This is a genomic window from Brasilonema angustatum (assembly GCF_059505445.1).
Window position 1 is genome coordinate 1 of the sequence record NZ_JCACKO010000048.1, and the last position, 41,600, is coordinate 41,600.

Sequence of the window (41,600 nt, forward strand, 5' to 3'; positions counted from 1 at the left end):
CCCTAAGGGGGCCGGAGCTAACGCGCTCCGCCAGATGCCTCTGTCGGGAAACCCTGCTACAGCACTGGTCTCACCAAATCAAACCGGATTCCTATATATTATTAAGTATTGCTATGAATACAGACACTAAAATTATAACTGTGCTTTCAGTAAAACACTCATTAGTAGCTTACCAAAGGGACGTTGGCGGATGGAAAAGGCTTATGAACTTTACACTTTTGCCTCATCCTCACAGCAAACCCCACCTTCGGTGATCAATACCTGTCAATATTCGGTTGATAAAGTATTAGCAGCAAGCTAGTGAGGGTAGTGAGTCCTTATATCATCAAGCTATTCACCAAAGTTACAGACTCACAAAAACCTATTTTCTTTAAGATATGCAAAGAAAATTTATCACAGCAACACTTCATAAATCAATTAACCTTTTCAACTAATGGTTGACTGGTAACAGGTGAATGCACAAAATCTCCAGTAAATTTGAGCAAACCTGATTCACAGGGACAGCGGTGTATGAGTAACGGTAAAAAGTTAGAGTTAACGAAATTGTCTTGTCAACTGCAAACAATTGCATCAGCAGTCCATGATACAGCCCAAGATTGTCAAGGGAATGCTAAAGCTATTTTAGCTTTACTAAGACAGTTGGAGCAGTTACATCGAGAGATCCGAGATGGCGCTTTCCAACAGAGTTTGCCTGATAATCGTCAAGGTCTCTACTCACTGCTTCGCGATATTGAGGCTGAAGGAGGCTGGCCATATATTGAACGTATGAGGTTACAAGCCTTTTTAACAAACGCAGAACAACAGACGGCTGTTGAAAACAGCAGTGAGGTTTTGGAAAACGATAGCTCCTTGAACTGGTAGTACTAATTTTGAACTGTGGATTTGAGATTGGGAATTGTCAGTTATTTTTCGTTGATTGTTCTTAAGGACAAACCTCTATTCATCCCCATGACCATCTCTAAGGCTTGCTCCTGCATCACATGCCCATAATATGGGCATTATATTCAGTACTATCACGCTAATCATGATATTATAAAAAATTACCCTGTTTTTCCTTTTTTTGTTAAGAATAAGACATTGTATATACTCTGATTAAATTTCTTCAAAATTCAACACATTTTAACCGTTTAAGTACTCTTGTGTGATTTTAGCTCCTGAGTTCTCGGTCGGACAATGAAAAAGTAGTATGCAGATAATACTATTTTTTTTGTAGCTTTTTGAAGTAGGAAATGGTTGCCACAAAAAAATCAAAAGGCTAGATTCATCTGGAGAGCAGATCTAAGTCCCGCTAACAGCATTTACTAAAATTACGTAATAGTACATGCGTAATGACGATTAGGACTAAAAGTATGGAAGGGTTTAAATGGCTGGCATTGTATCGGTTTCCCGCTCAGATTTAAAAGGTCGCCGTAAGAAATTACGTCAAAAGCGGCAGATGAAAATTATCCAGACAATTTGGCAAACCATTACCGTGAGTTCATTGGCGGGAGGTTTGCTGTGGACGGCTATCCAACCGATTTGGGTACTTAAAACACCCCAAGACATTGAGGTTTTAGGTAATCACTTACTATCTAATGAGGCGATTGAGTCATTGCTTGTGCTTTCGTATCCTCAGTCTTTATGGCGGATAGAACCTCATAGAATCGCTGAATCTTTGAAACAGCAACCGATGATAGTACAAGCGATTGTCAATCGTCGTCTGTTTCCACCAGGGTTAATCGTCCAGATTCAAGAACGAGTTCCTGTAGCGATCGCCGAAGGCGGCGGCAACAGCCTCGCCCAAAGTCGTCGGGAGCAAGGAAACAGTGACACGGATCACAAAAAAGTATCTGTAGGATTGCTAGATGCCAATGGTGTTTGGATACCTATAGAAAAATACACATCTGGTGATCCCAGCTTACGATTGCCTAGTCTCAAAGTTTTTGGCTCATTAGAGCAGTACCAACCTTATTGGACTGAACTTTATCAAGCTCTCAGCCAGAGTTCTGTTAACGTTAAAGAAATTGATTTCCAAGATCCAACAAATTTAATTTTGAAAACAGAACTGGGAAATATACATCTTGGAGCACCTAGTTCTTTGTTGCCTGAAAAAATTAAGGTAATGGCACAAATGCGCAATTTACCTGCACAACTGAATCGTAGCCAAATAGACTACATTGACCTCAAAAATCCAGATCTTCCGTTAGTACAAATGAACCAAAATAACAACAACCGAACTCCTCAGCAAGTATCTAAAAAGATTTGATGGATTCGATGTGTAAGACACACCTAATTGATAAGGAAGTTTTATGCTGAATCAATATACAATTTTCGATATTGCAGTAATCAACGATATTGCAGTACCCAAGTATAAACTAGCGTTAACTTCTGATGACAATGGGAGGAATAATGATTAAAACTTCTACATTGGAGTAGAAGTAGAGGTTGTTATTGCCCTAACATTTAAATATAGTGGGTGCATAAACGTTAGGCAAACTGATGATGGAGTCTAAGCTGAAAAACGCTTCTTGGCTACTTAGTGTTCGATAGAACGCATCAGATGACCGAATTGAGTTCATGAGCTTTTTATTTTCTGCTAACCCAAAAAAGGAAAGCAATATTGTCTTCGAGGAAAAGTGCAGTGAGTCCAGCGCTGCAGGAGGGTTTCCCTCTGTAGGCGACGGGCGTTCCCGATAGCCGTAAGGCGTGGCGTTAGCCATAGGGTTTACAACAGTTTCCGCTAAGGATGGACAGTTTGTTCTCCGAGCAGGTTTTGAAAACAGTTGTATTCAGACATCCAAACAGTGAATTTCCGTAAGTAAAACTCTATAGCAACAAAAGTGAAGCACACTCACATAGACGTGTAAGGATTGCTTCCCTTCGATTCCTCTAAATACCCTTAGACTTTCGTGCTAGTCAGAAGCGGAACTCTTCCAAAGCAAAGGTAAAATTTCTTTATTGCAAAGTTTTCCTTGTTTTCCTTATACACAAGGTGAAGCTGATAGCAAAAAACCAGGGTGTTCCATTTAATAAGTCATTTCTCGGTTATGTCCAGTTCAGCAATAGATAATGAGAATAGAAATCTTGTGTCTTAAATGGTAAATCCGATTGTTCAAACCTTAATGACAGATGAGACTCACCACGGTCTGCCTTTACAAGTTACGCAGTTAGTTCCGGATTTTGTGTACAGAATTTTCTCTTTGTCAAGATTGTGTATACCTAATCACTTAAAATTACTCCGAACAGACGATTTTGAAGGCGGCAATATTTGCTTATACCAACGGTTACGAGACTTCTATTTTTTAAATTTATACCATAAAAACTCTGTGCGCGGATCGGAGAGCGAAAAAAAAACCTATAGCTCTAGTCATAAAATAAATGTCCAATATCAGCCACAATCTCGAACACGGAGATATGATTGGGGATACCAGGGGTATACTGAGCCAAATCGGCCAAATAGTAGTGAAGATATTAATGTCTGGTGGAAGTTATACAGGTCAATTTTCGGTAAATATAGGTATACTTCACTAGAATTAGCTATGCGACTGGATGCCTTAATGGCTAACCCGATAGCAAACCTTCGACCTCCAATCCTACCAAGGCTGGAAGTTGAAAGAACCATAAACAAAAATGCCATAGATTATGGCGACCTCGCGTCAAACTATAGTTGACTCTCAGGTGAATAACACCATAAAAAGTCGTTTATCTACATGCTCGCAACTCCGATGACACTTGATAATAACCAAGGGCTTACCTATAAAAACTCCCAGTCTCCCGGACAGCAGGGGTTATCGCTGGCAATCAACTCGACCAATCCCTTTAATAATACTGGGGTAAACTATGGGCAAAACCATGACACCAAGAAGATTGCTAGTGAAGAAACACGAATGGGTGATATTGTTCCTGGTCGAGTCGCCAATATTAAAGTAATTGGTGTGGGTGGTGGCGGTAGTAATGCTGTTAACCGCATGATTGCGTCTGATGTAATTGGCGTAGAGTTTTGGTCAATTAACACTGATGCACAGGCTCTGACTTTAGCATCTGCTCCCGCTCGCTTGCAAATTGGACAGAAACTTACGCGGGGTTTAGGAGCTGGTGGTAACCCTGCTATTGGTCAAAAAGCTGCTGAGGAATCACGCGACGAAATCGCTAAGGCTTTAGAGGGTGCTGACTTAGTCTTTATCACTGCTGGTATGGGAGGAGGTACTGGTACTGGTGCAGCTCCGATTGTTGCTGAAGTGGCAAAAGAAATGGGCGCTCTCACTGTCGGTGTGGTGACGCGTCCATTTATCTTTGAAGGGCGTCGCCGCACCAGTCAAGCAGAGCAAGGTGTTGAAGGTCTAAAAAGTAGAGTGGATACACTCATCATTATCCCCAACAACAAGCTTTTGGAAGTCATCCCGGAGCAGACACCTATGCAGGAAGCTTTTCGCTATGCAGATGACGTGCTACGTCAAGGGGTACAAGGTATTTCAGATATCATCACAATCCCTGGTTTGATTAACGTTGACTTTGCCGATGTACGCGCTGTTATGGCGGATGCGGGATCAGCATTGATGGGGATTGGGATTGGCTCAGGAAAATCAAGAGCTAGAGAAGCAGCAATTGCTGCCATTTCTTCCCCGTTACTAGAGTCTTCGATTGAAGGAGCTAGAGGCGTTGTCTTTAACATTACTGGTGGTAGTGACCTGACCTTGCATGAAGTAAACGCCGCAGCAGAAACAATTTATGAAGTTGTTGATCCCAACGCCAATATTATTTTTGGAGCAGTGATTGATGATAGGCTCCAGGGTGAGGTCAGACTTACCGTAATTGCCACAGGATTTACAGGTGAAGTACAAGCTGCACAGCAACAAAACGTCAATCAAGGACGGGTTGTCTCCCCAGCAGGAACAAGGCGACCAATGCCACAGCCACAGGCACAGCCACAGTCACAGCCACAGTCACAGCCACAGCCACCAGCAGCTAATCCTCCAACGCCGATCGCCGAACCCAAAGAAAAACCAGGACTAGATATACCGGATTTTCTCCGTAACCGACGCACACCCCGTAATTAAGAATTTATGAACTTATCGATGGGATCAGGGTGAAAAATTTTATATGACTCATCATTCATTAAGTCTTAGTTGGAGGGTTTTGCAATCTGCTAAAAAAGTCTCAACTTTGGACGAAAAGTCATCCCCAACTTTATGGAGGAGATAGAGGAACCTGGGCGCGTGCACACAGCAGCGCCCTAGTGGCAACGGGCACGCCTTACCGTGAGTAAGCTGTTGGTACGGTAACCCTGGCGCAGGCGACTGGCGTATGCGCAAAGCGCACGCCCAGAGGTCTAAAGCGTAGCGAGACCGTTCGGCTCCGGATCGTTGCCCGCAATGAGCGCAGCCGTGGCGTTAGCCATAGGGCTCAGGTCTTCCCCGGAGGGCTATCGGGTATCTCCTAGGCGCACCAACGCACGCGCACAGGCTAATCAACCAGCAAAGCGTATGCCTGCGGCACGCTTTGCGCTTGTGGCAACAACAGCGTTGTAGCGAGTGGCGTGGACTCCTGTTTTTCCTTGTAGTGGTTCATCCATTAAGAATGCATTTGAGCAATTTTGTCTAGCTTTGACTTATGTCAACGGTTTCTGGCAATGGTTATGATTGATCATTTTTTTGCCCGCTCAACCCATTGAATGACCTGATGACCAATATGAGTGCCGTCAAACCGGTCTATCTCGCGTACTCCGGTAGGACTTGTGACGTTGACTTCAGTCAGGTAACCACCGATCACGTCAATGCCGACAAAAATTAAGCCATCTTTGCGTAAGGTTTCAGCGAGTTGGGTGCAAATTTCATACTCTCTTGGAGTGATATCAGTTTGGGCAACCGTACCACCTGTCGCCATATTATTACGAAAGTCGCTGCCAGATGAAAGGCGATTGAGGGCACCGATTGGCTCGCCATTGAGCAGAATAATCCGCTTGTCTCCGTCTTTTGCCTCCGGTAAGTAGGTTTGTACCATAACTGGAACTTGACCATGGAGGGTACTGAGTTCGACTATAGAATTGAAGTTGCGATCGCCTCCTTCTAAAATTAAAATCCCTTCTCCGGCTTTATTCCCCAGTGGTTTGAGTACCGCTCTTCCTTGAGCCTCTACAAATTGCCGGATCAACTGCTTCTGTGGAGTAACAATAGTTTCTGGAATCGCTTTGGTAAACTGAAGGGCATACATTTTTTCATTTGCCGCCCGAATTCCTGAAGGACTGTTGATAACCAAAGTTTTGTTTTGGTCTATGTAGTCCAGAATGTACGTAGCATAAAGATAAGCAACTGTGACAGGTGGATCTGTCCGCATAAAGACGGCATCCAGTGTTTCTAGGCAAACAAGGGTACGGCTACTCAACTTGTACCAAGGATTAGCTGCTTGATAACGTCCTTCTACCAACTGCACGGGTATAAGTTCTACTCTTTCTAAGAGCGCCCAAGCTTTGCCTTCCACCACACTGAGTTGATTGACTTGAGTTACCCAAATTTCATGTCCTAGAATTTGCGCTGCTTCCATCAGAGCAACACTTGTGTCGTGACACGGATCAAGTTGATGGATAGGATCAATGATAAAAGCCAGTTTCACACTTTCTGCCTCAATTGCCAAAAAATTCTTCTAAGGTTGTTCCATTTAGATTATGCCCTTAAGAGTTATAAGTAACCAAACAAAGAACTCAGGAATCACCAACTCAGTAGTTATGGGGGATGAATAGCAAACAGGATACAAGCCTAAGTGTGTTCTGCGTTCTTCTTTATTTTCCTTAACTCTAATGACTTTTATGTCAACTTATACAGTTTTGCTCGACGCTAGTAGCTCATCCAGCTTGCCTTGATCTTCTAAGGCATAAATATCATCACAACCGCCAACGTGATGGTCGTTGATAAAAATTTGTGGTAAAGAGCGCCTGCCATTTGCTCTTTTAGCCATAAGATTGCGTGCAGCTTCATCTCCATCAATGCTGTATTCTGTGTAATTTACCCCCTTGTTTGCCAGCAAATTTTTGGCTTGAATACAATATGGGCAAGTTCTCCAGGTATAAATTTCTACTTTTGCAGCCATAAGTTCCTCAACTTTTATTAATGTTTTTTAATTTTAAGACAATAATGTTTTTGTGGCTGTAGATGCTTTCACTTGTGTTTGCTCTGTTAATCAGATGCAGCCGTTGTGTCCTTTAGAGAAATTCAAATTCTGAATGTAGTAATAGTTCTAAAAGTTTGTGTAAAGTAAAGCTTTAGAATATCTTATTTTTTAGTTAATAAACTGCTCTTAAGATGACATCCCTGTCTCCTCACAAAAAAGCCAAAGCCCTTAAACCCAGTAGCCGTCGCCCTGCTAAAGAACTCTGTAGCGAGTGCGGTTTGTGCGATACATACTATATTCACTATGTCAAACAAGCTTGTGCTTTTATTAATCAGCAAATAGATAAACTCGAAGAACAGACGCACACTCGCGCTCGAAATTTTGACAATTCTGACGAGTTGTACTTTGGTGTGCATCAAGACATGATGGCGGCGCGGAAAAAGGAGCCTGTTCCTGGCGCTCAATGGACGGGAATTGTGAGTACGATCGCCATTGAAATGCTGAATCGCGGTATTGTTGAAGGTGTCGTGTGCGTGCAAAACACGAAAGAAGACCGCTTTCAACCGATGCCCATCATTGCCCGTACGCCAGAGGAAATACTGGCAGCGCGAGTTAATAAACCAACACTCTCACCAAATTTATCCGTCTTGGAACAAGTGGAAAAATCAGGAATGAAGCGGCTGTTGGTGATTGGTGTTGGTTGCCAAATTCAGGCATTACGAGCCGTCGAAAAACAATTAGGCTTAGAAAAACTTTACGTTTTGGGTACACCTTGTGTCGATAATGTCAACCGTGCAGGATTGCAAAAATTCTTAGAAACAACCAGCAAATCACCTGACACAGTAGTGCATTACGAATTCATGCAAGACTTCCGGGTTCACTTTAAACACGAAGATGGATCAACCGAAACGGTGCCTTTCTTTGGACTAAAAACGAATAAACTAAAAGATGTGTTTGCCCCCTCCTGTATGAGTTGCTTTGATTACGTCAATTCTCTAGCAGATTTGGTTGTAGGTTACATGGGGGCACCTTTTGGGTGGCAATGGATTCTGGTGAGAAATGAAACAGGTCAACAGATGCTGGACTTGGTGACAGATCAACTAGAAACCGGGCCAGTCATGTCAAAGGGCGATCGCACAGCCGCAGTCCAACAAAGTATACCTGCTTACGACAAAGGCGTTACCCTCCCGATGTGGGCGGCAAAATTAATGGGTGTCGTCATCGAAAAAATTGGCCCGAAAGGTTTAGAATACGCTCGTTTTTCAATTGATTCTCACTTCACCCGCAACTATTTGTATGTGAAGCGGAATCATCCAGAGAAATTAGACTCACACGTTCCAGGATTTGCCAAGCGTATCGTTGAGCAGTATAAGTTACCAGAGTAAAAAGACAAAAGTAGCCGACTAAGAAGCTAGCTATAATTCTCGATAGTCTCCTACCCGATCCAGCAGAACTGGTGACAGCAAAGCTTGAGTTTACTCAAAGTGAGTTGCAATGGGTATTGAAGGCGTAGAATTTGATGTGGGCAATAAAGAGTTCATCCTTATGGCAACAAAATTTCCAAAATTTAGCCAGGATCTAGCACAAGACCCGACGACGCGTCGGCTGTGGTATGCGATCGCAACAGGAAATGACTTTGAAAGCCACGATGGCATGACAGAAGAAAATCTTTACCAAAAGATATTCGCAACTCACTTCGGTCATGTGGCAATCATCTTCCTGTGGGCATCGAGCCTGCTGTTCCATGTAGCCTGGCAAGGTAACTTTGAACAGTGGATAAAAGATCCTCTTCATATCCGTCCAATAGCTCATGCAATTTGGGACCCGCACTTCGGGAAACCAGCAATCGAAGCCTTTACCCAAGGCGGGGCGAACTATCCAGTCAATATCACCTACTCCGGTATCTACCACTGGTGGTACACCATTGGTATGCGGACGAACAATGAACTGTATGTAGGTTCAGTTTTCCTGCTGCTGTTGGCATCATTGTTCCTGTTTGCAGGTTGGTTGCACTTGCAACCCAAGTACCGTCCGAGTTTGGCTTGGTTTAAGAGTGCAGAACCACGTCTGAACCACCACCTAGCAGGTCTGTTTGGTGTGAGTTCTTTGGCTTGGACAGGTCACTTAGTTCACGTAGCCATCCCCGAATCTCGTGGAATTCATGTGGGTTGGGATAACTTCCTAACCAGCCTGCCCCACCCAGCGGGTTTAGCACCATTCTTTACCGGAAATTGGGCGGCCTACGCGAACAACCCGGACACAGCAAACCATGTGTTTGGCACATCGCAGGGAGCGGGAACAGCGATTTTGACATTTTTGGGTGGGTTCCATCCTCAAACCGAATCGCTGTGGTTGACCGACATGGCTCACCACCACTTGGCGATCGCGGTAATTTTCATCATCGCCGGTCATATGTACCGGACGAACTTCGGGATTGGTCACAGCATCAAAGAAATGCTGAACTCCAAAACGTTCTTTGGCAGCAAAACCGAAGGTCAGTTCAATTTGCCTCACCAAGGACTGTACGACACGTACAACAACTCGCTGCACTTCCAGTTGTCGATCCACCTGGCAGCGCTGGGAACAATTACGTCGTTGGTAGCGCAGCATATGTACGCGATGCCTCCTTACGCATTCATCGGTAAGGACTACACAACGCAAGCAGCTTTGTACACGCATCACCAATACATAGCTGTGTTCTTGATGCTGGGTGCATTTGCTCACGCAGCAATCTTCTGGGTACGTGACTACGATCCAGAGCAAAACAAAGGCAACGTACTAGACCGGGTACTCAAGCACAAAGAAGCAATCATCTCGCACCTGAGTTGGGTATCGTTGTTCTTGGGCTTCCACACCTTGGGTCTATACGTCCACAATGACGTAGTAGTAGCTTTCGGTACACCTGAGAAGCAAATTCTGATTGAGCCAGTGTTTGCACAATTCATTCAGGCTTCTCACGGAAAAGTGCTGTATGGCTTGAACACCTTGCTGTCTAATCCTGATAGTATTGCTTCCAACACAGGGGCTTTTTGGTTACCAGGTTGGCTGGATGCAGTCAATAACACGACCAACTCGCTGTTCTTAACGATAGGTCCTGGTGACTTCTTGGTTCACCATGCGTTTGCTCTGGCGATCCACACGACAGTTCTGGTACTGGTAAAAGGTGCTTTGGATGCGCGTGGTTCCAAACTGATGCCCGATAAAAAGGACTTCGGTTACTCGTTCCCCTGCGATGGTCCAGGTCGTGGCGGTACTTGCGACATCTCGGCTTGGGACGCTTTCTACATGGCCACATTCTGGGCACTCAACACCGTAGGTTGGGTGACCTTCTACTGGCACTGGAAGCATCTGGGTATTTGGCAAGGAAACGTCGCACAGTTCAACGAATCTTCAACTTACCTGATGGGGTGGTTCCGTGATTACCTGTGGGCGAACTCGGCTCAGTTAATCAACGGTTATAACCCCTACGGTATGAACAACCTGTCTGTCTGGGCTTGGATGTTCTTATTCGGACACCTGGTTTGGGCAACTGGCTTCATGTTCTTGATCTCTTGGAGAGGTTACTGGCAAGAGTTGATTGAAACTTTGGTTTGGGCACACGAGCGTACTCCTTTGGCGAACCTGATTCGCTGGAAAGACAAGCCCGTTGCGATGTCCATCGTTCAAGCTCGTCTGATTGGTTTAGCTCACTTCAGTGTGGGTTACGTCTTCACCTACGCGGCATTCCTGATTGCCTCTACTGCTGGTAAGTTTGGTTGATTCAGCGGTGAGTAGTAGGTCAGTCATCAAAATCCCCTGCCGCGAGGTGGGGGATTTGTACATCACCTTTGTTTTTTTGTCAAGTAACTTTTGCTAGATCCCTAGTAGTTAGTCGTGAATAGTTAACTTAGGTTGGTTGTACAAAGTAGTGTCATAGCCCTCACTGATTTATTTCCTACACACGCCAGATACCTACGGAGGGAAACCCTCCTATGGCACAAAGTGCCACGCTACGCTATCAGTACTGGCTCCCCTACACCCTTATACCCTTACACCCCTTCTTCCAATTCCCTATTTTATGAGTGCAGAAATTATTTGTGTTGGAACCGAACTCCTGTTAGGAGATATCCTCAACGGTAATGCTCAATATTTGGCGCGGCAGTTGGCTGGGCTAGGTATTCCCCACTACTATCAAACAGTTGTCGGAGATAACCCAACAAGATTAAAACAGGTTATAGAAATTGCAAGTCAAAGAGCGGAAATTTTGATTTTTACTGGAGGTCTTGGTCCAACACCAGATGACCTGACTTGTGAAACCATTGCTGATTTTTTTGGCGCTCCTTTAGCAGAACGTCCAGATATTATTGAAGATATTACCAGAAAATATGTTCAACGCGGTCGGGTTATGACCGCCAGCAACCGCAAGCAAGCTTTGATACCCCAAGGTGCCGAAGTTTTACCAAACCCTACGGGAACAGCACCCGGCATTATTTGGCAGCCTCGTTCAGGATTAACGATTTTCACCTTTCCTGGTGTGCCAAGTGAAATGTATCGGATGTGGGAGGATACTGCTGTACCTTATCTGAAAAGTCAAGGTTGGGGTAAAGAAATTATTTATAGTCGGATGTTAAAGTTTTGGGGTGTGACGGAATCAGCTTTAGCAGAAAAGGTCGCAGCTTATCTAAACTTGCCCAACCCAACAGTTGCACCTTATTCCAGTAGAGGAGAAGTGAAATTACGAGTTTCTGCTAAAGCTGCTTCCCAATCACAAGCACAAGATTTGATAGCCCCCATTGAAAAACAGATTAAAGAAATTGCGGGATTAGATTATTATGGTGCAGATAATGACACCCTTGCCTCAGTAGTGGGTGAGTTGTTGCGTGGTGCAGGGGAAACTCTTTCTGTGGCTGAATCTTGCACTGGTGGCGGATTAGGGCAAATGTTAACGGAGATTTCTGGAAGTTCTGATTACTTTTGGGGTGGGGTCATTTCTTATGATAACTCCGTAAAAGTAGGGCTTTTGGGTGTTAACTCCGAAGATTTGGCAAAGCATGGGGCTGTCAGTTCTATTGTTGCAGAACAAATGGCTGCGGGAGTGCGATGTATGGCGACAAGCCGCTCCGCGTCTACGCGTCTTTCGACCACTTGGGGATTGAGTATCACTGGTATTGCTGGACCCACAGGTGATACGGAGACAAAGCCTGTCGGTTTGGTTTATATCGGGTTAGCTGGATCGAATGGAGAAGTGCAAAGTTTTGAATATCATTTTGGTGCAGGGCGAGGTCGGTCGTTAATTCGCCACCTCAGTGCGTGTACAGCATTGGACAATCTGCGAAGGAAGTTGTTGAGTCAGAAGGCAGCTGTTAAGTAGCTCAACCTAATTAAACGTGAAATGTCATTGCGAGTGAAACGCAGTGAAGCGTAAGCGCAAGCGCACGCCAAGGGCTAACGCGCAGCGTGTCCCCTTGGGACTCAGCAATCGCAATAATCGTATTTTATGTTTTTTTATGTTGACCTACTTATGCCTTCTAAATAAATGATGTTGTTGGCAAATTTATCGCAGGAAGTTTGAAAGAATTCTTCTTTCAAACTTCCTTCAAACTTGAACGAACCCATGATCAACCAAAACTAAAAAGCGAAGTAGTATACCTGAAGTCCGGAGAGTACAAACAGTTTAGAATCCCCACTCATTCATGGCGGGGAGAGGTCAATTTTAATTGTTAAGCAACCTAAATATCCGCTAATCAACCCATTATGAAAGCGATAGAGAATAGCTAATTATATAAAAAAAATGACTAATTAATAATAACAGTCATAACTGTGATTTTTATAACTTAAGCAAAATTAATCTAAATAAGCTGGCTGTAAAGAGTCTATAAAAAATATAGCTTTTACAACCAACAAATGCTAGCTTAGGCATAAGCCATCAAAACACTAAGGCTAACAGAGTCTGGCTATCCCTATTAGCCGGACTCTACCTAATTCTTGACACATATAAAGCTTATCCAGAGCATTTCAATTATTTACACCCCGATTCGGGTTGAAACTGCCAAATAACAAAATATCCACACTAGATCCTGTGGGATTGGATGGCTGTACGTCCTAGATTAAGAAGGAGGCAAGATGTCTGCACCACAAGATTGGATAATTTATTTTTTGGTATTCCTTTTAGTGACCTTTAGGTCCTGGGCCTGGTTTAGGTCCTGGGCCTGATGATCCACCAGATGATGAGCCAGATGATGAGCCTGCTGATGCGCTTGATGAGCCACCGTTGCTGACATAAATATTGTTAACAACAGTAGTAGTAGGCTGCTGACTCCCGTACCCGTACCCGTACCCACCAAAAAGGAACGAAAGTAAACCAAGAGTACCACCCGAAACTGTGGATTGATTTTCATCAGACAGATCGGACATGTAGCTCTCATCTAGAGAAACTAGTTGATATTTAGATTCGGTCGTCATGATAACTCACTATTTGGTGAAAGTTTTCTTTGTGTTGATGAGTTTTTCTGAATACTTCACAAAACAAAATGCTAGTAAATGCATCAGCTAGGAAATACCAGGTATTAATTCAACAAGAAATCCCATGCAAAAAATAAAAGCCAAATGCCCTTTTCTTAGCGAAAACTACTGTTGTTTTTGAAACTCATAAGTATCAAATGACAACAAAAAAAAGTATTTGGATAATTTATTTTTCGCTATTCCTTTTAGTGACCTTTGCCTGAACCACCAGATGATGAGCCAGATGATGAGCCTGCTGATGCGCTTGATGAGCCACCGTTGTTGACATAAATATTGTTAATAACAGTAGTAGTAGGCTGTTGGTTGTACCCGCCGTAGCCGCCGAAAAGCCCACCTAAAAGCCCAAAAAGTAAACCAAGAGTACCACCCGAAACTGTGGATTGATTTTCATCAGACAAATCAGACATGTAGCTCTCATCTAGAGAAACTAGTTGATATTTAGATTCGGTCGTCATGATAACTCACTATTTGGTGAAAGTTTTCTTTGTGTTGATGAGTTTTTCTGAATACTTCACAAAACAAAATGCTAGTAAATGCATCTGCTTAGGAAATACCAGGTATTAATTTAACAATAAATTCCATGCAAAAAATAAAAGCCAAATGCCTTTACTTAGCTGAAACTACTGTTGTTTTTTAAACTCACAAGTATCAAATTACAACAAACAAACAAAAAAGTATAGTGTTTTTATTTTATTTTTTATAAAATTCTGATAAAGAATAAAAAAATACATATAAAAATATGGTACTTAGAAAAAAAGGAAAATCAAACTAGCTAAGATTCTTTTTTTTTCATAGCTTTTCAGTTTATAGCAATTCTATTGTTCAAAAAATAAGCTTTTTGTTACTCAGTATTAACATGTTAATATTTAGCCAATATCAATAATTTTAAGAAACTTTAAAATTCTTCTGAAGATATCAAAAAATATAAAAACCATGATATATCGCACATTAAAAATAACGAATTAAAAAATATTACGAATAAATATTTCTTTTTTTTGAATAAAATTACTGCTGTCTATATGATTAGTAATTTTCTAAAAAAAGAAATACTATGATTAGAGTTTTGCTGGTAAATGACCAACAAAATATATAGTAATCCGTGCAGAAGTTGTGAAATTACTCGTTGAGGCGCTTAACAAGCAACAGGCAAAATAATAAAAAATGAACCGCGTAAGACTTGGGAGCTGCTTTTTCTAGGGTAGGACGCAAAGAGCGCGTTTTTGCATAAATCCTAATTGAGTTAAAAAAACTGCCTCTAGATAAATAAAGCCCGCTTGCGCGGGCTACAAATAAAAATATTTAGCGTTCTTGTGAAAAAACTTCTGCTTATTTGATAAAGAGGGGGAGAAAAAGTTATATTTTTCTCATAAAACTTGGTTCATCAAGCAGCTTGAAACTCTCCTAGCATTTTTACTTCTGGTTCTAACGGAATAGACCAACGTTCTTGTACCTGATGTTGGACATGGCGAATGAGATTGAAAATATCCCAAGCACTAGCGCCACCACAGTTAACGATAAAATTAGCATGCCGTTGTGCAACTTGCGCTTTGCCAATTTGGTAGCCTTTGAGACCAGTCTGTTCAATTAACCAGCCTGCGGTGTAAGGTTTAGGATTGCGGAATACACTACCACAACTGGGCAAGTGATAGGGTTGAGTGTTTAGTCGATGCTCTTTGTGTTGTTTGGTAGCTGCTAAAACTTCTGTTGGGTTTGCCCCTGGCTGGAGTTGAAAAGTCGCTTGGGTGACGATGCGATCGCTTCCTTGGAGGATAGAGGTGCGGTAGCTGTAGCTCAACTGTTCGCGGGTGAGAGTTTCCACAGTTCCATTCGGTAAAAGTACTTGAGCACTTACTAATATATCTGCGATACAACTATTGTGTGCCCCTGCATTCATCACTATGGCACCCCCAATAGTTCCAGGAATACCAACAGCCCACTCAAATCCTTGCCATCCCCGCTCTGCTACCTGCCATGCTAGGCTTGGAATTGGGTCTCCTGCAGCGACAGTTAACTGACCTGTTTCTAAGTCAAAATGGCTATGGCGCAAATGACGAGTCACAATCACTAAACCTGGTATCCCACAATCACTGACGAGCAAGTTAGATCCTGCTCCTAGTATTGTGACTGGTAAATTATGTGTTCTCGCATACTGAATACTGGCTTGCAGAGCTTCTAAGTTTCGAGGGGCAACACACCACTCAGCAGGTCCACCGACTCTGTATGAAGTATACGCTGCAAGCGTTACTTGAGATTTAATAACACAATCAGTACCAAGTAAATAAATTTCTTTACTTTCGATGGAATTATTAGATGTTATTAGCCTGCTATTTGTCATACCAGAAACTTTGCAGACATTTGCTACTGCCTGGGATATTGTCATATCTTTTAGAATGCGCTGAGTTTAGATGTTTGTATGCCGTAAAAATACGACACCAATGAGAAGCCATGTAACTATTGCTAAACGGACACTATGCGAATAAGGGAAACCAACTTATACGAAAGTTGTACTCCCTGTCTGGGGGTAAAAAACTTTCCTTAAGAAGTTGCCTTAGCTGGTGGACATTGTGTCGCCATGACTTCGGGAATCACTTGATTAATATTCCCAGCTCCGAGAAACAGCGCCAAGTCTCCATAATGCAGAGTTTGCTGTAAGTATTCGCAGACTGAGGCTAAAGTTGGTTGATACATTACCTGCGGGTGCTGTTTAGCTACCTCACTTGCAAGTTTTTCACCACTGACTTGCCCCAAGTTTGGCTCGCCTGCACTGTAAATGTCAGTGAGGATAACTAAATCAGCATGACTAAACGATTGAGCAAATTCTTCCAAAAAGGTAAGCGTGCGGCTATAGCGATGGGGCTGGAAGATCGCAACTACTCTGTGTCCTGGTCTTGCCTGTAAGCGTGCAGCAGCAAGAGTAGCACGAATTTCACTCGGGTGATGGGCGTAATCATCAATAAAAGTGATGCCATTAACTTCACCCCGGAATTCAAAACGGCGTCTTGCGCCTTCAAAGGTCGCAAGACCCTTAGCTATTTCTGCAAATTTTAAGCCCAAGATCCGACCAACCGCCACTGCGGCTAGAGCATTACTGAGGTTGTGCTTACTGAGTAAGCGCAAGTTCAACACACCCAAAGCCTTGCTCCTTTCCCATACAAGAGCTGTGGTACCATCGGCTTTATAGTCCACGTTGCTGACAGTGTAGTCAGCACCAGTTTCAGGATTTAGGCTATAGCTAATCGTTGGTTGTAGGCGATCGCGTACAGTCGTGCAATCAATGCTGCCTACCAAAGTTTTACAGCCTTTTGCAAATGTCTGAAAAGTTTCCACCACTTCCTCTAATGTGTCGTAGTGGTCGGGATGGTCTAATTCTATGTTAGTGATAATACCTATTTCTGGGCTATGTTTAACCAGAGAACCATCTGATTCATCTGCTTCTGCTACTAAATACTGACTTTGCCCCAGTCGGGCATTGCCTTCCCAAGCATTCACTTCTCCACCGACTAAAATAGTTGGATCAAGACCTGCTTCGAGTAGCATATAACCAATCATGCTACTTGTTGTCGTTTTTCCGTGGGTTCCTGCGACAGCAATACTATTATATTGAGTAATCAATGCTGCCAGTACATCAGACCGATGAAAAATTGGGCAACCTAATTCTAATGCTGCTTTGTACTCTAAATTAGTTGTGTTAATGGCTGTTGAACAAATAACTTGAGGTAATTTTGCTTTCGAGAAAGTAGATAGTTCTTCTTGAGTGTTTAATACTACTCCAGTCGGGTGACAATGAGGACGAAAGAATTCGAGATTGCTTGCCTCTTGTTTACCAAAAATATGAGTTCCGATTAATTCTAAACGTCGAGTAATATGGTTTGGACGAAGATCTGAACCAGATACTGGCAGATGACGCTTTGCTAGCACATATGCTAAAGCAGACATGCCTATGCCGCCAATACCAATGAAATGAAATGGTCTACCGCAAAACTCTACTGTATCTTTCATTGATTTATCCTCTATCACCACACCACACAATCATCCTAAATGACACGCGTATCATAACAGGAATTCGATTTTTACTGATACTGCCTTTGTACCACCATTTTTATAACCGATAAGTTGTTTTTTTCACGATTATTTTTCTCATTCCAATCGATTTTACCCTTGTTAGTCATTTTTTCTCTTTATTAACAGATATTATGATTATTCTGAAACTTTATGCTCAATCGGGAAACTCCTCGTTGTAATTGTAAATATATGTTTTTAGCTGCCGATCTCAAATTTGCTATAATTATGAGCTGGTAAATAAAGCCTTTTAAAATTGAAGAAAGCTTGAGAGTTAGTGGATACACCAATTGGCAATTATTTGAGGTACTTTTGCTCCAGTTCCTAATGTACACGTGCTTCTAGCCAAGACAGCTTTGGACGGAACTCTTTTAGAACGAGTCGTTTGGGTGTCTTCACAAAATTTTTCTCAGAAATATATATAGTGGAACGACTTATTGCAGACAACCTGGGATTGACTGTATCACTCGTTTTTGAAAAGTCGTTCTGGCATTCCTTATACTATTGACACCCTGATTGCCTTGCTGGCTACTTATCCCAATACTCACTGGTACTAGATTCTTGGTGATAGAACATTTCAAGCCTTACCTCATTGGTACGGTGGACAAGAATTAGGACAATTGTGTGATTGGTTAATTGCACCCAGACTCCTAGGCTGTGAGAACATAGCTTAAGGTAGGTTAATGTGCAAGTGAGGCAGCGCGGACGCCACATGCCTAGGTCGGGAAACCCTCCTGCAGCAGTGGCTCGTCTAGGGGGTTTCCACGCCAGGTGCTACAACGGGGGGAACCCCAACGCCCTTCGGGAACGCCCGTCGCCTACGGAGGGAGACCCTCCTGCAGCGCTGGTCTCACCAGATACCTACGGAGGGAGACCCTCATCAAGTACTGGCTCCCTCCGGGTTCGCCAGTCGCCTACGGAGGGAGACCCTCCTGCAGCGCTGGACTCACCGCAACGCACTGGCTCCCCATGTTAGCGAAGCGAGCCGTAGGCTGCGACTGGCGTTAGCGCAGCGAGACCGGAGGTCTTCCCCCGAAGGGGTAAGTACAACTCAATGGAGTAGACGAATATTTTAGCATACATTGGTACTTTTTGCATGACATTATAGTGAAATTTTAGTGAAGTCTTATTCATAAACTTTGCCATGATTGCCAATCAATTCCCTATTTAGTTCCACCAAGGAGTTAGGGCTTATATTGACAACCACAACCTGTATACAAACAGGTAGGAAGAAAATATTTATTTTTTTTATAATGTAAAGCTTTATAGTTATAAATACTCCCCCTTTGCGGTATGATCGGGGTCATGAGTAGCTTTTGTTAAGTATAAGTAGACAGAGGGCAAGACGCTGTGATTAGAGTTGCAATTAACGGTTTCGGGCGCATCGGGCGTAACTTTGCACGTTGCTGGGTAGGGAGAGAAAATAGCAATCTCGAACTTGTCGCTATCAATGACACATCCGACCCTAGAACCAATGCTCATCTGCTGAAGTATGACTCGATGCTAGGGAAGTTAAATGGTGTTGACATTTCTGCCGATGATAACTCAATTACCGTTAACGGTAAGACTATTAAGTGTGTCTCCGACCGCAACCCAGAAAACTTGCCCTGGAAAGAGTGGGAAATTGATCTAGTTATCGAAGCAACAGGGGTTTTCACTTCCAGAGAAGGGGCGACAAAACATCTTAATGGTGGTGCAAAGAAAGTTCTCATCACCGCCCCAGGGAAAAACGAAGATGGGACTTTTGTGATTGGCGTGAATCATCACGATTACGACCACCAAAAGCACAACATTATCAGTAACGCTAGCTGTACCACTAACTGCTTGGCTCCCATCGCGAAGGTGTTGCACGAGAAATTCGGCATCATCAAAGGTACTATGACCACCACTCACAGCTACACTGGTGACCAACGCTTACTAGACGCCTCTCACCGTGATGTCAGGCGGGCACGTGCTGCAGCCGTCAACATTGTGCCTACCTCCACAGGTGCGGCGAAAGCTGTAGCGCTGGTTCTACCAGACCTCAAAGGTAAGCTGAATGGCGTGGCGTTGCGCGTACCCACCCCTAACGTTTCCATGGTGGACTTTGTGATTCAGGTTGAAAGGCCTACTATTGCCGAAGAAGTCAACCAAGCCCTCAAAGACGCTTCCGAAGGTCAACTCAAAGGCATTTTGGATTACAGCGATCTCCCCCTGGTATCATCTGATTATCGAGGTACTGATGCTTCTTCGATTATTGATGCTAACTTGACTTTTGTTATGGGCGGCGACTTAGTGAAAGTCATGGCTTGGTATGACAACGAGTGGGGTTACAGCCAGCGAGTCACTGACTTGGCAGAGTTAGTAGCCGAAAAATGGACTAACTAGTCATTTGTCATTTGCATAAGACAAATAACTAGCAGCTAACGATGAAAATGTTGAAACCCTCGATCAAGATTGAGAACTTGGTCGGGGTATTCTTTTGTTTGGTCATGCAAAATGACTGTTGATCCATCTGTGATTTTTCCCACAATAGCCGCGCCCTCACCAAGCTGTTGCACAAAAGTATATGCTTGCTCTTTTGGCAAGCACAGCACAAGCTCAAAGTCTTCGCCACCGTATAAGGCATATTCTAGGGCTTGTTCTTGTGTCAGCCAATGATCGAACTGTGTTGGTAAAGGAATTTGAGTGCGTTCAATAACAGCACCAACACCACTGGCGCGGCAAATTTGCACCACAGCATCTGCCAAGCCGTCGCTACTGTCCATACCAGCGACAAAAGGGGTATGAGAGTCTAGAATTTCCCATAGAATTGGTAAGACATCTAATCGGGGTTTGGGTCTTTGGTGTGCCTGAATTAATATTGTGCGATCGCTCTGACTCAGATTTTCCCCAAAATCAGGATGCAGCAGCAATTGTAAGCCAGCAGCACTAGCCCCGTGAACACCTGTGACAACTATGGCATCTCCCACTTTAGCTTGGTTACGGCGAATAACACCTGAGGGGTCAACTTGACCAAAAGCGGAAATGGCTATCGTAGTTGTGGGCGATCGCACAATATCACCACCAACAATTGACGTATTGTACTTTTGCAGGCATTGGGTCATTCCCTGGTACAATTGTTCCACCCAACTGACAGTAACCTCGCCAGGGAGTCCTAGTCCGACAGTAATTCCTAAGGGAGTTGCACCCATTGCTGCTATATCTGATAAGTTAGCAGCAACGGCACGCCAACCAGCATCTTCACCAGAAGTAGTCAGTTCACTGAAATGGACACCATCAACCAACACATCAGTTGTGACTACCAAAGATTGTCCTGGTTCAGTAGAAAGCACAGCCGCATCATCTCCGATAATTTCTGGAGGACAAAAGCGCTGCAATCTTTCTAAAAGACCTTGCTCTCCAATATCTTGAACTCGCAAAGAGGATAATTCATTGTTCACAGTTACTTTTCTGCTTTGGACTATTTTTTGATGCTTTGCAAAAATCCTGTTTAAAGCTATTAGGACTTACGCACGAGTTACTAATGAACTTGAGTGTGAAATTGCTTCCTTACGTCGCAACGGCTGCAACTACGTTATTTTTGCGTAAGTCCTAGCTATTTCAATCCACTGATGCATGCAGATAGATTAGAGAATTTATCTGGTGTGTATTTGTGGTCTTATATTCAAAAAATTTACTTTTGTAGGAAATGCACAGAAACGACTCGTGATAATTTTTCTTATAAAAACTTTGCAATTCTCTCAACAGCAGTTTCCAATACTGGTGTATCATGCACTAAGGCAAAGCGGACATATCCTTCTCCAGATTTACCAAAGCCTGCACCTGGTGAGGCAGCTATGCCTGTTTTTTCTACAAGCTGAGTACAAAAGCCGATAGAATCTTGACTCCACCGTTCTGGTAACTTTGCCCAGATATACATTGTTGCCTTGGGCGTGGGGACATACCAACCAATACGGTGTAAAGCGCTGACAAAGGTATCTCGGCGTTGGCGCAAGGTGTTAACAGAGGTTTTGACCCCAGTCTGTGGACCAGTCAGGGCAGCAACAGCACCGTTCAAAATTCCCCGATACTGATTAAAATCAACTGCTGCTTTTATCTGGCGTAAAGCATTAATTAACTGGGCATTACCGATGGCGTAGCCAATACGGAAGCCGCCCATGTTGTATGACTTGGAAAGGGTGAAAAACTCAATTGAGACGCTTTTGTCTGGATCCGCTTGTAGAATTGAGGGAGCAAGGGATTTGCCCCAATTCTCGGTTCCTAGTTCTGAGTCGTTACTTTCCTCAAAGACCAAATCTACGTAGGGGAAATCGTGGACTAGGACAATATTGTGTTCCTGACAAAAACTAACTGCTTCTTTAAAGAAGGATAGCGGTGCGATCGCCGCAGTTGGATTATGAGGGTAGCTTAAGACCATCATCCGCGACTGTGCTAATACAGGTGTAGGAATATCTGTAAACACAGGTAGAAACCCGTTTTCTGCCCGTATTGGCATTGGGTAAATTTGACCATTTGCCAAGTGTACTCCTCCCGCGTGGGAGGGGTAACCCGGATCAAGCAATAGAGCAAAATCTCCTGGATTGAGGACAGCTAAAGGCAAATGTGCTGTACCTTCTTGGGAGCCAATGAGGGGCAGTACCTCTGTTTCTGGATTGACGGGAATACCAAATCTTTCAATATACCAGCTTGCGACTGCTTGGCGAAAAACTTGAGTGCCGTGAAATAGTAAGTAGCCGTGGGTACTTGGGTTGTGTAAAGATTGGGCGATCGCCTCGATGACGTGCGCCTCAGCGGATAGGTCCGAAGACCCCAGCGACAAATCTATTAACTCTTGTCCATAAGCCAAAGCTTTTGTTTTGGCTTTGTCCATATCAGCAAATACATTTGATTGCAGGGGTTGTATACGTTTAGCAAACTGCATTTTTCGTCCTTTGTCGTGACATACTCCTGCACTGACTGCAAGCAGTACAGTGTAGGCATCTCAACCAATCCAGCTATTGCTTCGGAGGCGTTGAGCTTTGTTTTGAGTCCACGAAATGCCCTACCGCAGACTATCCAAATCTTACCTTGTACGCTACAAATTTTACTGCCCTGGATGAGATGCACAGCTTTTCGCACTATCGGACAAACCCGGAGGTGATTTGTATTAATCAAGATGTGCCTACTTACTTCGTTTGCTGTGCAACGGAGTCGCTTACCAATGATCGCAGTGCCACTGGACAGAGGCTTATCAGACACCGATAAGGGTGAAGTTAACCAAGACAATTCTACCAAAAAACGCAAAAATCGCCTATTCGTCGTCCACCCCATCACTGATCTGATTAAAATCAAATATTGCTCAAGGCGGGGGTCTAACACGAAAAAGGGACAAAATGCGTCGGGTGGGACTCCTTATCGCCCCAAAATTCATCCCAACACTTACCACGAAGTGGAAGTGTGGGGCTTCTTTTGGTTCCAGCTAAGTCAATTGTCTTTAGTCCTTGGTCAATAGCAAGGGACTAAGGACTCAGGACTAACGACAAATGACTAATTGAGATGAGAATCTAAGAGGCTGAGTAATTTGTCTTTGCTGATGACTCCCTCAGTGGATGCCAAAAGTTTGTCTCCTTGAAGAAGTCTGAAAGCTGGTACACCTTCGACCTGGTACTGCTTGACTGCAACTGGGTTAGGATCAACTTCCATTTTTACCACTTTCAGGCGATCGCTGTAGGTGGTAGCTGCGGAGTTTACCAGTGGCGACATCAATTGACAAGGTCCACACCAGGAAGCCCAAAAATAAATTAATACAGGCTTATTGGCTTTCAACACTTCCGTTTCAAACTCAGCATCAGTTATGGTTACAACACTGCTGCTCATTGCACTCTCCAGCAATACCCATTAATCATAACTTGCCCACAGACTACTCTATCTCAATCTGAGGACATTTACATACTCTGTTATTTATCCGTTGCCAACCTTGCGGTCTTGAGGCAATGTATCAAAAACCTTGATAAACTCTTTGTCAAAAACACAAAAGAATATCAAGGTTTCTCTTGAAAGTAGTATAAATCCGCTTGTGATGAACCCAACACAAAGCGCTTGTCAGTGTAAAAATTACATTTGATCCAATTGCTTGCGTAGCGAATCCAACTCAGCATCAACCACTTCATTTTTATTTGATTTTGGAGGAGTGGTTTGTTCCGGTAGTTGGGGTTGATTTGGTGAACCTCCGGGTAAAGACATTTGCGATTTCAAAGCTGCCAATTCATCATCAACATCGCTAGCTTCCAAAGATGCGAATTGGTTTTCTAGATCTGCACCTGCCAACTCAGCTGCTGACTGAGCACGGGCTTCTTGTGTCAAAACTTTTTCTTCCATGCGTTCAAAAGCAGCCATAGCACTGCTGGTATTCATACCACGCACCATGCCTTGAAGTTGCTCTTGAGCTTTTGCAGCCGTAATCCGTGCTCTGAGCATTTCTTTCTTGGTCTTTGCCTCAGAAATTTTGCTTTCCAGTTGGATTAAGTTGCGCTTGAGAGTCTCAACCTGAACAGTTTGCTGATCTAGACTGGCTTTGAGTGCATTTGATGTGTCAGTAAAAGTTTTTTTACGCTCCAGTGCTTGCCTTGCTAAGTTTTCTTCACCTTTTTGCAGTGCTAGTTGAGCGTTGCGCTGCCACTTATTGATTTCGTTCTGAGCATCATTGTACTGTTTCTCAGTCCGTTTTTGGGCTGCTATTGCCTGAGCGACGCCCTGTTTTAGCTGTACCAAGTCTTCCTGCATTTCTAAGACGGCTTGTTCCAGCATTTTTTCTGGATCTTCGGCTTTACTGACTAGGTCGTTCAGGTTGGCACTGACGACTCGTTTCATGCGATCAAATAATCCCATAACTTTGTTTTTCCTCTTGTGATTTACGCGCCTAGTTGGGTAGTTAGGTTTTTTACTATTTCATAGCTACTTATTTCAATGTAATCGTTCCGGTTTGGATTGGCGCTGACGAAAGTGTTCTTATTTTTTAAGATAAGCTGCAAGTTAGATCATTGCCCAATCTTCATCAGTCTGGAGTTTTAGGTAGCTGTTGTCTTTTTTGTGATTCAGTAGAAAGCTGCTTTTGCAGTGCTGCTAGTTCTGCATCAACATCACCAGCCTGTTCCAAAGAAGTAAATTGCTGATCCAAAGCATCTGTACTCGTTGTGGAAATAGCTTCTGTTTGAGCTTCTAGCTGCAAAACTTTTTCTTCCATACGCTCAAAAGCTTTGATGCCATCTAAGCTAGAACTTGTGCCCAACATTTCTTGAAGTTTGTATGACGCTTCAGCAGAACGGGCGCGAGCAATGTACATATCTTTTTTTGTTTTTGCTTCGGCAATTTTTAGCTCTAAGGTGCGCATATCTTTTTTGATTCTAGCCACAACAGTACTTTGTTCGTCTATCTGAGTGGCAAGAGCTTCACCCGTTTGTTGATATGCTCGCCGTTTGGTAAGAGCTTCCCGTGCTAAAGATTCGTTACCTTGTTGCAGTGCTAGTTGAGCACGGCGATACCATTCTTCTGCTATAGACTGGGCATTAGCCATTTGTCGTTCTGTGCGCTTTTGGGTGGCGATCGCTTGGGCTATCCCTTGTCGCAATTGCATTAAATTCTCCTGCATCTGTTGGACAGTTTGTTCCAGAATTTTTTCTGGATCTTCTGCACGCACAGTTAAACTATTGAAATTAGCGCGAATCACCCGCATGATACGGTCAATTAGTCCCATGTTCTACCCTCGATTCATTTTTCAATAGGGGTGTAAGGGTTAACACTCGTCAGTTATCAAGCAAGCACAGTATCAGTTAATCTCCACAAAGGAAACGATTTACTATAGTCTTTACGAATGAATTACCTTGCTCACACCTTTTTTTGTAACTGATAACTGTTCACCCTATGGCTAACGCCACGCCTTACGGCTATCGGGTTCGCCCTATGGCTAACGCCACGCCTTACGGCTATCGGGGAGAACCTCCGGTTCCGCTGCGAAGAGCGCAGTCGCCTAGGTCGGGAGAGCCGTCATTCGCGCTGTCTCACCAGATGCCTCTGTCGGGAAACCCTCATCAAGCACGCTTACTCACTGTTCACTGTTGAGTGATAACTCTTATTCCATATCCCCTTTTAGGGCTGCGTCAACTATCTTAAGGCTGCTGAATCTTGGCATTAATGCCTTGTGCTTGTAATTCTTTGAGGAGTGATTGTGCTTCCTCTTTTTTCTTGAGGGCACCTAGATAAATAATTTTACCGTCGGGTGATAAGTAAGCATCGCGAACAACTTGCCGTGCAGATGCAAAAGCGCGATCGCCTTGGTTGTCAATAATCACATGATAAAATCCATCTGCTGACGGTTTGATTTCTGTATCCGGCTTTTGGGAAGTTGTTGCTTTTGAGTTGGGCGTAGAGTTCTGTCCAAGGTTAGGTATGGGTGTGAAAGTTGGTTGAGCTACATTTTTCACATTTTTGTTACTTTCTGGCGTCTTTTGGGCCGTTTTAGGCGTTTTTTGCGGAAATAATCGATTAAAAGTAATTTGTGGCAAGCTCTGGAAATTGAAGACGATGTAGCCCAGCGTCAAACTTCCTAAGAATAGTAGTAACATCGAGCCAATGCCCAAGGGAGATAGCAGACTGTTCTTAGAATTCTTTGGTGCTTGAGTCTTTGGTTCATCTTCTACTAAACTTCTCAGTAGCGCTTCAGACGATTCCAAGTAGTCATTTGGTTCTTTGCTTGTATTTTGTTGTGAGTTTGAAACATTTTCCCTCTGACTCTGACTTGGTTCCTGGATTTGTGTATGTACGACAAGGGCATTTGACGCTCTTGAGATTTGTGCTTCGGCAGAGTTGCTTGGAATTGAATCTACATTCGATTGTAGATGTTGTGTCTTTGACGAAGCTGACGTCTGCGGCTGGGAGGTTTCTGGTAGTAACAAAGCATCGAATATTGTATCTGATGCACTCACCTGATCTTGAGTTTGTACTGGAGGTTTGGGTGGGTTAATTTTCGTTTCAGGAAGAATAGATTCCTCCTGAAGGAAAGTATTTGGGGTATGTGTTTTTCCTATTGTCAACCCATATTTCCGGAAACTCTCTTTGAGATTATCCTCTGCTGATAATTTTGTATTGCCCCCTGTCGCACTCATAGAAGTGAACGGTTGAAGTTTACTGCTGGGGGAAAGGCTTGCACGGGATTGGCTTGGGATTCTGTATCCAATTCGTGTACGTCGGTATCGAGCTAACTCTTGATCTAGTTGGACTTCCAAACTCGCCAGTGCTGCTGCTAGTGGTGGTTTCAACCCTGTTGTTTTAGAAGATTGAGCACCCGACGACGTATCTATTAGGGGATTTTGACTCATTGCCTATCTGCCTCAAACCTGGAGTGTGGGATTCATTGAAAAATATATTTTTGCCAATCAAGCGCGATAAATATCATATAGCAGTCCGATTTTAGTTGTGAAACAAGTGTTGGGGTTGTCGAGTGTTCTTCATGAAAAATTTCACTAATCATTTAGGATTGCTATAAATATATTTCACAGCTGTGCTGTAGTTTTTGCGAAGGTTAGGTAAATTTCGTTGAAATCAATTAATGATATTTTAGAGGTTTTGGCAGTTCAAGCTGAATGGCAAGAGCAGCCATTTCAACGTTTGCTCACGTGTTGGGCTGAAATTGTAGGAGGTGTAGTAGCTACTCACACTAAACCGTTGTCGCTCGATCGCGATGTTTTGCGGGTGGCAACTTCGAGTGCAGCTTGGGCACAGAACCTAACTTTTGAGCGCCAGCGCTTAATTTTAAAGTTGAATCAAAAACTCTCAATAGGTTTGAAGGATATTCATTTTTCTACAGCTCGATGGCAGCGTCCTCAAAACACTCCCAAGGAAGAACAAACAATCTCGCCTCAAGAACATCCCAGTTACGTGGGTGATGCGATGAGTAGAAACGATGATATGACGCCTAAAGCTAAGGATCCCAATGCTGCTTTCCAAAATTGGGCTAGAACAGTGCAAGGGCGATCGCACGATTTACCCCTTTGTCCACTCTGCCATTGTCCCACTCCACCGGGCGAACTTCAGCGGTGGGGTGTCTGTTCTGTGTGTGCTGCTAAACAATCTTCAAAGTCCTCCTGAGCATTTAAACAAAAAAGTCACTAATCGGTGAATTCAGAACTGTTGGAATTCTTTCAAGAAACACGCTTGACGCTTAACGCTTAACGCTTAACAGCGAAAGAGTGTTTCTTTCATTCGTAGCGGGTGGTGCGCCGTCTGTGGGACTGATCCTAAGTTGTTTCTCGATTCTTTTTCTACTTTCGTTAATCCTACTCATATCAGGACTAATGGCTTAGCATTGTGCAGTGAGATTTTTCTGATATATCTCTCAAAATAGTTTTGTGATCATGTGATGAATTGCTCCAAACCACTATAGCAATCCATTTGAGTTGTGAACAGTTCGTTTGGGCGGTTGAGTGTTGAGTGTTGACAATCAACACTCAACAGTCTTAACTCAATATTCACAAATCATTTAGGACTGCTATATATTTTTTTCAATCACTTCATCTTCCTAAAGAAATAATATATCATTTTTGAGATTTCATCTTAGTGACGACTCAATCATGTCAGTTCTTCCTAAAGATACAGTTAATTGCATCTGAAAAAGTGTCCCCAAAGGCTGAAGTTCAAAGGTGGCTCACATCGTTATATTCATAAGTAGCTTTGATCCCCAATCATTTTCAGCTAAAACCGAGTATGCTTAATCCATCGCAATTAATGTATCACTTTGTTAACAAAAAAGTTGAAAAAGATAACACAAATCTAAAAAGATTATAAAGTTAATCTTTTCGTTGGGATCGCTATAACCTAGTTAACGCAAGGGTTGTAGCCAAAAGCCACATTCTATGTGTTGATGCAAAATAAAGGAACAAAAGTAGCCCGAAAACGGCACTAAAGGCATTAAATATGAAACAGATAAAATCATTGACTTCTGCCTGTAAACATTGTCGTTATTACGATATAGAGGGACGTCGCGGCGGATTCTGCCAACAGTTAGGAGCACCAGTTCGAGGAAATTGGAAGGCTTGTTCTTTGGCGCTCCCAGCGTTCACTCCTTCTTGGGAAAATTTAGAAGATGTTTGGAGTTTGCCAGATGCAACATTAGTCTTGGCTTCAGGTTTAAACAACCCAGCCCTTGATCCCGTTGAGGAAACGGCCGCTCCCTGCTCTTTTGAAAAGGCGAAAGCTGAGGCTGTACTAATATAGCTTTCTTTTGCCAAAACAGAAAAAGTCAAATTGTAGAAGTACCCTTTTAGTGCTGTTTTGGGCGAATTGGTTCACACCTGTTTTTGTAGAAGACAAATAAGACCTAGATCGTATAAAGCGCGAATATTTCAGAGTTTACTTTGTGGAAGTGACATACATAGGGTAAAAAACTGAAAGCGAGAATTTGGACAAAGTTGGATAATTTGATAAATTTCAAAAACAAAATTCGCTTTTAACATCTATAGGTCTTGAAAAGACTTTAACACTTAAAAAATCGCGCCTTTTATCAAAGGTGCGATTTTTGCGACTTTTTGTATTTTTAGGGGAGCCAGGGATATTGATGAAAGTTAGGTGGACGCTTTTCTAGAAAAGCTTGTTTTCCTTCTCGTCCTTCTTCTGTCATGTAATAGAGTAAGGTGGCATTGCCTGCTAATTCTTGCAAACCAGCTTGTCCATCACAGTCAGCGTTAAATGCTGCTTTGAGACAACGAATGGCGATGGGACTTTTTTCTAAAATCTCTCGCGCCCACTGGATACCTTCAGCTTCAAGTTGTTCTATCCCAACAACGCAATTGACTAAACCCATTTCTAGTGCTTGCTGTGCATTGTACTGTCGGCAGAGAAACCAGATTTCTCGCGCCTTTTTTTGTCCAACAACGCGGGCAAGATAACTAGCACCAAAACCTCCATCGAAACTACCTACTTTCGGACCAGATTGTCCAAAAATAGCGTTATCAGCCGCAATAGTTAGATCACATATTAAGTGCAGGACGTGTCCTCCACCAATGGCATACCCAGCAACAAGGGCAATAACTACTTTTGGCATGGAACGAATCAGGCGTTGTAAGTCCAGCACGTTCAAACGTGGTACACCATCATCGTCTACATAGCCAGCGTGTCCTCGCACACTTTGATCACCTCCTGAACAGAAAGCGTACTTACCATCGGTGTGTGGGCCAGCACCAGTAAATAGGACAACGCCGATACTAGTATCTTCGCGGGCATCACAGAAAGCGTTGTACAGTTCAAAAACAGTTTTAGGACGAAAAGCATTTCTTTTGTGAGGACGGTTGATGGTAATTTTGGCAATGCCATCTGCTTTGTGATAGAGAATGTCTTCGTAGGTTTTAGCTATTTGCCAGTTAGTTTGCATGGGGAAAAAGAATCACTTGTATCAGCTTAAAGATTCTATCAGGAGCTGTCGGGAGGACTCCGCTACGATATGTAATTTCTAAAGCATCATTTCAACTGCCTTAATCTTTGCAGTTTTAACATCGTGATACATGTCATCAACCACAAGAAACCGACTCCATAACCTGCAATAATATCTGTAGGCCAATGTACTCCCAAATATAAGCGACTGATGCCAATGGCTGCGATTAAAATAATTGCTAAACAGTAAATTACTCTGGATAACTTAGGATAGTGAATTGCTAGCAAATAAGCGATAAAACCATATAGAACCATAGAACCTAGTGCATGACCACTAGGAAAACTAAAAGATTTTTCAGAAATCAACCGATGCCAAAGTTCCGGACGAGGTTTAGAAAAAAATAACTTCAGCTCTGTATTTAAAATAAATGCTCCCAAGCAAGCAAGTACAAAAACTTTTGCTTCTTCTCGGTAATGTCGCCACCAAAGTAACAAGACAGTAACTACTGCAACCGTAACCACTGTCCTAGGATTACCGATATTTGTAAGAAACAGCATCAAATTATCTAGAGTTGGATTAGCAAATTGATGTAGCCATAACAGAAAAGTCGTATCAAATGCAAAAGCTTCTCGCTCTAAAACCTCTTCAGCTAAGTTTGCTAAAACAAAAAGGATAAGTAGACAACTTATAAGTCCAACAATACCTGTTGTGGCAATTAAGGGAGCCAAACGAGGATGTATATGACGCAACCAGAAATGAGAAATTTGTCGGAGCATACTTTAATGTCATTCATCGTTAGAAGCCCCGGCCACACTTAGTCTTATCTGGTTTAGAGTTGTGAACAGAATACAGCAGACTCCAAGTATTGACATAAGGACTATAGATGAGCCGATAGTACCAAAACCGAAACCACCTTTTTCGTCTGGTTTTGTAAGAACATCCCCCAGTGTTGCACCAAATGGTCGGGTTAAGACAAACGCAATCCAAACTATAGCTCTTTAAAAATTTTATCCTTGGTTAGGCATACGCATACCTATGATATGTACGGAAACCGCCCTTTAAGCGATAAGCCGTTCGCGCAGCGTGCGCTTTGCGCATACGCTTGACGCAAAGCTTATAGCACAGAATTCTATCTTAGGATGGCGTAGCCTTACCTAAGATATGTGCCACGATGACAATAAAAGTCAATAAAGTTTCTTATGGCACAAACTGAAACTCATAACGATCAGCAAGATGACTTCTTGATCGAACCAGAAAAAGACCGACTAGGATACGCGCCCTTCGCCAAGCATTTGGCAGATAGTATTTGCAAAATGACTGTTACTGAAGGGTTTGTGATTGCAGTGTACGGTTCGTGGGGTTCCGGCAAATCGACACTGTTGAACTTTGTAGTTCATTGTCTTAAACACAAGCCTGATGAGGAGCAACCAATCGTCGTTCATTTTAATGCTTGGTTGTTTACTGGAAACCAAGACATTACAATGCGCTTTTTTGACCAATTACACAGCGTTTTAACCTCTGTAAAATATATGCCCAAAGGCTTGAGAGAGCGAATAGCCGATGTTGCTAAAGTTGTTTCTCAAGTTCCCCTCCCTTACGCTCAAGCTGGCATGGCAGTAGCAACATTATTTGACGATCAATCAAAGGAAGCTTCCGAGTTAAAAGAAGAACTCGAAAATATAGTGGTGAAGCAGGAGCGGCGAATAGTCGTTGCAATTGATGATATTGATAGGCTTCCCATAGAAGATATTAAGCAGCTATTTCGCATTTTTAAAGCAATTCCGAATTTTCGTAACGTTGTCTATCTTCTGGTTTTTGATAAAGAAGTTGTTAGCAAAGCACTTTGCGAAACTCAGGAGATATCACCAGAAGCATATTTGGAGAAAACTATTCAAGTTCCTTTTGAGTTACCTTCTCCAGATAAAACTTCACTTCGCAGGCTACTTTTTGAAAAACTTAATAGTGTTCTGATTGCAACACCAAAGGATAGCGATCTGCGCTCCGCGCAGCAGCGTTTGCGCAGCGCCCCCTTAGGGGCTAGCTATCGCCCAAAGGGCGGCTCCCTGCAGGAGCATCGCTCTAACTCGAATCAGCCGTCTGCAAAGAGAGATCTCAGCGCCGACTTGGAACAATCAGAACCTCAAGAAGTTCCTGACTTGGAGGAAGCTGATGTGGAAAATCCAGCCACAGAAGTGACTCAACTATTTGATCAAACCTATTGGAGCAATGTTTACTTTCAAGGAATAGACCACTTCATTACTAACCTTCGCGACATTGTTCATCTAACTGACACCTTAACAATGACATATCCGGTAGTGCAAGGCGAAGTGAACCCAGTAGATTTTATTGCTTTAGAATCACTACGGGTTTTTCATCCAATGGTACATAACATAATTCGCAAAAACAAAAATGCTTTTATAGAGCCAATCAATTATTCCTTAGATGAATTGAAAAATTTTCATAATTCTTGGCTGGCTCAGTTGCGAGAGCAAGATAAGCAACCTGTTCAAACTCTGCTCAGAATTCTTTTTCCTAAATTAGAACCTGTTTGGGGAAAGAGATCTAATAATGAACAAAAATTAAAGTGGCGAGAGCAACAGCGTGTATGCTGTCCAGAAATATTTCCTATCTACTTCCGTTTAACTTTACCAGAAGCTGATTTATCTAAGACTCAGATCCAAGCCATTCTTGCTTGCGCCTATGATGCCAAGGCATTTGGAGAAAAACTTATAGAACTGTCTGAGCAAATACGTCCTGATGGTACAACTCAAGTTAGGGCATTTTTAGAAAAACTTGAAGATGGCGCAATAAAAGAAATTCCTACCTCTAGCATTGCCTCAATTGTGGAAGCTTTATTTGATGTGGGAGAAGAACTGTTACGTTCGGAAGATGATTCTCATACCACAATTTTTGATTTTGGGAATGAAATTAGAATTCGTCGTATCATCTTACGGTTATTATGTCGTCTTGATCAAGCTGCACGGTTTGAAGTGTTAAAAACCTCAATGAGTCAAGGAAAAGCATTATCAATAATTACAAAAGAATTAGAAAATTTAAATGAACAACAAAGTGAGTACACCTCAGATATATTTAATCTTCAAGATGATGGGTTAATTAGCAGGCAACATCTGAAAGAACTGGAAAAAATTGTTGCTAAAAGAAAACAGGCACAAAACTCAGAATTTTCTGAAAAAGCTAGTCCTTCAGTTTCTGATAGCGATTAGGCAAGGAACACTGCCGTAAGTCCTGCACACACGCATTCTGGGGCGTAACGTGTTTGAAGGAGAAGGTGATGCTCCAGCTCTTAGCCGCCCAAAGGGCTTATCGCAATTTCTTATTTCCTAATTCTGCCTAATTTTACTGTAGGCGGAGCCTCCATGAGGGCATTTCCAAGTAGAGCATAGGAACGAGAAACTTTCTAAAGCATCATTTCAACTGCCTCAATCTTTGCAGTTTTAACATCGTGATACATGTCATCAACCACAAGAAACCGACTCCATAACCTGCAATAATATCTGTAGGCCAATGTACTCCCAAATATAAGCGACTGATGCCAATGGCTGCGATTAAAATAATTGCTAAACAGTAAATTACTCTGGATAACTTAGGATAGTGAATTGCTAGCAAATAAGCGATAAAACCATATAGAACCATAGAACCTAGTGCATGACCACTAGGAAAACTAAAAGATTTTTCAGAAATCAACCGATGCCAAAGTTCCGGACGAGGTTTAGAAAAAAATAACTTCAGCTCTGTATTTAAAATAAATGCTCCCAAGCAAGCAAGTACAAAAACTTTTGCTTCTTCTCGGTAATGTCGCCACCAAAGTAACAAGACAGTAACTACTGCAACCGTAACCACTGTCCTAGGATTACCGATATTTGTAAGAAACAGCATCAAATTATCTAGAGTTGGATTAGCAAATTGATGTAGCCATAACAGAAAAGTCGTATCAAATGCAAAAGCTTCTCGCTCTAAAACCTCTTCAGCTAAGTTTGCTAAAACAAAAAGGATAAGTAGACAACTTATAAGTCCAACAATACCAATTGTGGCAATTAAGGGAGCCAAACGAGGATGTATATAACGCAACCAGAAATGAGAAATTTGTCGGAGCATACTTTAATGTCATTCATCGTTTCAGCAAAGCCAAAAATCAGAAGGGGAAGGTTTAGCAAACCTACGATTCCGAGGATGAGAGGTGTTCCTATTATCGGGTGAATCATCTATCTGCTTAAACGCATCACTCAAGTGGCTGACGCACTTTTTTCTCCTTTCGCACGGAAAAGAATAGGACAACTGCCAGCAGGATAAAGGCGATCGCCGAAGCATAGCCCCTTGGCAGTGATAGACCGCCATCTTTGACTGGTTTGGTAAGAAAATCTCCGAAGGTGGCTCCGAAGGGTCGCGTGAAGATGAACGCGAGCCAGAATAGGGGAATATCACTCAACTTTGTTAGGTAGTGAAGCGCGATCACAACACCAATAACGCTGGCCGTCACAAATGCGCCCTGGATATAGCTCAGTCCCAAGTTGCTTGTCAGAAAGTCACCAAAAGCCGTTCCCAAACTGTTGGAGAACACGATGGCCAGCCAATAGGTGGTCTCTGCGTCTTTCCTCGTGATCGGATAAACGCTCAGATCCCGATCTCGATAGTACCAGATGGCAAGAACGCTCAGGAGACCGGCTACCAAGATGAGCGATCCCACTGCGTAGCCCAATCCGAAAGATCGATCCATCAAGTCTGAAACTTCGGTTCCGGCTGTGGTTGTCGCAATGATAGCCGCCCAATAAAGGACTGGACGATATCTGTCGGATTGAATTTGAAAAAACAGGAAAATAGCTAGGATGGCGAACGTTACGGCAAAGGCTATGTAATACCCCAGCCCAAGAGACATTGAGATGAAGTCACCTGCCGTCTCGCCAAGCGTCGTGGCAATGATCTTCATGATCCAGAAGAAAATTGTGACTTTTGCAACTTTGTTCATTTCTTTTTCACAATAAAAATCAGATTAGCAAAGTCTGGTATTTACAACTAAGAGCTAAATGGCACTAATAACGTAAGTTGCTAGTACAAGGAGTCAGAAGTCAGGAAAAAAAATACATAATCGCCAGATCACAAACAGAAAAATACCCAATGTTGAGCAGGCGATAGGTTCGCTGCAGCATAGCGGCAGATCGCGCAGGGCGCAGACGCCAAGGGAGTATCGCCAATCAGTCTTGTGAGTTGATCGGCAATGATACTGATTTCTTCTGCTTCAGGCTTAAGTAAATAACCAAACTCGTTATTATAGAAAGAAAAAGCATACTAGTCCCAACCGTACCTAAACCAAAGCCACCTTTTGAAGCTGGCTGGGATAATAAATCGCCTATAGATGCTCCAAGCGGACGAGTCAAGATGTAAGCTAACCAGAATGCTAAAACTGCATTCATATGGAAGTAATAATAACTGCTCGCTATGATTGCAATTGAAGCGCCAAATATCAGTGCTGATTCTGCATAACCCACTCTCAAAGCCTCTGCCAAAAGATCTCCTGTTGCGGTTCCCAAGGCAAACGTAAATAAAATAGCTACCCAGTAGAAAAGTTCTCTTTTAGCTGTATTTATGGAATGCATGGCTAATGTCTTTTCGTTTGAATACCAGAGCGCAAAAACTACCAACAAGGAAACACTAAAAATTACAGTAGTTGTCATCAAACTAACTCCAAGCTCGTCCACCAATCTATCAGTGATCAGTGTGCCAGTAATACTCATCAAAACAACTACAATCCAGTAACTCAATGGAATATACCGTTTCAGCCTAAACTGATTCAAAAGCACAATCAATAATATGCCGCTCATTATATAGGATGTAGCACTTAAACCAAAGTTCAGGGTTACTGACAAATAATCTGCTGCCGTTTCACCTACCGTGGTTGCGAGAATCTTTATAATCCAGAAAACAAGTGTAATCTCTGGAACCCTGTTTAACATCTTTTTCATTGTATTCCTCCTCCTTTATTAAAGTAATGAGTTATAGCTTATTGATATCAATTGAGTCACAAGAGTACCTAAAAACACTCCCATCAATAGAAGCAGAGAAAAGTTTTTTTATAACTTTATTTGGTGCAGAGTGATTGCACTATACACCCCAAAGGTCAAGAAAAAGTCAAGATTTTATCTCAAGCGGAATTTACCCTTAATAGATAGACATAAAATAGCTTAAATATCTAATCATCACTTGAGTTAAGCGTTAAGCTTTCCTTCCCTTAACCAGTAAGTTTACAACTCCTGCGCGGATTGCTATTGGTAATCATTTCCTGCTTCTTGACTAATTTGACTGTGCTACACTCCCATAGCTTTGATAATGTTCATATATAGAGGAATTCCTACAATAATGTTGAACGGAAAAGTGAGTGCTAAAGCCATAGAAATATACAAGCTGGGATTAGCTTCAGGAATTGTCATTCTCATTGCTGCAGGAACTGCTATGTAAGAAGCGCTAGCACAAAGAACAGCAAATAAAAGGGCATTACCTTGTGGTATACCAATGAGTTTCGCAATGAGGATCCCCAAAATTGCATTGGCAACAGGCATAAATACAGAAAAGATAATTAGAAAAGAACCTGTTTTTCTTATATCTAGTATTCTTCTAGCAGCTACCATTCCCATATCTAGTAGAAAAAAAGCTAGAACTCCGTAGAAGATGCTTTGAGTAAATGGTTCTAGCTTCTCCCATCCTTTATGTCCTGTTAAAATGCCAACGATAAGGCTCGCAACTAAGAGAAATACAGAACCATTTAGAAAAGCCTCTCGCAAAACTTCACTCCAAGAAAATTCACCTTTTTCTTTCTTTTGACCAAATGCTCTTACTAATACAATACCTATAATAATTGCTGGAGACTCCATCAGTGCTAAAGCAGCTACCATGTATCCATCTGAGGTAATATCAAGCACTTTAAGAAAAGACTGTGCAGTAATAAAGGTGACAGCACTGATGGATCCATAAGTTGCTGCAATAGCCCCAGCATTATACGCATCAAGTTTTGTTTTTAAAATAAAAAAGGAGTAGATAGGAACCGCACAAGCCATCAAGATAGCTGCTATCAATGTCAACGCTACTTGTGGATTAATTCCGCTCTCATTAAGTTCATATCCTCCCTTAAACCCAATTGCAAGTAGCAAGTAAAGAGAAAATAGTTTTGGTAAAGGTTGGGGAATATCTAAATCGGATTTCAGAGAAATTGCCAGCATTCCTACAAAGAAAAAGAGCACTGGCGGATTCAATATGTTCGATAAGATAAGGCTGGAATTCATTTCTACTAACCCTGATTTTTTTGAAGAGAAGTGGGAATGACAATAGGCATCAGGCAATTTAAGTAAATCAGTGTTACAAAATAAACTGGAATTTAGACTAAATTCTGTTTCTTAGGCTACAACCCTTGTATAGCAAGCATTTTAGATTTTGGAATCCGAAAGCGGTGATAAATTGGGAAAGGCAGTCTGGATAAGGGTTTTGCGGTTTGAAAGCCAAAATTAGTCTAGTTCCCGGTGCAAAACTAAATTTCCAAAAAATAAGGGTACGAATTTAAGATGTTTCCAGGAACCAAAACCTTGGTTTTTATGCTTGATAGAATCAGCCTTCTGAGTTTCGCACCGGGAACTAGTCTAAACTCCAAAATAAAGCTATAGGAGTCCTATTTGATTTTTGAATTCGCTACTTACCATCATTATTGCTTTCACCATCCCCATCATTGCCTTTCTGAACTTGAATGCTACTCTTGGGGCGAGTAGCTTCATTCTTCTCATCTTCTTGATTGGCATTTTCAGTGTAGAGAACCTTACCATTACCAGCATCAACTTTAATATCTTGCTGAGCAATTTCTACAGCATAAACTAAATTTCCATTTTCATTTTCGAGTTTGACGCTGCTAGCTTTACCTCCTACAGATGTTTCAGCTGCTTGCTGTGCTTGTTGTGCTGTAATTTTAGCTAGAGGTTGTAATTTAGTTGCTTCTTGCTGTTCTTGTGCATCGTCGTTGGTTTCACCATCGCCATCACTAGCTTGCGCAACTTGGATAACGCTGTGATGCTGACGCACAATTGCTACTGGAGATTGTAGTTGTTTTGCAGACACAACTCGCGATAATCCAGCAAGTCCCAAAGTACCAAAAAAAGCTGTTGCCAAAATGATTATTGTTGAACTTTTCATAGTTGTAAAATACCTTTCATTCTGGGTTTGTCTTTTCACGATACGTAATCAAAGTTCAGAAATAGTCAAGATTAGCTTGAGTTCACGAAATTCAATCTCAAATAGTGAAATCAAGTGACGATTAGATATTTCGGCTATTTTATGTCCATCTATTAAGGGTAAATTCCGCTTGAGATAAAATCTTGACTTTTTCTTGACCTTTGGTGTGTATAGTGCAATCACTATGAACTCCAGCTCTGAAAAAAACTTTTCTCTGGTTCTATTGATGGGAGTGTTTTTAGGTACTATTGTGACTCAATTGATATCAATAAGCTATAGGACTCGTATTTGATTTTTGACGAAGCTAGGTACACTTTTATTGCTTCTTCCCTAAGCGTTCCCTGTCTGTACGAGTGATTCACGCTCATCAAACCGGATTCCTATAGATGGGGATTGTTGAAGACAACTTTTACAATTCCTATTTTGTAGAATCTGGATAATCAGAACGAAATAGATGTGAAACAATTTGAAGAGATTACGTGAACAATAAGCGTCCACCTGGTTTAGTAGCAATTGTCATTTATAAAACTTTTGTTGCTTCACTCCTAGCTGTTACTTCTATCGCCTTGCTATTAGCACTAAAAAATTACCCAAACTTAGCTGCCTTTTCTGACTTTCGTGTTTTAGAAATAAAACTAACAATGATAGAATGGCTCATCAATAAATTTTTAAGTGTTAGTCCGATTCAACTAGGATTTAGCGGAATAACTCTTGGAGTCTATGCTATTATAACGGGAATAGAAGCAGTTGGTTTGTGGTATGAAAAACGTTGGGCTAAACTATTAGTGCTGGGACTAGTTGGCATTAGCATACCTCCAGAAATATTTGAGTTAATTAAAGGAATAACAATATTAAAGCTCATAGTATTTCTAGTAAATGTAGCTATATTTTGGTATTTGCTGGTTCATTTTCATAAGCATAAAAGGTAATGTTTATCAAGTCTTGATCATCAAGAAGCTGGTAAGCGTACTGTAAAACAACTACCAACTCCTAATTGACTCGTGACAGTAATCAATCCACCATGATTTTGAGCTATGGCTTGTGCGATCGCCAATCCCAAGCCAGAACCACCTCCCCAATAAGAACGAGACTGATCTGCTCGCCAAAAGCGCTCAAAAACCTTGTCGATATGTTCTGGCGCAATTCCCACACCTGTGTCTTGCACGTTCACATAAAGCTGGGAAGCGACACGACTAGTTTTGATTTCAACTACGCCGGATGATGGTGTGTAATAAAGGGCGTTTTCAATTAAATTAGTAAATAGCCGTGTTAGTTGAACTGAATCACCCATCAGGTAAAGATTTTCGCTCAACTGAGATATCAAGTTAATTTGCTTGGCTTGAGCTTGAGGTTTATACAGCTGTACTAAGTTCTCTAAAATAGACATTAAATTGAGAGTCTCCCAATTCTGATTCGGAACTTTATCGGTACGTGCTAACAATAGTAAGTCTTCTGTAAGGCGAGTCATCTGGTTAGTAGCGCTGGCGATCGCCTGAAACTTTTCTACCTCTTTTGCTCCTATTTCTTCTGGATATAACAGTGCCAAATCAGCATTAATTTTAATTGCCATTAACGGACTGCGTAGTTCGTGGGAAGCATCAGCAGTAAACTGTTTGAGCCTTTGAAAACTCTCCTCAATTGGCTGCATCGCTTGACGAGTTAGTAAAATTCCCGCAACTCCACTCAGAACCAAAGTTATAATAATTCCACCGCCTAATCCCCAGTTCAATTTTTCGAGCGTTTCCTCAAATTCTTCTAGGGATTGACTTACTCTGATATACCCAACTAGTTGACCATTATCGCTACCAATAATTGGTATAGTCACTGCTTGAATAGGAACTTTATCAGTCTGAATTTGCACCATTTTGCTTGGCGACAAGGGTAAAGTTAAGACAGTTTCTCCTTGTTTGGCGATCAAATTTCCTTGAATATCAAACCACTGCAATGCCTGATGACGAGTTATTAAGTCTTGTGGACGAAAGTCACTTTCTACTGTTAGGTGACCTTTTTCAAACTCTGCATTTGCAGCCGCACTTTGTCCTATGACTATGAGTCTATCTGTTGTTTGTTGAGTCAGACTGCGAGTGAAAACAACCCGGACTGCTAGAGCAAATATTGCCAGCAGCGATGCAAACACCACTAAGTTAGACAACAACAACCGATAACGAATTTTTTGAAACACATTCTTATTATTATCAAATTATCAGTTACTAGCAGAGAGGTTTGCTGCTACAAATGCTAAAAACTAACCAATGATTTCACTTGTGACCGAGACGATAACCAATGCCATAGATATTTTCAATAAAGTCTTCTGAGCTTCCAGCCCCTCTGAGCTTATTCCGTAAATTGGTGATATGAGTTTTGATGGTTTGTTCTCCAGAAGACTTATCAAATTCCCACAGTTTATCAAGAATTGCCGAACGAGTCAAAACTTTATTTGGATTTCTCAAAAAACATTCTAATATCATGTATTCTTTAGGAGTTAATGATAGAGTATTCCCTGCATAAGTAACTTGTTGGGTAGCAGGATTAAGTTGCATTTCCCCGTGGATTAAAATCGGTGGGCGAATCTCTTGACTTCTCCTAGCTAAAGCCCTGATGCGTGCTGCTAACTCTTTTAAGTCAAAGGGTTTGATTAAATAATCATCAGCTCCAGCATCAAGTCCAATAATTTTATCGCCTGTTGTATCTCTTGCTGTCAGCATTAAGATGAGAGCGTTGGATGAAGCAGCACGTAAACGCTGACACAAAGTAATTCCATCTAATTTAGGGAGCATTAAATCTAATAAAATGAGTTCGTATAACCCTGATTGAGACCATTCCCAGCCCTCAAGCCCATCAGTTGTGATATCCACAATATGGTGTTGGCGTCTTAAATACTCAGCTAATGGTTTGGCAATGCGATCGTCATCTTCAACTATCAAAATTCTCATAATGAACCATTTCTAACTTGTTAGGGCTTGACAAAACTGGGTGAGTATACAATGTATTAAGTGCAATGTCTAGCGACTAAGCAACTCCCAGGTATTGAAGTTTGGCAAGAAGTTTGGCAAGGGGATGATTCTCTCATTCCTAAGCTGTTTTGATCTACCAAGCCCTGTTTGGTGAAAGAAACAGGGCTTCTACTCAAGTATCAAGCTTCTGGTTCTATCCCCGATACTCGCAATTGTGCTGCCAATTTTTCAGCGCGTTGTCGTTCTTGTTCAGCTAAATAATTCTTGTTGGAATAAAGCAGGGAGCAGGTGAGACAGCGCTCTTGGTAGGGTTTCCCGACAGCCAGGCGACTGCGTTAGCGCAGCGAGACCGGAGGTCTTCCCCGATAGCCGTAAGGCGTGGCCGTTCCCACTAG

At 42.3% G+C, this 41,600-nt stretch carries 36 protein-coding genes; 13 read left to right on the top strand and 23 right to left on the bottom strand.

All coding sequences use genetic code 11. The annotated features are described in order from the left end of the window. The first annotated feature begins 510 nt into the window (after window positions 1-510). Together AC5JM2_RS10905 and AC5JM2_RS10910 are read left to right on the top strand one after the other, a co-directional pair. On the top strand, window positions 511-861 hold the full coding sequence (locus AC5JM2_RS10905) for a hypothetical protein (RefSeq protein WP_495834901.1): 351 nt from the start codon (window positions 511-513) through the stop codon (window positions 859-861). A gap of 502 nt (window positions 862-1,363) precedes the next feature. Further along, window positions 1,364-2,245 (top strand): cell division protein FtsQ/DivIB, encoded by an 882-nt coding sequence (locus AC5JM2_RS10910; protein ID WP_495834902.1) that lies wholly within the window; start codon window positions 1,364-1,366, stop codon window positions 2,243-2,245. A gap of 190 nt (window positions 2,246-2,435) precedes the next feature. Here the strand turns inward: AC5JM2_RS10910 and AC5JM2_RS10915 are convergent, their stop codons facing one another. Beyond that, window positions 2,436-2,699: a hypothetical protein gene (locus tag AC5JM2_RS10915; RefSeq protein ID WP_495834903.1), complete on the bottom strand. Its 264-nt coding sequence runs from the start codon at window positions 2,697-2,699 to the stop codon at window positions 2,436-2,438. 1,005 nt (window positions 2,700-3,704) lie between these two features. Here AC5JM2_RS10915 and ftsZ point away from each other — a divergent pair. After that, window positions 3,705-5,036: a cell division protein FtsZ gene (gene ftsZ / locus AC5JM2_RS10920; protein WP_495834932.1), complete on the top strand. Its 1,332-nt coding sequence runs from the start codon at window positions 3,705-3,707 to the stop codon at window positions 5,034-5,036. A 586-nt stretch (window positions 5,037-5,622) separates the two neighbouring features. Here the strand turns inward: ftsZ and gshB are convergent. Next, entirely contained in the window at window positions 5,623-6,588 is a 966-nt protein-coding gene (gshB, locus tag AC5JM2_RS10925; RefSeq protein ID WP_495834904.1) for a glutathione synthase, read from the bottom strand. A 201-nt stretch (window positions 6,589-6,789) separates the two neighbouring features. After that, window positions 6,790-7,062, bottom strand: a complete 273-nt coding sequence (gene grxC, locus AC5JM2_RS10930; protein ID WP_495834905.1) for a glutaredoxin 3 — start codon at window positions 7,060-7,062, stop codon at window positions 6,790-6,792. A 212-nt stretch (window positions 7,063-7,274) separates the two neighbouring features. Here grxC and AC5JM2_RS10935 point away from each other — a divergent pair, with 212 nt between their 5' ends. The 3 genes from AC5JM2_RS10935 to AC5JM2_RS10945 all read left to right on the top strand — a co-directional run bounded on the left by AC5JM2_RS10935 (window position 7,275) and on the right by AC5JM2_RS10945 (window position 12,433). Continuing rightward, a complete protein-coding gene (locus AC5JM2_RS10935) occupies window positions 7,275-8,468 on the top strand; it encodes a Coenzyme F420 hydrogenase/dehydrogenase, beta subunit C-terminal domain (protein WP_495834906.1) in 1,194 nt (397 codons plus the stop codon). A 160-nt stretch (window positions 8,469-8,628) separates the two neighbouring features. After that, the gene (gene psaB, locus AC5JM2_RS10940) at window positions 8,629-10,842 is read left to right on the top strand and encodes a photosystem I core protein PsaB (protein WP_495834933.1); all 2,214 of its coding nucleotides are present in this window, start codon (window positions 8,629-8,631) and stop codon (window positions 10,840-10,842) included. A gap of 298 nt (window positions 10,843-11,140) precedes the next feature. Then, window positions 11,141-12,433 carry a competence/damage-inducible protein A gene (locus AC5JM2_RS10945; RefSeq protein ID WP_495834907.1) on the top strand — a complete coding sequence of 431 codons (1,293 nt, stop codon included), beginning with the start codon at window positions 11,141-11,143 and terminating at the stop codon, window positions 12,431-12,433. A gap of 797 nt (window positions 12,434-13,230) precedes the next feature. On the opposite strand, the gene AC5JM2_RS10950 is transcribed toward AC5JM2_RS10945, so the two are convergent. From AC5JM2_RS10950 to murC, 4 genes are all read right to left on the bottom strand, one after another. Then, window positions 13,231-13,524, bottom strand: a complete 294-nt coding sequence (locus AC5JM2_RS10950) for a hypothetical protein (protein ID WP_495834908.1) — start codon at window positions 13,522-13,524, stop codon at window positions 13,231-13,233. 245 nt (window positions 13,525-13,769) lie between these two features. Then, a complete protein-coding gene (locus tag AC5JM2_RS10955) occupies window positions 13,770-14,039 on the bottom strand; it encodes a hypothetical protein (protein ID WP_495834909.1) in 270 nt (89 codons plus the stop codon). Window positions 14,040-14,965: 926 nt separating this feature from the next. Continuing rightward, window positions 14,966-15,964 (bottom strand): UDP-N-acetylmuramate dehydrogenase, encoded by a 999-nt coding sequence (gene murB / locus AC5JM2_RS10960; RefSeq protein WP_495834910.1) that lies wholly within the window; start codon window positions 15,962-15,964, stop codon window positions 14,966-14,968. 155 nt (window positions 15,965-16,119) lie between these two features. After that, on the bottom strand, window positions 16,120-17,583 hold the full coding sequence (gene murC / locus AC5JM2_RS10965; RefSeq protein ID WP_495834911.1) for a UDP-N-acetylmuramate--L-alanine ligase: 1,464 nt from the start codon (window positions 17,581-17,583) through the stop codon (window positions 16,120-16,122). 1,410 nt (window positions 17,584-18,993) lie between these two features. Here murC and AC5JM2_RS10970 point away from each other — a divergent pair. Next, the gene (locus AC5JM2_RS10970; RefSeq protein ID WP_495834912.1) at window positions 18,994-20,010 is read left to right on the top strand and encodes a type I glyceraldehyde-3-phosphate dehydrogenase; all 1,017 of its coding nucleotides are present in this window, start codon (window positions 18,994-18,996) and stop codon (window positions 20,008-20,010) included. Window positions 20,011-20,045: 35 nt separating this feature from the next. Here the strand turns inward: AC5JM2_RS10970 and thiL are convergent, their stop codons facing one another. Next, window positions 20,046-21,065, bottom strand: coding sequence for a thiamine-phosphate kinase (gene thiL / locus AC5JM2_RS10975; protein WP_495834913.1), 1,020 nt, complete (start codon window positions 21,063-21,065; stop codon window positions 20,046-20,048). Between the two features lie 278 nt (window positions 21,066-21,343). Then, window positions 21,344-22,546 carry an LL-diaminopimelate aminotransferase gene (locus AC5JM2_RS10980; protein WP_495834914.1) on the bottom strand — a complete coding sequence of 401 codons (1,203 nt, stop codon included), beginning with the start codon at window positions 22,544-22,546 and terminating at the stop codon, window positions 21,344-21,346. Window positions 22,547-22,780: 234 nt separating this feature from the next. Here AC5JM2_RS10980 and AC5JM2_RS10985 point away from each other — a divergent pair, with 234 nt between their 5' ends. After that, on the top strand, window positions 22,781-23,116 hold the full coding sequence (locus AC5JM2_RS10985) for a hypothetical protein (RefSeq protein ID WP_495834915.1): 336 nt from the start codon (window positions 22,781-22,783) through the stop codon (window positions 23,114-23,116). 35 nt (window positions 23,117-23,151) lie between these two features. Here the strand turns inward: AC5JM2_RS10985 and AC5JM2_RS10990 are convergent, their stop codons facing one another. The 3 genes from AC5JM2_RS10990 to AC5JM2_RS11000 form a co-directional block, all read right to left on the bottom strand. Beyond that, on the bottom strand, window positions 23,152-23,481 hold the full coding sequence (locus AC5JM2_RS10990; protein ID WP_495834916.1) for a thioredoxin family protein: 330 nt from the start codon (window positions 23,479-23,481) through the stop codon (window positions 23,152-23,154). Between the two features lie 237 nt (window positions 23,482-23,718). Next, window positions 23,719-24,492, bottom strand: coding sequence for a PspA/IM30 family protein (locus AC5JM2_RS10995; RefSeq protein WP_495834917.1), 774 nt, complete (start codon window positions 24,490-24,492; stop codon window positions 23,719-23,721). A 166-nt stretch (window positions 24,493-24,658) separates the two neighbouring features. Beyond that, complete coding sequence (locus AC5JM2_RS11000) at window positions 24,659-25,357, bottom strand: PspA/IM30 family protein (protein WP_495834918.1); 699 nt, start codon at window positions 25,355-25,357, stop codon at window positions 24,659-24,661. Window positions 25,358-25,524: 167 nt separating this feature from the next. On the opposite strand from AC5JM2_RS11000, the gene AC5JM2_RS11005 reads away from it, so the two are divergent. After that, the gene (locus AC5JM2_RS11005) at window positions 25,525-25,722 is read left to right on the top strand and encodes a hypothetical protein (RefSeq protein WP_495834919.1); all 198 of its coding nucleotides are present in this window, start codon (window positions 25,525-25,527) and stop codon (window positions 25,720-25,722) included. Between the two features lie 47 nt (window positions 25,723-25,769). On the opposite strand, the gene AC5JM2_RS11010 is transcribed toward AC5JM2_RS11005, so the two are convergent. Beyond that, window positions 25,770-26,978, bottom strand: a complete 1,209-nt coding sequence (locus AC5JM2_RS11010; RefSeq protein WP_495834920.1) for a hypothetical protein — start codon at window positions 26,976-26,978, stop codon at window positions 25,770-25,772. A gap of 211 nt (window positions 26,979-27,189) precedes the next feature. On the opposite strand from AC5JM2_RS11010, the gene AC5JM2_RS11015 reads away from it, so the two are divergent. After that, on the top strand, window positions 27,190-27,747 hold the full coding sequence (locus AC5JM2_RS11015) for a DciA family protein (RefSeq protein WP_495834934.1): 558 nt from the start codon (window positions 27,190-27,192) through the stop codon (window positions 27,745-27,747). A gap of 825 nt (window positions 27,748-28,572) precedes the next feature. Continuing rightward, a complete protein-coding gene (locus AC5JM2_RS11020) occupies window positions 28,573-28,872 on the top strand; it encodes a hypothetical protein (RefSeq protein ID WP_495834921.1) in 300 nt (99 codons plus the stop codon). A gap of 319 nt (window positions 28,873-29,191) precedes the next feature. Here the strand turns inward: AC5JM2_RS11020 and menB are convergent, their stop codons facing one another. From menB to AC5JM2_RS11035, 3 genes are all read right to left on the bottom strand, one after another. Further along, the gene (gene menB, locus AC5JM2_RS11025; protein ID WP_495834922.1) at window positions 29,192-30,025 is read right to left on the bottom strand and encodes a 1,4-dihydroxy-2-naphthoyl-CoA synthase; all 834 of its coding nucleotides are present in this window, start codon (window positions 30,023-30,025) and stop codon (window positions 29,192-29,194) included. 86 nt (window positions 30,026-30,111) lie between these two features. Continuing rightward, a complete protein-coding gene (locus AC5JM2_RS11030) occupies window positions 30,112-30,801 on the bottom strand; it encodes a phosphatase PAP2 family protein (protein WP_495834923.1) in 690 nt (229 codons plus the stop codon). 9 nt (window positions 30,802-30,810) lie between these two features. Further along, window positions 30,811-31,017: a hypothetical protein gene (locus AC5JM2_RS11035; RefSeq protein ID WP_495834935.1), complete on the bottom strand. Its 207-nt coding sequence runs from the start codon at window positions 31,015-31,017 to the stop codon at window positions 30,811-30,813. 207 nt (window positions 31,018-31,224) lie between these two features. Between AC5JM2_RS11035 and AC5JM2_RS11040 the strand changes: the two genes are divergently transcribed. Continuing rightward, entirely contained in the window at window positions 31,225-33,249 is a 2,025-nt protein-coding gene (locus tag AC5JM2_RS11040; protein ID WP_495834924.1) for a KAP family P-loop NTPase fold protein, read from the top strand. Between the two features lie 202 nt (window positions 33,250-33,451). On the opposite strand, the gene AC5JM2_RS11045 is transcribed toward AC5JM2_RS11040, so the two are convergent. The 5 genes from AC5JM2_RS11045 to AC5JM2_RS11065 all read right to left on the bottom strand — a co-directional run bounded on the left by AC5JM2_RS11045 (window position 33,452) and on the right by AC5JM2_RS11065 (window position 38,212). Then, window positions 33,452-34,141, bottom strand: a complete 690-nt coding sequence (locus AC5JM2_RS11045; protein ID WP_495834925.1) for a phosphatase PAP2 family protein — start codon at window positions 34,139-34,141, stop codon at window positions 33,452-33,454. A 124-nt stretch (window positions 34,142-34,265) separates the two neighbouring features. Then, entirely contained in the window at window positions 34,266-35,009 is a 744-nt protein-coding gene (locus AC5JM2_RS11050; protein WP_495834926.1) for a COG4705 family protein, read from the bottom strand. A 226-nt stretch (window positions 35,010-35,235) separates the two neighbouring features. Next, on the bottom strand, window positions 35,236-36,003 hold the full coding sequence (locus AC5JM2_RS11055) for a COG4705 family protein (RefSeq protein ID WP_495834927.1): 768 nt from the start codon (window positions 36,001-36,003) through the stop codon (window positions 35,236-35,238). A 342-nt stretch (window positions 36,004-36,345) separates the two neighbouring features. Then, on the bottom strand, window positions 36,346-37,317 hold the full coding sequence (locus AC5JM2_RS11060) for a sodium-dependent bicarbonate transport family permease (RefSeq protein ID WP_495834936.1): 972 nt from the start codon (window positions 37,315-37,317) through the stop codon (window positions 36,346-36,348). 400 nt (window positions 37,318-37,717) lie between these two features. Further along, on the bottom strand, window positions 37,718-38,212 hold the full coding sequence (locus tag AC5JM2_RS11065) for a PepSY domain-containing protein (protein ID WP_495834928.1): 495 nt from the start codon (window positions 38,210-38,212) through the stop codon (window positions 37,718-37,720). 518 nt (window positions 38,213-38,730) lie between these two features. Between AC5JM2_RS11065 and AC5JM2_RS11070 the strand changes: the two genes are divergently transcribed. Beyond that, window positions 38,731-39,180 (top strand): DUF2127 domain-containing protein, encoded by a 450-nt coding sequence (locus AC5JM2_RS11070; protein ID WP_495834929.1) that lies wholly within the window; start codon window positions 38,731-38,733, stop codon window positions 39,178-39,180. Between the two features lie 20 nt (window positions 39,181-39,200). Here the strand turns inward: AC5JM2_RS11070 and AC5JM2_RS11075 are convergent, their stop codons facing one another. Both AC5JM2_RS11075 and AC5JM2_RS11080 read right to left on the bottom strand, forming a co-directional pair. Further along, entirely contained in the window at window positions 39,201-40,433 is a 1,233-nt protein-coding gene (locus AC5JM2_RS11075) for a sensor histidine kinase (RefSeq protein WP_495834930.1), read from the bottom strand. Between the two features lie 76 nt (window positions 40,434-40,509). Beyond that, a complete protein-coding gene (locus AC5JM2_RS11080) occupies window positions 40,510-41,184 on the bottom strand; it encodes a response regulator transcription factor (protein ID WP_495834931.1) in 675 nt (224 codons plus the stop codon). Window positions 41,185-41,600: the final 416 nt, after the last annotated feature.

What these genes read in the sequence shown, in the direction of transcription:
- AC5JM2_RS11045 (WP_495834925.1), bottom strand. Translation starts at nt 34,141, where the DNA reads ATGCTCCGACAAATTTCTCATTTCTGGTTGCGTTATATACATCCTCGT.
- AC5JM2_RS10910 (WP_495834902.1), top strand. Translation starts at nt 1,364, where the DNA reads ATGGCTGGCATTGTATCGGTTTCCCGCTCAGATTTAAAAGGTCGCCGT.
- grxC (WP_495834905.1), bottom strand. Translation starts at nt 7,062, where the DNA reads ATGGCTGCAAAAGTAGAAATTTATACCTGGAGAACTTGCCCATATTGT.
- murC (WP_495834911.1), bottom strand. Translation starts at nt 17,583, where the DNA reads ATGAAAGATACAGTAGAGTTTTGCGGTAGACCATTTCATTTCATTGGT.
- AC5JM2_RS10955 (WP_495834909.1), bottom strand. Translation starts at nt 14,039, where the DNA reads ATGACGACCGAATCTAAATATCAACTAGTTTCTCTAGATGAGAGCTAC.
- AC5JM2_RS11030 (WP_495834923.1), bottom strand. Translation starts at nt 30,801, where the DNA reads ATGCTCCGACAAATTTCTCATTTCTGGTTGCGTCATATACATCCTCGT.
- AC5JM2_RS10945 (WP_495834907.1), top strand. Translation starts at nt 11,141, where the DNA reads ATGAGTGCAGAAATTATTTGTGTTGGAACCGAACTCCTGTTAGGAGAT.
- AC5JM2_RS11080 (WP_495834931.1), bottom strand. Translation starts at nt 41,184, where the DNA reads ATGAGAATTTTGATAGTTGAAGATGACGATCGCATTGCCAAACCATTA.
- AC5JM2_RS11020 (WP_495834921.1), top strand. Translation starts at nt 28,573, where the DNA reads ATGAAACAGATAAAATCATTGACTTCTGCCTGTAAACATTGTCGTTAT.
- AC5JM2_RS10985 (WP_495834915.1), top strand. Translation starts at nt 22,781, where the DNA reads ATGTGCCTACTTACTTCGTTTGCTGTGCAACGGAGTCGCTTACCAATG.
- AC5JM2_RS10935 (WP_495834906.1), top strand. Translation starts at nt 7,275, where the DNA reads ATGACATCCCTGTCTCCTCACAAAAAAGCCAAAGCCCTTAAACCCAGT.
- AC5JM2_RS10950 (WP_495834908.1), bottom strand. Translation starts at nt 13,524, where the DNA reads ATGACGACCGAATCTAAATATCAACTAGTTTCTCTAGATGAGAGCTAC.
- AC5JM2_RS10905 (WP_495834901.1), top strand. Translation starts at nt 511, where the DNA reads ATGAGTAACGGTAAAAAGTTAGAGTTAACGAAATTGTCTTGTCAACTG.
- murB (WP_495834910.1), bottom strand. Translation starts at nt 15,964, where the DNA reads ATGACAATATCCCAGGCAGTAGCAAATGTCTGCAAAGTTTCTGGTATG.
- AC5JM2_RS11010 (WP_495834920.1), bottom strand. Translation starts at nt 26,978, where the DNA reads ATGAGTCAAAATCCCCTAATAGATACGTCGTCGGGTGCTCAATCTTCT.
- AC5JM2_RS10980 (WP_495834914.1), bottom strand. Translation starts at nt 22,546, where the DNA reads ATGCAGTTTGCTAAACGTATACAACCCCTGCAATCAAATGTATTTGCT.
- AC5JM2_RS11040 (WP_495834924.1), top strand. Translation starts at nt 31,225, where the DNA reads ATGGCACAAACTGAAACTCATAACGATCAGCAAGATGACTTCTTGATC.
- AC5JM2_RS11055 (WP_495834927.1), bottom strand. Translation starts at nt 36,003, where the DNA reads ATGAAAAAGATGTTAAACAGGGTTCCAGAGATTACACTTGTTTTCTGG.
- AC5JM2_RS11060 (WP_495834936.1), bottom strand. Translation starts at nt 37,317, where the DNA reads ATGAATTCCAGCCTTATCTTATCGAACATATTGAATCCGCCAGTGCTC.
- ftsZ (WP_495834932.1), top strand. Translation starts at nt 3,705, where the DNA reads ATGACACTTGATAATAACCAAGGGCTTACCTATAAAAACTCCCAGTCT.
- menB (WP_495834922.1), bottom strand. Translation starts at nt 30,025, where the DNA reads ATGCAAACTAACTGGCAAATAGCTAAAACCTACGAAGACATTCTCTAT.
- AC5JM2_RS11000 (WP_495834918.1), bottom strand. Translation starts at nt 25,357, where the DNA reads ATGGGACTAATTGACCGTATCATGCGGGTGATTCGCGCTAATTTCAAT.
- psaB (WP_495834933.1), top strand. Translation starts at nt 8,629, where the DNA reads ATGGCAACAAAATTTCCAAAATTTAGCCAGGATCTAGCACAAGACCCG.
- AC5JM2_RS11050 (WP_495834926.1), bottom strand. Translation starts at nt 35,009, where the DNA reads ATGAACAAAGTTGCAAAAGTCACAATTTTCTTCTGGATCATGAAGATC.
- AC5JM2_RS10990 (WP_495834916.1), bottom strand. Translation starts at nt 23,481, where the DNA reads ATGAGCAGCAGTGTTGTAACCATAACTGATGCTGAGTTTGAAACGGAA.
- AC5JM2_RS10995 (WP_495834917.1), bottom strand. Translation starts at nt 24,492, where the DNA reads ATGGGATTATTTGATCGCATGAAACGAGTCGTCAGTGCCAACCTGAAC.
- AC5JM2_RS11005 (WP_495834919.1), top strand. Translation starts at nt 25,525, where the DNA reads ATGGCTAACGCCACGCCTTACGGCTATCGGGTTCGCCCTATGGCTAAC.
- AC5JM2_RS11065 (WP_495834928.1), bottom strand. Translation starts at nt 38,212, where the DNA reads ATGAAAAGTTCAACAATAATCATTTTGGCAACAGCTTTTTTTGGTACT.
- AC5JM2_RS10915 (WP_495834903.1), bottom strand. Translation starts at nt 2,699, where the DNA reads ATGGCTAACGCCACGCCTTACGGCTATCGGGAACGCCCGTCGCCTACA.